Origin of the sequence: Spirillospora sp. NPDC048911 (assembly GCF_043198015.1) — a bacterium.
Taxonomy (GTDB): Bacteria; Actinomycetota; Actinomycetes; order Streptosporangiales; family Streptosporangiaceae; genus Spirillospora.
Genome location: NZ_JBICUD010000002.1, coordinates 491,339 through 546,556, shown reverse-complemented (window position 1 = coordinate 546,556; position 55,218 = coordinate 491,339). Strand labels below are relative to the sequence as shown.

Genomic DNA, 55,218 nt, shown 5'->3' with positions numbered 1-55,218 from the left:
GCGAACTCAGGTTCGACCCCGGCGCTCTGAGCGCCGCGCAGCGCGACGGCGACGCGTGCGTCGTCTGCCACAAGAAGTGGCCGCGCCCGCACGTGCGCGTCGGCAGCCTGCCGAACGGCCCAGGGGTGTTCGCGTGCGCCGACTGCGCACCCGCCCTGCCCGGACCCCGTACGCCGGTTCCAACACCGGCCCTGGTGACGGCCGACCACGCCGCCACCGCTGGAATCTCTCCAGGAGGAAGGTGACCTGGGCTTTCGGGGGGAGGCCCAGGACCACCCAAGGAGCGCGCCCGGCTGGGGGCGGCCGGGCGCGCTCTATTTATTGCTTTTATGGCCTCGGCCCCTCGCCTGGCGGCTCGGGACCGAACCACAAAAGCGGCGAGCGCGACATCGCTTCGCGATCTCTCGTGGAGCCTCGCCTTCGGCTGGCTCCATGACCCGTTAGCGCGCTCACGTTGCACCCTGGCCGCCGTTCGTCCGCTCACCAGTAGATTTAGGCCTGGCAGGCCTGGCTCTCCTGCCAACTGGCCGCCCTGCGCACCGCTCGCTTACCGCCGGGTCGCTGTGCGTCCGGCTTACCACCTGGTCGCTGGGCGTCCGGCTTGCTTGCTACTTGATTGCTTTGGTGGCTTTGATCCAAGCCTGCGTCCACTCCGCGTAGTCGGTGCAGTCGCGGCGGCCTTCGTTGCCGCCCGGGCTGCCACAGGCCTTGGCGGGGGTGTGCGCGAAGATGACCTTGTTCAGGTAGTTCCGCTCACCGACGTGGTTGGCGTTGCAGAAGGCCGTCTTGAGCCGGTCGGGGGCGCAGGCCTGGGGGTTGGCCGGGGCCAGGCCGTTCCAGCCGGCGACCTGCTCCTGGACGTCGGTGGAGGCCGTCCAGTCCAGCCACTGGTACATGCAGTTGGGGTGCTCGGCGCGGGCACCGATCATCCAGGCGGTCATCCAGCCGGTGACGCCCTCGGAGGGCGCGATGGCCTGGACGGCCTTGCCCGCGCGGCCGAGAACGTCGGCCTGGTAGGGCCAGACGCCGCCCAGGACCGACTCGCCACCGGCCAGCGCGCTGATCGAGTCGGCGGGCTGGTCCCAGTAGAGCCTGACGTGCGGGCGCTGCTTGGTGAGGACGCGGGTGACGGCGTCGAGCTGCTTGCGGGTCAGCGAGTACGGGTCGGTGATCTTGAGCTTGCGGTCCTTGCCCTTGAGGTAGAGGGCCGCCTCGGCGATCGTCAGCGGGCTGTCCCGGACGATCAGCCGTTGGTCGTACTTCTTCGCCTCGGCCGGGTCGTAGAGGGCGGCCCATGACGTCGGCGCGGGCTGCACGACGCCGGTGTTGAAGAGGAGCAGGTTCGAGCCCCACACGTAGGGGACGCCGTAGGTCTTGCCGTCCTTCTTGAGCAGCGTCCGCAGGCGGGGTTCGAGCTTCTTGTAGCCGTCGACCAAGCCGGTGTTGACCTGGGCCACCTGGCCTCCGGCGATCAACTGGCCGGCGACCTCGGGCGGCGCGGAGATGCCGTCGAAGCGGCGGGACTTGTTCTTGGTGAAGTCGGCCATCTCCTGGGCCGACTTCACTTCCTTCCAGGCGACCTTGCAGCCGGTGCGCTCCTCGAAGGGCTGCACCCAGTCGACGCGTGGATCGCTGGCGCCCCGCTCGACGAGGCCCTTCATCGTCACCAGGTTGAGCAGGCCCTCGCCCTGGCCGACGGTCGCGGCCACCTGGGCGGTGCCCGCGGGCTCGTCCTCACTGCAGGCGCTCAGTCCCAGGACGAGGCCCGTCGTGATCACCGAGGCCATCGCCTTGGCCCGCAGCCCCATCTCCGCCCCCGCCACTGTCGCCTGGCCAGAACGGCCCCGTCGGCGCAGCGTAGCGCGTTCCGGACCCTGCGACGTCCCCGACCGTCATTTATTGCCACCCAGGCGTGCTTGGGCAAGTTAAACGCCAGTGATTTCGTAAAGCGCCGCCGAGTCGATTGAAAAGGGGCGATCTCACTGATCCGACAGGAATTAGTAACGCTATCGGTGGCTGGTTTCAGGTTTTGAAATATGTTATTTACAGGGCAGAGAGCCCAGCCGTCACGCGAGCGCGCTAACGGGTCGTGGAGCCGGCCGAAGGCCAGGCTTCACGAGAGATCGCGAAGCGATGCCGCGCTCGCCGCTTTTGCGGTTCGGCGGGTGAGCCGCCAGGCGAGGCCGTCGAGGCCGTAACAGAAATAAGTACGACCGCCGCGGCCGGGGAGGACAGCGGGTGCTGGCGTCCGCGCCACACACGGAGGTTGCTGGAGAGGGATATGGCGCGGGCTACTGTCCTTCCCGGGGCCGCGGCGGCACCGGCGAAAGCGTGGCGAGGTTGGGGAACAGCGGATCACCTTGCAGTGCTGCCTGGCCACGCGACCACCGGTACCCGGCGGAACGGCGACGGTGTGACGCCCTCGAGACGGAGGAGATTCGAGGGGCGTCGCGCGTCCCGGCGGGAGTCGCTCTGGGTCGGGATGCTCTCGATCATCTGAGGCTCGGCGTTCTGGATCACCTCGATGCGTGCGATGAGCCACTGCGGAGTCTCGGCCTCGACGAACTCGTCCACGTCACTGTCGCGGGGCGGGAGCGCCCACCAGTGGCCCGTGAACAGACCGAACCAAATGGTCCAGCTCGGATAACGCCTTCTGAGGGCGGCGACCTCAGCGGCGTGATCGTCAGCCATAGCCTTGACTCCGGACTCTGACCTTTTTGTAATTGCCTCAATTAATTGAGACAGTCAGATTGTGTCGCCCGTCACAGAGCGAGTCAACACTTGTAGCTATTATTTGTCGGGCCGGGAAAGACGAAAATTGACGACGAAAACCTGCGTGCGACAGAAAATCCCAACGGGTGGGACCTGGCTTTTCTCACGGTGGGCGACGGCTTGTCACGGGGCGCCATGACTCTGGGGTCACAGAGGTCTCGCGAGTCACTTTGGTGAGCTTCTGTGACGCTCTGCTATTTCGAGGTATTTGACGCAATATCGTGCAGTTCGTCCGTTCAGCCGTTCGTGGGGAAGCCCAGGTTCACGCCGCCGTGGGACGGATCGAGCCAGCGGGCGGTGACAGCTTTCGTGCGGGTATAGAAGTGCACGCCCTCCATGCCGTGCGCGTGGCTGTCGCCGAAGAGGGACGACTTCCAGCCGCCGAACGAGTAGTACGCCATCGGCACCGGGATGGGCACGTTGATGCCGACCATGCCCACCTCGACCTCGTTCTGGAAGCGCCGCGCGGCGCCGCCGTCGTTGGTGAAGATGGCCGTGCCGTTGCCGTACGGGTTGGCGTCCAGGAGTTCCATCGCCTCGTCGTAGGAGGTGACGCGGACGATGGAGAGCACCGGGCCGAAGATCTCGTCCTTGTAGGCGTCCATCTCGGGCGTGACGTGGTCGAGGATCGTGGGGCCCAGCCAGAAGCCGTCGCCCGGAACCTGGATCTCGCGGCCGTCCACGGCCAGGGTCGCGCCTTGGGCCACTCCGCTGTCGAGGTAGGAGGCGACCTTGTCGCGGTGCTCGCGGGTGACGAGCGGGCCCATCTCTGAGGTGGGATCGTCGCCGGGGCCGATCGTGAGGTGTTGTGTGCGGTCCTTGATCTTGGCGAGGAGTTCGTCGCCTACGGGGTCGACCGCTAGGACTACGGAGATCGCCATGCAGCGTTCGCCGGCGGAGCCGAAGCCCGCCGACACGGCCGCGTCGGCGGCCAGGTCCAGGTCGGCGTCGGGCAGCACGACCATGTGATTCTTGGCGCCGCCGAGCGCCTGCACGCGCTTGCCGTTGCGCGCGGCGGTCTCGTAGATGTACCGCGCGATGGGGGTGGAGCCGACGAAGCTGACCGCCTTGACGTCCGGGTGGCGCAGCAGCCCGTCCACCGCGACCTTGTCGCCGTGCAGCACGTTGAAGACGCCGTCCGGCAGGCCCGCCTCGGCCCACAGCTCGGCGAGCCGGACCGAGGCGGAGGGGTCCTTCTCGGACGGCTTGAGGATGAACGTGTTGCCGCAGGCGATCGCCACCGGGAACATCCACATCGGCACCATGGCCGGGAAGTTGAACGGGGTGATCCCGGCGACCACGCCGAGCGGCTGGAGGATCGAGTAGGCGTCGACGCGCGCTGAGACGTTCTCCGAGAACCCGCCCTTGAGCAGGTGCGGGATGCCGCACGCGAACTCCACGACCTCCAGGCCCCGGGCCACCTCGCCCGCGGCGTCGGAGACGACCTTGCCGTGCTCGGACGAGATGAGCCGGGCCAGCTCGTCGCGGTGCTCGGCCAGCAGCTCGCGGAAGCGGAAGAGGATCTTGACGCGCTGGGTCAGGGAGGTGTCGCGCCAGCCCGGGAAGGCTGCCCTGGCCGCGGCCACGGCGGCGTCGATCTCGGGCTGGGCCGCGAAGTCGACAGTGCCGCTCAGTCGCCCGGTCGACGGCTCGTAGATGTCCCCTTGGCGGCCGGCGGCGGTGGCGGGCTTGCCGTTGATCCAGTGGGTGACGTGCTTGCTGGTCATGATCCGTTCAACGCTTCCAGGGAGTCGATCAGGATGGCCAGGCCCTCGGCGGCCTCGGCGTCGGTCAGGGTCAGGGGCGGTGCCATGCGGATGACATTGCCGTACAGGCCGCCCTTGCCGCCGAGCAGCCCCCGCTTGCGGGTCTCCTCCATGAGCGCGGCGGCGCTCGCGGCGTCGGCCAGCTCGATCGCGAACATCAGGCCCTTGCCGCGCACGTCCTTGATCACGGGCAGCCGGGCGGCGGCCTTCCTGAGGCCGCCGATGATGACCGCGCCCTGCCTGGCGGCGTTGGCCTGGAGGTCGTGGTCGAGCACGTAGTCGAGGGTGGCGTTGGCGGCGGCCATCGAGATCGGGTTGCCGCCGAAGGTGGACAGCCCCACCGCGGGCAGCGCGTCCATCAGCTCGCCACGGGCGACCACGCCGCCGACCGCGAAGCCGTTGCCGAGGCCCTTGGCGAACGTCAGCATGTCGGGCGTGACGCCGTGATCGCCGATGCCGAAGAAGCTGGATCCGGTGCGGCCCCAGCCGGTCTGCACCTCGTCGGAGATGAGGAGGATGCCGCTCTCGTCCAGCACCTCCTTGTACGCGGCGAACAGGCCGTCGGGCGCCATCGTGAAGCCGCCGACGCCCTGGATCGGCTCGGCGATGAGGGCCGCGACGTCGCCGGCCGTCGCCGTCGCCAGGACGTGGCGCAGGTCCTCGACGCAGACCTTGATGTAGTCCTCGTCCGACAGGCCCGCGAACTGCGGCAGGTGCCGGTCGGTGCCGTGCAGGAAATGCGCGTTCACCGGCGAGAAGGAGGTGTTCTTCCAGCCGCGGTGGCCGGTCACGCCGATCGCGCCGAACGACCGGCCGTGGTAGGCCTGCCGCATCGCGAGGATCTGGTCGCTGCGGCGGCTGCAGGCGGCGAGCAGCAGGGCGGTCTCGTTGGCCTCGGTCCCCGAGTTGGTGAAGAAGACCTTGGCGTCGGGGATGCCCGACAGCCGGGCGATCTTCTCGGCGAGCTCGACCTGGCCGCGCAGCAGGTACGCCGTGGAGGTGTGCACGATCCCCGTGGCGAGCTGCCGTTCCACGGCCTCGCGGACCTCGGGCACGTCGTACCCGAGCATGTTGGTGAGGATGCCCGAGAAGAAGTCGAGGTAGCTGTTGCCGTCGGCGTCGGTGACCCGGCTGCCCTTGCCGTTGACGATCTCGATGGGGCGTTCGTAGTTCAGCGCCAGCCAGTCCGGCATCACCGCCCGGTGGCGCCGGAGGAGGTTCTCGTTGTCCGGCATGCCCCCAAGTCTCGTCATCGGTTCCCCGCTGGACTACCCGCAGAGTGTCAAGACCAGGGCGCCCGGATTGACGGTGTGACGGGAGCGTAGATCATTTTTACAGTATGTAATTAATCTGCCCCCCTGAGTTGACAGAATGCCGGGATATGATCCGGACGATGCTGCCCACTCTCGCCGATGTGCTCCAGCTGGACGCGGTCCGCCGCGGCCAGCCGCGCGTCGTCGCGGGCGCGGACCGCCTGGACAACCGGGTCCGCTGGGTGCACGTCGCCGAGGTCACCGACATCGCGCATCTCCTGCACGGCGGCGAGCTGGTGCTGACCACCGGCATCGCCCTGCCCGACGAGCCCGCCCGGCTCCGCGCGTACATCGGCGAGCTGTCGGAGGTCGGCGTCAGCGGGCTGATGGTCGAGCTCGGCCGGCGCTACGCCAGCGAGCTGCCGCCCGCGCTGATCACGGCGGCCGAGGACCACGGCCTGCCGGTGGTGATGCTGGCGCACGAGCCCGCGTTCGTCGACATCACCGAGTCGGTGCACGCGCGCATCCTGCAGGACCAGATGGCCGAGCTGCGCGCGTCCGAGGAGCTGCACGAGATCTTCACCCAGCTGTCGGTGGAGGGCGCGTCGACCGACGAGGTCGTCCGGCAGGTCGCGACGCTCGGCGGCCACCCGGTGGTGCTGGAGAACCTCTCCCACCAGGTGCTGGCCGCCGACGCCGACGGCAGGGACCCGGCCGAGCTGCTGTCGGCCTGGGAGACCCGTTCGCGCGCCGTCCGGCCCGAGCAGCGGACCGCCTACGACGAGTCGTCCGGCTGGCTGGTCACCATGGTCGGGGCGCGCGGCGAAGACTGGGGCCGCCTGATCCTCACCTGCGACGCGCCCCCGACGCCGCGCGAGACCGTGCTGATCGAACGCGCCGCCACCACGCTCGCGCTCGGCCGGCTGCTGGACCGGCACGCCGAGAGCATCGAGCGCCAGGCGCACGGCACGATCATCACGCGCATCCTCGCCCACTCCTACTCCGACCCGCAGGAGGCCGCCGCCCGCGCCCGCGCGCTCGGCGTGCCCCTGTCCGGCCGCCGCCTCCTCGGCGTCGTCCTCCGGCCGCGCAGCGGCATCCCGGCCGAGCTGGGCGAGCTCGCCGAGGTGGCCGCCGCCGCGTGCAAGGACGCCCGGCTCGCCGCCCTGGTCGGCGTCCTCGACGAGAGCGGCCCGCACGCCCGCGTGGGCGTGCTCGCGTCGCTGCCCGCCCGCGCCGACGTCGAGACCGCGCTGAACGAGGTGGCCACCCGCATCCGCAAGCAGTCCGGCGGCGACACCGTCATGGCCACCGGATCGGTCGTCGAGTCGATCCGCGACGTCCGCCGCTCGTTCCTGGAGGCCGAGCAGGTCGCCGACGTCGCCTGCCGCGGCTCCGGCGGGCGGCTCTTCTACCGGCTGCCCGACCTGCGCCTGCGCGGACTGCTGCACCTGCTGCGCGACGACGCCCGGCTGCAGACGTTCGTCGAACGCGAGCTCGGGCCGCTGCTGGAGTACGACGCGCAGCGCGGCGCCGACCTCACCCGCATCCTGGAGCTCTACCTCGACGCGGGCCGCAACAAGGCCGTCGCCGCCCAGCAGGCGCACCTCTCGCGTCCCGCCTTCTACGAACGGCTGCGCCGCATCGAGCGGGTCCTGGACGCCGACCTGGACGACGTCGAGTCCTGCGTCTCCCTCCACGTCGCCCTCCTAGCCCTGAGCTCCGTCCGCTGGGAGCGGTCCTAGCGGCTAGCGTGGTGATCATGTCGGAGATCGAGGTGCCCGCCGAGCTGGCCGGGACGCAGTCCAAGTACAACGGCGAGGCCGGGCGCGCCTGGATCGCCTCGCTCCCCCGGCTGGCGGCCGACCACCTCGACCGGTGGGACCTGACGGTCACCGGCGGCTCGATGTACGGCGTGGCCTCCCTCGTGCTCCCCGTCCGGACGTCCGGCGGCACGCCCGCCGCGCTCAAGCTCCAGATCCTCGACGAGGAGACCGAGAGCGAGCCGGTCGGGCTGCGCCTCTGGGACGGCGACGGCGCGGTACGGCTGCTGAGGTCGGATCCGGCGACCGGCGTGATGCTCCTGGAACGGCTCGACTCCAGCCGTCCCCTCTCCTCGGTGCCCGACGACGCCAAGGCCCTCCAGATCCTCACCGAACTCCTCGCCCGCCTCGTCGCGCACCCGGCTCCCGAGGGCATGCGCCACCTGGGCGACATCGCGCGGGGCATGCTCGACCAGGTCCCCGTCGCGCTTCCCACGTTCCGGACCGACGAGGAACGACAGGTCGTCGAGACCTGCGCGGCCGTCGTCTCCGATCTCGTGTCCGAGCCGGGCGACCGCCTCCTGCACTGGGACCTGCACTACGACAACGTGCTGGCGGCCGAACGCGAACCCTGGCTGGCCATCGACCCCAAACCCCTCGCGGGCGACCCCGGTTTCGATCTCCTGCCCGCTCTCGACAACCGGTGGGACGAGATCGTCGCGACGGGCGACGTGGGCCGCGCCGTCCGCCGCCGCTTCGACCTCATGGTCGAGATCCTCGGGCTGGACCGGCGGCGCGCCGTGGGCTGGACGTACGGCCGCGTCCTGCAGAACGTCCTCTGGGACGTCGAGGACGGCGAGCCCGAAATGGACGACGTCCAGCGCGCGATAGCCGAGGCCCTCCGCCCCTACCTCTAGGATTCCGGTCATGACGGGCATCCACGCGGCCAGCTTCGGAGAAGGCCCTCCGGTCCTCGCCCTGCACGGCATCAACGGGCACGGCGGCCGCTGGCGCAAGCTGGCCGAGCACCACCTGTCCGACCACCGCGTCCTGGCACCCGACCTGCGCGGCCACGGCCGGTCGACCTACGACGCCCCCTGGCACGTGGGCCGGCACGTGGCCGATCTCCTCGCCCTCCTCGACGCGGAGGACATTTCCCGAACAGACGTCGTCGGCCACTCCTACGGCGGGATGATCGCCGTATACCTGGCCCGTACGGCCCCCGAACGTGTGCGGCGCCTCGTCCTCCTCGATCCCGCAGTCGGCCTGGACCCCGCGCACGCGCGCGTACGCGCCCACGAGCCCTTCGCCAAGCCGTCCTTCGCCACCCCGGACGAAGCCCTCACCGCCCGCATGAAGGACTGGCCGAACGCCTACCCCGGCGCCGCCGAGGAAGAGGTCACCGACCACCTCCAGCAGGATGAGGACGGCCGCTGGCGCTTCCGTTTCGAGCCCGCCGCCGTGGTGACCGCGTTCTCGGAGATGGCCCGCCCGCCCCTGCCGCCCCCGCCGGGCGTCCCCACCCACCTGGTCATCGCCACCCGGGCCGACATCGTCCAGCCCGCCTTCGTGGTCACCTGCCGCGAGACCCTGGGCGACGACCTCACCATCACCGAGATGGACGCGGGCCACATGCTCTACCTGGACCGCTTCGACGAGACCGGCGCCCTCATCCGAACCTGGCTCACCGGCGTGTGAAACTCGGTGAACAAGGGCTCGCGGGAAGCTCGCCGGCCCCTTCGAGATCGCCATGTTTGACCGCGATCAACCACTCTGACCAGGGATTATGAGGAACAGCGGGGGCTCGGATGTAGCTTCCGCCGCATGATGGGCAGAACGGGACCGTGGCACAACATGAACTGCGAACAGTCGGGGTGGAAGAGGAGCTTCTGCTCGTCGACCCGGTGAGCGGGGCGCCCCAGGCGATTTCGGGCGCCGTGATCCGGTATGCAAAGGAACACACCGGCATCACCCTTTCGGGCAAAGAGGCCGAGCCCCTCGAAACCGAGCTGCAACGCGAGCAGGTCGAGACGGGCACCGTCCCCACCACGTCGCTCGCCGAGCTCTCGGACGAGATACGGCGCGGGCGGCGGGCGGCCGCGGAGGCCGCCCGGGGAGTCGGCGCGGCGGTGGTGGCCCTGGCCACCTCACCCGTGCCGGTGCACCCCTCCATCACGCCCTCGCTCCGCTACCGGCGGATGGCCCATGAGTACGCGCAGACCGCGGGCGAGCAGCTCACCTGCGGCTGTCACGTCCACGTGAACGTGGAGTCGCCCGAGGAGGGCGTCGCCGTCCTCGACCGGATCAGGCCGTGGTTGCCGCCGCTCCTCGCGCTCAGCGCCAACTCACCGTTCTGGCAGGGGGGCGACACCGGGTACGAGAGCTGGCGCCAGCAGGTCTGGGGGCGCTGGCCGTCCAGCGGCCCGACCGAGCTGTTCGAGTCGGTCAAGGGCTACCGGGCCGCGGTCGAGGCGATGCTCGACACCGGCGCCCTGCTCGACGAGGGCATGGTCTACTTCGACGCCCGCCTGTCGCGGCACTACCCCACCGTGGAGGTCCGGGTCGCCGACGTCTGCCTCCACGCCGACGACACCGTCCTGATGGCCGCGCTGGTGCGGGCGATGGTCGACACCGCGGCCCAGGCGTGGCGAGCCGGGATCCCGCCGGACCGGGTACGGACCGAGCTGCTGAAGCTGGCCGTGTGGCGGGCGAGCCGGTCGGGCATGCGGGAGGACCTCATCCACCCGGTCACCAGGCGTCCCGCGCCCGCCCGCACGGTCGTGCAGGCGCTCCTGGATCACCTCACCCCGGCGCTCGACGCGGCCGGGGACCTCGAAACCGTCCGCGAGCTCCTCGGGCGGTTGCTCGAACGGGGCAACGGCGCCGAGTGGCAGCGGCAGGTCCACGCCCGGGCCCGCGATGTGACGGCCGTCGTCGCCGGCGCGATCAACGAGACGTCAGGGGCGTCCGAGGAGCCGTAGCAGGCCCGGGTCGGTCGCGAACCACCGGTCGAGCTCAGCGGCTCCGACCCGTTCGGCGAGGATCCGCAGGGCGGCGTCCTGCCGCACGTACTCGGCCGCCATCAGGGCGACGGCGGGGTCGGCGGTGTAGACGCCCCACGCGGCCTCGCCGAACCCGCCCACGACGGCCTCCCGCCGGTCGCCCACGACGACGATGAGCCGGTAACCCAGGTCGTCGAACACCGCCCGGTGCCGGTAGACGTGCCCGACCTCCTCGATCTCCCCGAACGCCACGACGGAGACCTCCACGCCCCGCTCCGCCGCCGCCCGGACGCCCTCCCGCAGCCGTTCCATCTCCTCGGGCCAGACCGACAGGAAGAGGTCTCGCCGCGCTCCGGCCACCACGTCCTCGGCCCGCGCCAGCATCGCCGCGCCGTCGCGCAAACTATGGATCAGGTGCGCCTCCGGCGCGGCCACCACCGCCGGCAGCGCCGTCCGCAACGCCTCCACCGACCCGTCGAACTCCCGCCGCATGCGATCCAGCAACGCCTCGGGCGGCAACGGCAGGTACTCGGTCGCGTCCGACGACCCCTTCAGCTCGTACGCGGCCCCGCGCGCCACGAGCTTGCCGAGCGTCTCGTACACCGTGCTCCGCGGCACCCCCGACCGCTTCGCCACCTCGTACCCGTTGATGGGCTTCCCCGCCGCCACCAGCGCGACGTACGCCTTGGACTCGTACCCCGACATGCCCAGCCGCTGAAGGTGCTCGAGGACGTCCTGCATGCTCACCGCGGCAATGCTACGCGCCGGCGAGAATGCCCCCATGCTCCTGGACGACGCCGCCCTCGAACGCTCCTCCGTCGTGGCCAGCAACGCCACGAACCGCGAGCGCTCCCTCAAGAGCTACACCCGCGAACTGGGCCTCGACATCGTCGCCGCCGCACCGGCCCGCCGGCTCGATCTCTGCTGCGGCTCGGGCCGCGCCCTCTTCGACGACGGCCGCTTCGTCGCCGACTTCGACGTCCGCGGTGTCCGCGCGCCGGGCCGGGTCTCCACCAGGCTCCGCGAGCAGGGGTTCGAGTACGACACGCGATGGCGGCGCATCAGCCTGACGGGCCGCCGCGACGTCCGGCTTCCCTACCGCTACCTGGGGGCGGACGATCAGGTTGGGGCCAACTACACCGGGCAGGCTGCCGTGGGCTCGCATTACGGGTGACCAGGGCGAGGCGGACGACCCCGCTTTCGTCCGCCTCGCCGGTAGTGGGCGGGTTTGGTCCGCCTTGCGGGTGGATCAGGCTGCGGCGGCCGTGCGGCGCTGGAAGGGCAGGTAGCGCTCGGCGCGGCGCGGCCGGGCCGGGAGGCCGGTGGACTCCACCGCCAGGATGCGGTCGAAGCGGAAGGCGCGGACGCCGCGGCGCATGCGGCACCAGCCGACGAGGTACCAGTGGTCGCGGTGGACGAGACAGGTGACGGGCTCCACCTCGCGGATGGTGACGTTGGCTCCGGCGTCGCCGTAGCAGAGGCGCACGACGCGGTGCTCGGTGATGGCGGCGGCCACCACGCGGGCGCGGTCGGCGGTGGAGGCGTCGAGCGGGCGGGTGAGGGTGGCCAGCGTGGCGGTGACGACGTCGTCGTGGGTGTCGGTGTCGATGAGGTGGCGGAGGGCCCGGCGCGCGGTGGTGGCCTGCGGGCCGGCGCCGAGGTGGGCGAGCGAGAGCGCCAGGGCGGCGATCTCGGCGGCGGTCAGCGCGGCGGCGGCGCCGTTGCCGGTGCGGTGGGACTTGCCGGGGTACGTCGTAACGTTCGCCATGGTTCGATCATACGTTCGAACACTGACATTTTGGAGGTCTTGAGCCGGACCCTGCGCATACGGGAAACTGATCCCTCAAAAGTGCACGATTCGGGGGATCGGGGGCTGGATGTGTGGGCTGCCGGTACCGGGCGACCGCCGATGAACCGCGACGAGGTCGACCGTGCCCTCCAGAGCCTGCGTGACGAGAAGGAACGCATCAGCCTGGCCCTCCTTGACCTGGAGGGCCACCAGGGGCATCGGCTGCTGAACGGGGCGGCGGTCACCGGCGAGACCGCGCGGCGGCAGGCGGCGCTTCAGTCCCGGCTGTCCATGTTGTGGAGCCTCTTCGACCTGTACGGCGGCACGCTGGCCGCGGCGGAGGAGCTGCGCGCCCGCCAGTCACGCCCGGGCCAGGCCCAGCTCGCCGAGCTGACCAGGCTGCTCACCGGGCCTTCGGTCGAGCTTCCCGCCGAGGAGGTGCCGATCGAACGCCGCACGCTGCTCTCCTCGCCGGCCGGCGAGAAGCTGAGCCTCGGCGGGGTGGTCGAGCGGATGACCCCGCTGTTCGAGGAGGCCGCGCGGATGGTCGCCGCCGTCGACGCGGTCTGGTCGGAGCTGCTGTCGGCGCTCGGCCAGGTCGAGGCCGACCGCAGGACGGTCAGCGAGCTGGCGGCGTCGCTCGGCGGCCCCGACCCCGAGGTCGACCGCATCGCGCGCGAACTCGACGAGCTGGCCACCGCCGTGCGCACCGACCCGCTGTCGTTCGCCAGCGGCGGCCACGTCGACACGTCCCGGCTGCAGGCGGCCGGATCCGGCCTCGCCGAGCTCCGCCGCCGGCTGGGCGAGGCGGTGGCGTTCAGGGACGACTCGGAGGCGCGGATCGGCCGCGTGGCCGCCGCGATCGACGAGGTGCGCGCCGCCGAGGCCGACGCGCGGGAGGCCCGCGACCGGGTCCTCGTCAAGATCGCGTCGCCCGTGCTCCCCGACCTGGCCGTCCGTTCGGCCGTGCTCGCCGACCGGCTGGCGGCGCTGCGGGTCCTGCGCGACGGGCGCCGCTGGAGCGAGCTGGCGGAACGCATGCACGATCTCGGCCGCGCCGCCGCCACCGCCCTCGAACAGACGCGGAACGACCAGGCCCTCATCACCGGCCTCCTCGACCGGCGCGACGAGCTGCGCGGCCGCCTCGACGCCTACCGCGTCAAGGCCGCCCGGCTCGGGCTCGCCGAGGACGCCGAGCTCACCCGCCTCTACCGGGAGGCGCGCGAGCTGCTCTGGACGTCCCCCTGTGACCTCCGGAAGGCGACCGTGACGCTGTCTGGTTACCAGCAGGCCATCTCATCGCGGGCGAAGGGATCCGACAGATGAACAGTTGCTCCGCGCCGGACTGCTCCGGAACCATCGAAGACGGCTACTGCGTCATATGCGGCATGCCCCCTGGGAATCAGGCACAGTCAGGTGCGGCTCCGGCCGACAAGTGCGCGCAGCCCGGCTGTACGGGCACCATGCAGGACGGTTACTGCGATGTCTGCGGCAGCCCGCCCGTGGCTGCCAGCGCTCCCGCGCCACTGGCCGCGGCTGCTCCTCCCATGGCCGCGCCAGGGCGATGCAACCAGCCCGGCTGTACGGGAACGTTGCAAGACGGCTACTGCGACGTCTGCGGCATGCCCCCTTCGTCGGGCACTCCCGCTTCGGCTCCGGCTTCGGCTCCGGTCACTTCGGGCAGCACCCCGTCGGGCAGCCTCCCGTCCGGAAGCTTCGCCACGGGCAGTGTCAGGACGGGCAGCGCACGCACCGGCTCGTCGCGTTCGTCCGGTCGCCGGGGCGCTCTCGGCGCGGGGCTCGTCGAAGTGCCGCGGGTGCCCTACCGCGACCCGTCCACGGCCATTCTCGCCAACCCCGAGGTCGCCGAGAACCGCCGTTTCTGCAGCGGCTGCGGTGAGCCCGTCGGACGTGCCAAGGGCGGCCGGCCCGGCCGCACGGAAGGGTTCTGCGCCAAGTGCGGCGCCGGATACTCGTTCACGCCCAAGCTCGCTCCCGGTGACCTCGTCGGCGGGCAGTACGAGGTGCTGGGCTGCCTGGCGCACGGCGGCCTCGGCTGGATCTACCTGGCCAAGGACAAGAACGTCAGCGACCGCTGGGTGGTGCTCAAGGGCCTGCTCGACTCGGGCGACGCCGACGCGCTCGCGGCGGCCGCGGCGGAACGCGCGTACCTCGCCGAGGTCGAGCACCCCAACATCGTCAAGATCTACAACTTCGTGCAGCACGGCGGCTCCGGCTACATCGTCATGGAGTACGTCGGCGGCCAGTCGCTCAAGGACATCCTCCAGCAGCGGCGCAAGCAGCACGGCGAGGACGCGCTCCCGCTCAGCCAGGCCATCGCCTACGCGCTGGAGGTGCTCCAGGCGTTCGGCTACCTGCACTCGCAGGAGCTGGTCTACTGCGACTTCAAGCCGGACAACGTCATCCAGTCCGAGGAGCAGCTGCGCCTGATCGACATGGGCGCGGTGCGGCGGCTGGACGACCAGGACGGCGCGATCTATGGCACGGTCGGCTACCAGGCCCCCGAGATCGCCGACGCCGGCCCGTCGATCAGCTCCGACCTCTACACGGTGGGCCGGGCGCTGGCGGTGCTGAGCTTCCGGTTCGCCCGGTTCACGTCCGAGTTCGCCGACAAGCTGCCCCCGCGCGCCGAGGTGCCGCTGCTGATGCGGCACGAGTCGTACGACCGGTTCCTGCGCCGCGCGACGCACCGCGACCCGGCGCTGCGCTTCCACGACGCCGCCGAGATGGCCGATCAGCTCACCGGCGTCCTGCGCGAGGTGCTGGCCGCCGACGACGGGTACGCCCGGCCCGCGGCGTCCGGGCTGTTCGGGCCGGAGCGGTTCGCGCCGGGCACCGACACGACCCGGCCGGGCAACGCCGACACCGCGCTGCCGCCGCTGTCCCGCCCCGCCGCGGCGGCCTCGCTGCCCGTCCCGCTGGTGGACGGGACCGACCCGGCGGCCGGGTTCCTCGCCGGACTGACGGCTCTGGAGCCCGCGCAGCTCGCCGCGACGATCGCGAACGCGCCGGAGCAGACGCCCGAGATCTCGCTGACGCTGGCACGCGTGCGCATCGAGCTCAGCGACTTCCCGGCGGCGCGGGCGCTGCTCGACCAGGTGGCGGCGGAACGGCCGGACGACTGGCGGGTCGGCTGGTACCGCGCGCTCTGCACTCTCGCCGAGGGATACATCGACAAGGCGCTGCCGCAGTTCGACCAGCTCTACTCGCTGCTTCCAGGTGAGGCGGCTCCGAAGCTCGCGCTGGCCTACTGCCTGGAGGATCGGGCACCGGGCGAGGCCGTCCGGCTGTACGACACGGTCTGGCGCACTGACCATTCCTACATCAACGCCGCGTTCGCCCTGGCCCGCATCCATCTCGCGGCCGGCAACCGTACGGCGGCCGTCGCCGTGCTCGACTCGGTGCCCAAGACGTCCATCCGCTACGTGGCCGCGCAGGTGGCCGCGGTCGCCACCGCCGTGCGCGGCCGGGCCGTCAACGACCTGACGGCGGCCGAGCTGGTCGGCGCGGCCGAACGGCTGGGCCGCCTCGACCTGGAAGGCGAACGGCGCGCACGGCTCGTCGCCGAGGTGCTGGAGGCCGCCCTGGCCTGGCACAGCCTGGGCCCCTCACAGCAGGGCCCTTCCCGGAACGGCGACATTCAGGGCGGGAAGCTCTTCAACGTCCCGCTCAACGACGCCGCCGCGCTGCGCCGCGTCCTGGAGGACGACTACCGCGCGCTGGCCCAGCACACGCGTGACAAGGAAGAGCGGCGCCTTCTCATCGATCGCGCGAACGCCGTACGTCCGAGGACCCTGCTTTGACGGAGGACCAGAACACGGAGGGCCAGAACGTGGCGGAGGCACCGAAGCCGGCATGTCCCAACTGCGGGGAGGCGGTCTTCGAAGGAGAGGCGTTCTGCGAAGCCTGCGGGCATCCCCTGACCGAAGAGGCCACGGCGGCCGTCCAGGCCGGCCGGGTGGCGCGCGAGGGCGTCACCGCGAAGGTCCTCCCGGGCGGGCGCCCGGGGACCCGCCCGACCCGGCGGACCGAGCCGAAGGCCCCGCGGCCGGCCTGCACCGAATGCGGCGCGGCCGCGATCGACGCCGACGGCTACTGCGAGCACTGCGGCATGCGGCAGCCCGCCGAACGCGACCACATCGAGATCGAGCTCCCGAACAGCGTGGCCGCCGGGGCCAGTGACCGCGGCCGCCGCTACCCGCGCAACGAGGACGCCCTCGCCGTCTCCGTCCACCCCGGCGGGCTCGCGGCGGTGGTCTGCGACGGCGTCGGGTCCTCTCCCAACCCCGACGACGCCTCGCGCGCCGCCGCCGAGACGGGCGTGGCGGAGCTCCTCGCCCGCGTCGCGGCCGGCGCCGCTCCGGACCAGGCCACGTGCGACGCCGCGCTCAAGGCCGCCGAGGCCGTCGCGGCGCTCGCCGATTCGCCCGCCAACGCCCCGTCCTGCACGTACGTGTCGGCGCTCACGCACGCGGACCCGGCGACCGGCGCCGCCGCCGTGACCGTCGGCTGGGTCGGCGACAGCCGGGCCTACTGGCTGGGCGGCGGGCCGGACGCGGCGTCCGAGCAGCTCACCGAGGACGACTCGTGGGCGGCGTTCATGGTCGCCGAGGGCGCGCTGACCGAGGCCGAGGCCGAGGCGCATCCCAACGCGCACGTCATCACGGCCTGGCTCGGCGCGGACGCCGACGAGGTGCGGCCGCGGGTCCGCACGTTCTCCCCCGGCGGCCCCGGCGCCGTGCTCGTCTGCAGCGACGGGCTGTGGAACTACGCGCCCAAGCCCCACGACCTGGCCGCCGTCCTGGCCGGCGCGGCGTGCGACCCGGCCCTCGACCCCCTCGGCGCGGCCCGCACGCTGGTGCGGTTCGCGCTGGAGGCGGGCGGCCGCGACAACATCTCGGTGGCCGTCCTCCCCGTCGCCCCCGGGACGGCCGCCCCCACCCCGGTCACGCCTAACACGGAGCATGCCCCATGAGCGAGCAGCCGCAGTTCAGCATCAAGATCGACCAGAACAAGTTCCTGCCCGAGGGCGGCCGCGAGGTGCACGCGGTCGTGTCGGTCGAGTCGACGGGGGCGCCCACGGGGGCCGGCCGGGCCGCCTCGGCCGCCGAGGTCATCATCATCGACACGTCGGGCTCGATGTCGTATCCCGACACCAAGCTGCGCGCGGCCATCGCGGCGGCGCAGGTCGCGGTCGACACGCTCCGCGACGGGGTGTTCTTCGCGGTGATCTCGGGTTCGAACAGCGCGTCCATGGTCTACCCGCAGCAGGGTCCCCTCGTCCCGGCGGACACCACCACCCGGCAGCAGGCCAAGCAGGCGCTGAGCCGGCTGCAAGCCCAGGGCGGCACCGCCATCGGCTCCTGGCTGCGGCTGGCCGACCAGCTCTTCGACGCGCACCAGGAGGGCATCCGGCACGCCATCCTGCTGACCGACGGCAAGAACCAGCACGAGACCGCCGAGGAGCTCGACGCGGTGCTCTACCGCTGCACCGGCCGCTTCGTCTGCGACTGCCGGGGCGTCGGCACGGACTGGGAGGTCGCCGAGCTGCGCAAGATCTCGTCGGCCCTGCTCGGCAGCGTCGACATCGTCGCCGACCCGCAGGGCCTGGTCGCCGACTTCCAGGCGATGACCGAGGCCGCGATGGGCAAGGCGGTCGCCGACGTCGCGCTGCGCGTGTGGACGCCGCAGACCGCCAAGCTGCGCTTCGTCAAGCAGGTGCTGCCCTCGATGGAGGATCTCACCGGCAAGCGCGCCGAGTCGGGGCCGCAGGCGGGCGACTACCCGCTCGGCGCGTGGGGCGCGGAGAGCCGCGACTACCACATCTGCGTGGAGGTGCCTCCGGGCGTCGTCGGCAAGGAGCTGCGCGCCGGCTGGATCAAGCTCGTGCTGCCGGGCACCGGCGGAGCCGAGGACCAGGTCCTCGCGACGGGCAACATCCTCGTCCAGTGGACCGACGACGAGGCGGCCTTCACCCAGATCAACCCGGGCGTCGCGCAGGCCACCGGGCAGGCGGAGCTCGCCGACGCCATCCAGCAGGGGCTGCAGGCCCGCAAGGACGGCGACGAGGACGAGGCCACCGCGCGCCTCGGCCGCGCCGTCCAGCTCGCCGAGGAGGCGGGCAACGAGGAGATCACGTCGCTGCTGCGCAAGGTCGTGGACATCGACGATCCGGCGACCGGCACCGTGCGGCTGAAGAAGAAGGTCGAGAAGGTCGACGAGATGTCCCTGGACATCGGGTCGACCAAGACCTTCCGTACCCGGAAGTGAGGGTGACGATGGCGACCTGCCCGGCGGGCCACGCCTCCGGAGCGACCGACTACTGCGACGTCTGCGGCGAGCGCATCGGCGCCGCCGCGCCCATCCCGACCATGCAGATGCACACGGTGGGCTCCTCGCCGGGAACCCCGTGCCCGGACTGCGGGACGCCGTCGAGCGACCGGTTCTGCGAGGAGTGCGGGTACGACTTCGCGACCGGGGGCGGCAAGCCCACGCCCGTGATCGTTACCCAGCCGCCCCACCCGGATTCCCCGCACTCGTCCGGCCCGTCACGGCAGATCTCACCGGAAGAACTCCAACGCCGCGCCGCCGAAGCCTCCCCCGCCCCACCCGCCGGAACGGCAAGCCGCGACGCCACCATAGAGAGAGCCTCGCGCATCGCGGCACACGGGCAGCCCGGTGCGCCCACACCCGGAGCGACGCAAGGCGGTGCTCCCGGCGCAACGCCAGGAGCAGCACCCGGGACGACGCCTGGGTCCCCCACGCCTGGTGCGACACCCGGCACAGCGGCAGGCGCAACACCAGGCACGACATATGGCGCGCCACCAGGCACAACACCCGGTGCAACGCCCGGCACGACACCAGGCACGACGCATGGCACGACACCCGGCGCACAACCAGGCTCGACAGCAGGCGCGACGCATGGCACGACGGCGGGCGCGACGCCCGGTGCGACGCCAGACGCGACGCATGACGCGCCACGAGGGGCGACACAAGGCGCGGCACCGGGCACAACGCACGGGGCGTCTGGAGCGGCACCAGGAGCAGCAGCCGGGGCGGCGCCTGGGGCTGCGGCTGGTGGGGCGGGCGGGGGTGTTCAGGGGACTGGGTGGGTCGCGCTCGTGAATGCCGATCGCGAGTATTACGCGACGATCCTCGCTGAGGAAGGGCCCGACTCCGGCGGGCTCGCGTTCCCCCCGTACTACCCCGAACGGCGGATCCCGCTGACCGCGCAGCAGGTGCGGATCGGGCGGCGGAGTTCCACGCACGGCACGCCCGAGATCGACCTGCGCGAGGCGCCCGAGGATCCGGGCGTGTCTCACGTCCACGCGGTGCTGCTAGCCAAGCCGGACGGCACGTGGTCCCTGGTCGATCCGGGCTCCACCAACCGCACGTGCCTCAACGGGGCCACGCAACCCATCCCGTACAACGTCGAGATGCCGGTCGGCGACGGCGACCGCATCCACGTCGGTGCCTGGACCACCATCACGCTGCGGAGAGGCGAGGCGACATGACGGCCGTACACCAGGCTCCCTCGGCGGGCCCGCCGCCACCCGGACCGCCGCCGGGCGCGGTACCGGCGACGCGGCGGGCCGGGGGGCCGCCCGCGCTGCCCGGCGGCCCGGCCGCACGCCGCGAGCCGCGCACCGGCGCCGCGCGGCTGGTCCCCCGCACCGTCGCGAGCCGGATCCGCGCGGTCACGGTGCTGGTCCTCATCGGGCTGGCCGGGATGCTCGCGGTCACCTGGGCCGCGGTCGACGACGCCCGCGACGGCGTCCGGGTCATCGGGCACGACGCGGGGCCGCAGGTCGTCGCGACCGGCGACCTGTACACCCAGCTCATCAACATGGACGCGCGGCTGGCCGACGCGCTGCTGATCGGCCGCACGCCGAACCTCGAAGCCAAGCGCGAGCAGGCGCTGCGCGAGTACGACAACAGCCGCCGCAGCGCGGGCACCGCGCTGCTCCAGGCGGCCAAGCTCGCCGACGACGACACCGAGGAACGCACCGCGCGCGAGCTTCTCGACGCCGTGGCCCGGTACGAGGGGCTGGCCGGACGGGCGCTGCTGCTCGACCAGCAGACGCCGCACACCGCGGGCCCGCCGCCGGAGACCGTGCTGAAGGTCTACCGGCAGGCGACCGACCTGATGAAGCTCGACCTGCTTCCCAAGGCGTACAACCTGACGCTCGACAACGGCACCCTCGTCCGCCACACGTACGAGGACAAGCAGAACGCGGTCTCCGACGGCCGCCTGTGGGTCATGGCCACCGGGGTCGTCCTGCTGGCGCTGCTCGTCGGGTTGCAGCTCTTCCTGGCCGCCCGCTTCCGGCGGATGCTCAACCCCGCTCTGGCTCTGGCGACCGTCGCCACGCTGGTGCTGCTGGGCGTGAGCTTCACGATGCTGGGCGGACAGGCCGATCAGCTGCGCAAGGCCAAGGAGGACGGCTTCGACTCCATCCTCGCGCTCTCACGTGCCCGCGCCATCGGCAACAGCGCCAACGCCGACCAGACGAGATTCCTGCTGGACCCGGCACGCGCCGACACCTACGAGCAGATTTTCCTTAGCAAGTCGCAGACCATCCTCTACGTGAAGGCCGACAGCCTCGCGCAGTACAGCGCGGCCGTGCAGACGCCAGGTCGCGAACGGGAGTACCTCGGCTTCCTGGGCACGGAGTTCAGCCGTACGCCGCTGCCAGGCCAGGACTCCGCCCTCACCTCCGTCTTCACCGAGTACCGCGCGTACCAGCGGGACGACCGCGCGCTCCGCGACCAGGTGGCGAACGGGCAGCGGCAGCAGGCGATCACGGCGCGGCTGGCCAGGTCCGGCTCGCCCTTCGGCACCTACGACGTCGCCCTGACCAAGCTCATCAAGATTCACCAGACCGCGTTCGACGACGCGATCGAGAAGGGCGACGGCGGCACCGCCGGCTGGAACATCGTCATCCCGATCGCGGGGCTGGCGCTGGTCGTGCTGGTGCTGGTCGGCGTCCGGCCCCGGCTGTCGGAGTACCGATGAGGGGGCGGAGCACGCGCGGACGCCGGATCGGGGCCGCCGCCCTGGCGGCCGCCTCGGTCCTGGGCGCCGCCGCGTGCGGCATCGCCAACGCCGAGGAGGATTCGGTGGCCGGCAAGAAGACGCTGGTCATCGGGGTCAACAAGGACCAGCCGGGGGTCGGCGCGCGCACGTCCGGCGGCGGCTACGAGGGCTTCGACATCGACATCGCCCGCGAGGTCGCCAAGCGGCTCGGCGTGGCCGCCGGGAACGTCACGTTCAAGGAGGTGACGTCCGGCACCCGGCAGCAGATGATCAAGAGCGGGGACGTCGACCTCGTCGTCGCCAGCTACTCGATCACGCCCGACCGCAAGGCCGAGGTGACGTTCGCCGGGCCGTACTACGTCGCCCACCAGGACGTGCTGGTGCGCGGTGACAGCCCCGTCAGGAACGTGCGCGACCTCAAGGACCGCAACCTCTGCAAGGTCGAGGGATCGGTCTCCTACGAGCGCGTCACCAAGGAGAAGGGCGTCGCGGCGAAGCTGGTGCCGGCCACCGGCTACGCCGACTGCCTCGACAAGCTGATGAAGGGCACGGTCGACGCCGTGTCCACCGACGACCTGATCCTCGCCGGGCTCGCCGCGCAGGCCGCCAAGACCGGCGGCGGGCGGGGCGGCACGCCCAAGGTCGTGAACGCGCCGATCTCGGACGAGGGCTACGGCATCGGCATGCGGCTCGGCGACGCGGACGGCTGCGTGGCGGTCAACAAGGCGATCACCGAGATGTACCAGGACGGGACGGCGCAGCAGCTCCTGGCCAAGTGGTTCGCCCCCGTCAAGCTCAAGTACACGACGACGGTCCCCCAGTTCGAAGGCTGCGATTAACCGACGTCTCACCATGTTTCGGTCGTCAAGCTGACCTAGGGGTTACCGAGATGAGTCGGTTACGCAAGTGACCCTTACGGTGATTGATCGTACGTTATGGTCGCGATCTAAAGCATTTCCGGTAAGAACCACCGGGTCGGACGAGAGGTTCGAGGAGCACCATGACGACCGTCATCCTGGTGGTGATGTGCGTCGTCGTGGGGGCGCTCGAGATCTATGCGGGGAAGCAGAGCAAGGATCAGGCGCGCGCGTTCGTCCGCCGGATCGATGAGCTGAACGACCAGGTCAGCAAGCAGAACACGGTGCTGGTGACGGTCGGCGAGCAGCTCACCGCCGAGCTGTCCAAGGTCAAGCGCGACGTGCTGCCGGCGCTCGACTCCCGGCTGCGCCAGAACTCCGGGCAGGTGGAGGAGCTCGCCGCGCTCGTCCACCAGGCCGACGGCTACCTGCGGGTGCAGGCGACGCGCCTGCACGACCTGGAGAAGCAGCGGGTCACGCTGGCGGCGCTGCGGCGCAAGCTCGCCGAGGTCGAGACGTCGGTGCGGTCGGTGACCCGGGCGGGCACGGCCGCGGTCGAGGGCAAGGTCGACGCGGCGCTCGACCGCCTGTCCGATCTCGAACGCAGCGGCACCGAGATCCTGGAGTTGCAGCGCACGCTCACCCGGACGCTGGAGGACGTCGAGGACGTCGTCACCGAGCTGCTCCAGTTCACCGAGGGCGAGCTGGACGAGGCGGTCACGTCCTCGCTCACCGGCCAGCCGCGCGGCGGCGAGGGCGACGCCGCGGCCGTGACGGCGACCGGGCGGCTGTGGACGCGGGACGAGCAGCTGGACGACATCCTCACCGAGGTCTACGAGCGGTGCGTGCGCACGGCCCGCCTCAACATCCGGTTCCGCACGGTCGAGGGCCCGAACGGCTCGGCGCCGGGGACGCCGGAGCGGCGGCGGTACTTCCTCGCCGGGAACACCGTGGACGATCTCGCGGGCGAGTTCACGGCCCTGCTGATCTCGACCGGCGCCGACCTGCCCCACAACGGCAACGGCCTGTCGCGCGGCCGGCCCGCCCTGCCGCCGGGTGTCGAGCCGCCGCGGGCCCCGGAGGACGAGGCGGCGCTCAAGGCGCTGCTGCGCACGCTTCACGAGAGCACGGGCGCCGTGGCGCAGATCGGTCCGCTGATGGCCGTGCGGGCGCGGGACGAACTGCTGTGCGCCGTGCTGACCCCGGCGCAGTCGCTGGAGCTGGAGAGCGACGAGGTCTACTGGGACCCGGCCTCGGCGACGGTACGGCTGCGGCGGCTGCCGTCCCATCAGTTGTGGGATCTCACCGCCTGGGCCGCCACGCCGTAGGCCCGTACGGTCCGTTCGCCGGGCCCGCCAAGCTGGACGTACAGCGGGCAGGTGACCGCGCGCGTCTCCGTGTCGACCTCGGCGCACAGGCCGATGCCCGTGGCACGGTCGAGGAACACGACGTTCTCCACGGCTTTCGCGGCGCGCACGGCGTAGGGCACCGACTCCGCGTCGCCCGTGTCGAAGAGCTCCTCGAACGTGAGCTTGCGCGCGAACCGCATCAGCTCGTCGGCGTCGACGACCCGGGTGCCGATCGCCGCCGCCGGACCCGCGATGACGATGCCGAAGCTCGGGTCCTCCCGGCCGCGCACGTAGATCTCCCGGTCCGGTTCGAGCCCCTTGCGCCGGGCGGGCAGGTGCAGCCCGAACCCGGAGTCGCCGTTGAGGAACGCCGGCGGCCCGAAGCCGTTCGGCCCCGTCTCGTGCGGGCCGTGGGACACGCGCAGCGCGCCGCCCGGGAGCTGCCAGCCGGGGAGGTAGACGCCGAGCCCCCGCATCAGCAGCCGCCAGACGGGACGTCCCGTCACGTCCGGGACGAACTCCCCCTGCGGACCGCGGGCGCCCGCGAGGCCATCGTCCAGACCCTGATCCGGGGCAGGCTGCTGCACGCGGTCCATGTTCAACATCTTGTGGTCTGGCGACGGCACGCACAAGACCGTTTACACAACCTGGCGCCGGGGCGTCGGTTTCTGACCTTCCGGGACCTGCGGACGCGCGCCCGGTCGGCTACCGTTGACGTCACCGGATCATGACGAGGGTGCCGCCGTGAACATGCAAGACATGATGGTGTTCCGCGACGCTGGCTCGCGGACGGTCGACAGGTACCTGATGTCGTACGAGGGCCGTGTGATCGCGGTCCGGCGGCATCCGGCGGTGCTGCTGCTGCCCGTCTCGCTCGTCGTCGGCGGCCTGGTGCTCTGCGGCCTGGCCGGGGCGACGCTCGGCGTCACCTGGGTCTGGTGGTTGTGGCTGCTGCTGCTCGGCTATCTGACCTGGAAGGTCTTCGCCTGGTCGATCGAGTTCTTCCTGGTCACCGAGCACCGGGTGATGGTGATCAGCGGCGTGCTCAACCGCCAGGTCGCGATGATGCCGCTCGCCAAGGTCACCGACATCGCGCTCGAACGGTCGCTCGCCGGGCGCATGCTGGGCTACGGCGAGTTCGTCATGGAGTCGGCCGGGCAGAAGCAGGCGCTCCGCAACGTCGGCTACATGCCGTATCCCGAGCAGCTCTACCTTGAAGTCTCGTCGGTCATCTTCGGCGCCGAGGACGCCTCGCCGGACTGATCCGTCCGGGGCAGATCCGTCCGGGGCAGATCCGTTCAGCTCATCAGGAGTCGAAGCCCAGGCCCATGCGGTCGAGCGTGCGCAGCCACAGGCCCCGGCGGCCGCCGTTGCGGTCGGCGCGGGCGATCTCCCGGCGGGTCAGTTCGATCACCCCGTAGCGCAGCGGCTCCGGCGGGAACGGGACCGGCTTCGAACGCACCATCCGCAGGCGCGTGCGCTCCGTCTCCTCCCCCGGTGCCAGCCCGACCCCGAGCCGGTCCAGCATCACGTCCGCGCCGAACCGCGTCGCCCCCACGCCGAGCCCCGTGTAGCCGGCGGCGTACGCGAGGCGCCCGCCGTGCGCCGTGCCGAAGAACGCGCAGAAGCGGCTGCAGGTGTCGATCACCCCGCCCCACGCGTGGCTGAACCGCAGGCCTTCGAGTTGCGGGAAGGTCGTGAAGAAGTGCCCGGCCAGGGTGGCGAACGTGGCGGGCCGCCGTTCGAGCTCGGCGTGGATCTCGTTGCCGAAGTGGTAGATCGCGTCGTAGCCGCCCCACAGGATCCGGTCGTCGGCCGTCAGCCGGTAGTAGTGGAACTGGTTGGCGCTGTCACCGAGCCCCTGCCGCCGGGCCCAGCCGACGGCCTCGCGCTGCTCCCGGCTCAGCGGCTCGGTCACGAGCGCGTAGTCGTACACCGGCACCAGGAAGTGCCGGAGACGCTTCAGAAGCGGCGGGAAGACGCCGGTGCCAAGCGCGACCTTGCCCGCGTCCACCGCGCCGTACGGCGTGGACAGACGCAGACGTGAACCGCTACGGAGACCCGTGACGCGGGTGTTCTCGTAGATGCGGACGCCGAGGGAGCGGCACGCGTCGGCGAGGCCCCAGGCGAGTTTGGCAGGGTGCACCATCGCTACGCCGTCACGGTCCCAGAGGCCGCCGAGGTACGTGGGCGAGTCGACCTCCTTGCGGACCTCGTCGGCGCCGAGCAGGACCGGATCGCCGCCGAGCGCCCTGGCCGCGTCGGCCTCGTCCGACAGCCCCTCGATCTGCCATTCCTGCGTCGCGACGTTCAGCTCGCCGGTGAGCTCCCACTCGGCGTCGATGCCGTACCGGGTGAGGGTGGAGCCGATGGCCTGGAGGTTCTCGCGGCCGAGGCGTTCGAGCAGGGCCATCTCCTCCGGCCAGCGTTCCATGCCGTTGCCGAGACCGTGGGTCAGGCTGGCCGCGCAGAAGCCGCCGTTGCGGCCCGAGGCGGCGGCGCCGATCCGGTCGGCCTCCAGCACCACCACGTCCAGTGACGGGTCGCGCTCCTTGGCGCGGAGCGCCGCCCACAGGCCGGTGTAGCCGCCGCCCACCACCGCGAGGTCGCAGGTCTCGTGGCCGACCAGGGCCGCGCCTGCGTCGGGGCGGGCGCGGTCCTGGAGCCAGTACGGGGCCGGTTCGGCCTCGGCGAGCGACGTCAACGCGTTCACGCTTTCACTCCTCGTGGATCAGGTGCGCACTCCTCGCGGACCAGATGCGCCGGGCACGGCGCCGCGCGGCCTCAGGTACCCGCGGCGCCGTGCGGCCTCAGGTGCGCCGGGCCCGGCGCCGCGCGGCGGCGATGTTGACGACCGCGAGCAGCACCCCGACGGCGAAGATCAGCGTGCCCATGACGTTGACCTGCGGCGGGGTTCCGGTGCGGGTGGACGACCACACCCACAGCGGGAACGTCTGGGTGGCGCCGCTGGTGAAGTTGGTGATGATGAAGTCGTCCACCGACAGCGCGAACGCCAGCAGTGCCCCCGACAGCACGCCCGGCATGAGCATCGGCAGCGTGACCAGGCGGAACGTGGCCAGCGGCCCGGCCCCGAGGTCACGGGCGGCCTCCTCGACCGACGGATCGATGCCGACCGCGCGCGCCCGCACCGTGATCGCCACGAACGAGACCGAGAACATCACGTGCGCGGCGAGGATCGTCAGGTAGCCGCGCGGCGTCTCGGACGCCACGAACATCGACAGCAGCGACGCGCCCATGACGATCTCCGGGCACGAGATCGCGGCGAACATCACCACGTTCGCCAGGCCCTGGCCGCGGAACCGGTGCCGTCCGATGGCCAGCCCGAGCAGCGTGCCCAGCGCGGTCGCGATCACGGTCGTGAGCAGCGCGATGGTGATCGAGTTGATCAGCGCGGTGGTGAGGTCCTTCTTGTCGAACAGATGGACGTACCACTTGAGCGTGAAGCCCTCCCACTCGAAGTTCTGCTTGGTGTGGGTGTCGTTGAAGCCGAAGAGGATCATCACGGCGATCGGCAGCAGCAGCCAGCCGACCAGCGCGATCGTGTAGATCTGCAGGCCGCGGCCCTTGCCGGGCCGGCGCCGCCGGCGGCGCGGGTGCGGCGCGGTCAGGGGCGGCGGCGCGGAGGTCGTCGTGGTCATCGTCCTGCCGCCTCCAGAACATCCTTGGTGCCGAGGGCCCGCGCGTACGCGAAGATCCCGATCAGGAGCAGCGCCATCAGCGTGAACGACAGTGCCGAGGCCGTGTGGTAGTTGCTGTTGGTGAAGTACTCGGCCTGGATCACGTTGCCGATCATCGTGTTGCCCGGCCCGCCGAGCACCTGCGCGTTGACGTAGTCCGAGGAGACGGGGACGAACGTCATGATGACCCCGGCGAAGACCCCCGGCAGCGACAGCGGCAGCACCACGCGCCGGAAGACCTCCAGACGGCCCGCGTACAGGTCGTACGCCGCCTCGATGACCCGGTAGTCGATGCGTTCCAGCGCCACGTAGATCGGCAGGACCATGAACGGCAGGAAGTTGTAGGTCAGGCCCGACACCACCGCGAAGCCGCTGTCCAGCACGTGGAAGTCGTCCGGCAGCAGCCCCCAGCCCTTGAGCGGCTTGAGCAGCGGCCCGTTGTCGGTGAGCACCAGCTTCCAGGCGACCGTCCGCAGCACGAACGACACGAAGAACGGCAGCAGCAGCATGAACAGCCATGTCGACTTGTGCCGGCCGCCCTTGAAGGCGATCCAGTACGCCGCCGGATAGCCGAGGACGATGCAGGCGACGGTCGCGAGCAGCCCGTACCAGAGCGAGCGGACGAGCTTGTCGCCGTAGAGGTCGAAGCCTTCGGTGTAGTTCTGCCAGTGCCAGGTCTGCTTCCAGCCGTCGATCAGGTTGCCGGTCATGAGCGAGACCGAGGCCATGTAGACCAGCGGGATGGCGAAGAAGATGAGCAGCCACAGACCGGCGGGGAGCATCAGCAGGTAGGGCGTCAGTTTTCCTTTGATGCGGCGCATCGCTAGCTCCCCTGCACGATCGGGAGGAACACCTTTTGGTACTGCGTCTCCTCCTGCTGGGTGAGGACGCGGTAGGTGCGCAGCTTGGCCAGGTCGGCCTCCGACGGGTAGACGAGCGGGCTGCTGCTCAGCCGTTCGAGATCCGCCTTGTCCTCGCCCTTCGCCTCGGCGGCGTCGGCGACGATGAACTTCCTGGTCTCGGGCACCGGCGTGACGTAGTTGATGAACTCGGTGAGCGTCGCGTTGCTGCGCGGGTCGTACAGCCAGTCCATGAGCGTGAGCGCGTCGACCGGGTTGGCCGCCGTCTTGGGGATCATCATCAGGTCGGTCCAGAGCGTGCCGCCCTCGCGCGGCACGACGAACTTCACGTCGTCGCTGGCGAGCGAGTAGACGTCACCGGACCAGGCCATGGTCAGCCACACGTCGCCCTTGGTGACGGCGTCGATGTAGTTCTGCTCGTAGTACTTGCGGACGATCTTCTGGTCGCGCTGGTCGCGCAGCTTGCGGGCGGCCTTCTCCCAGTCGTCCGGCGTGGACTTCTCCGGGTCGATGCCGAGGGCGAACATCCCGAAGTTGCCGAGCTCCTGCGAGTCGCCCATCATCCCGACCTTGCCCTTGTACTTCGGGTCGAAGAGCTGGGCGATGCTGGTGATCTCCTCCTTGACGTACTTGGTGTTGTAGGCGATGCCGGTCACCCCGGACACGTAAGGGATGGTGAACGCGTTGCCCGGGTCGTACGGCGGGTTCTGGAACTTCTTCCCGGCGTACTTGGCGAACCTGGTCAGGCGCTTGTGGTCGAGCGGCGCCAGATAGCCGAGCTCGATGAGCTTGGTCGTCTGGATGCCGTTGGTGACCACCATCAGGTCGAAGCCGATCGACTGGTTCGCGGCGAGCGGCGCCTGGATCTTGCCGAACCACTCCGAGGCCTCCTGGATGACCTCCTTGTAGTCGACCTTGATGCCGGTCTGCTTGGTGAACGCCTTGATCGTCGCCCGGTCGTCCTCCATGTAGCCCGGCCAGTTGGCCCAGTTGACGTGGCCCCGGCCGCCCTTGCCCCGCCAGAACGCGTCGATCTGCGCCTGGTTGACCTTGCCGCGGCCGCCCTGCCCCGGGATGCCGCAGGCGCTCAGCGCGAGTGCGGCGGCGGAGGCGCCGAAGAGGCGGAGAGCGCCGCGCCGCGTCGTGGCGGGCGGCGTCATGCCGGGCGTCGTCGCGCCGCGTGGCATCGCGCCACGTGGCGTCGTCATGCCGCGGCGGAACGCCGGGTCGTCGAGCAGGTCGTGCGCGTCGTCCGCGTTCATGAGGCGCCGATCGCGTACGAGTGGTGCGGCTCCCACGACAGCCAGACGTCGTCCCCGCGCCCGGCGATGTCGTCGGCGTTCGTCGCGTTCTGCAGGAAGACCGTCACGTCGTCGCCCGCGGTGGTGGTGACGATGTAGCTCGTGGACGTCCCGAGGTAGACGACCTCGGCGACCGTGGCCCGCACCCGCGAGCCGCCGTTGCCCGGCGGCTGCGTGCCGATCTCGATCTTCTCGGGCCGGACCGTCAGCTCCAGCGTGTCGCCGGGTGCGGCGGCCCGGCCGTCGCCGAGCGGCACCACGATCTGCCCGTCCTGGCCGTAGGTGATGATCGCCTCGGGCCCGCGCACCTCGCCGATCTCGCCGGACAGCAGGTTGGACGTGCCGATGAAACCCGCCACGAACTTCGACGCCGGACGTTCGTAGATCTCCCGGGGCGAGCCGAGCTGCTCGATGCGGCCGTCGTTCATGACCGCGATCCGGTCCGACATCGTGAGCGCCTCGCCCTGGTCGTGCGTGACGTACACGAACGTGATGCCGACCTCGCGCTGGATGCGCTTGAGCTCGACCTGCATGTGCTGGCGGAGCTTGAGGTCCAGCGCGCCGAGCGGCTCGTCGAGCAGCAGCGCCCGGGGCCGGTTGACGAGCGCCCGGGCCAGCGCGACCCGCTGCTGCTGGCCGCCCGACAGCTCGCCGGGCCGCCGTTTCTCCCGGCCGGCGAGATCGACGATCTCCAGGATCGCGCCGACGCGGTCGCGGATCTCGCCCTTGGCGACGCCCCTGCGCCGGAGCCCGAACGCGACGTTCTCGAACACGCTCATGTGCGGGAACAGCGCGTACGACTGGAAGACCATGTTGACGTCGCGCTTGTTGGCGGGCACATCGGTGACGGGCTTCCCGTTCAGGAACACCTCGCCGCCGGTGGGCTCCTCGAATCCGGCGATCATCCGCATGGTGGTGGTCTTGCCGCACCCGGACGGACCGAGCAGGGAGAAGAACTCTCCCTGCCCGATCGCCAGGTCGACGCCGCGGACCGCCGCCACCTTCTCGCCGCGCGCGTGGTACTCCTTCATCACACCGGTGAGCTCGATGGCGGGGAGCGCGGAGCCGGACGGCTCCTGGTCGTCGCGTACGGGAGGATGCGAGGTCTCAGTCATGAGCGGGGTCCTTCGCGGTGTTCGAACGGGTCGCGCCGGGGCGCTGGGTGCGCTAGGCGCCGATGTAGTGCATGACGTGCTTGATTCGCGTGTAGTCCTCCACCCCGTACATCGACATGTCCTTGCCGTAGCCGGAGTGCTTGAAGCCGCCGTGCGGCATTTCCGAGACGAACGGGATGTGGGTGTTGACCCAGACCGCGCCGAAGTCGAGCGCCTTCGTCATCCGCATCGCGCGGCCGTGGTCACGCGTCCAGACGCTCGCGGCCAGCCCGTACTTCACGCCGTTCGCCCACTCGATCGCGCGCTCCTCGTCGCTGAAGCGCTGGACCGTGATGACCGGGCCGAAGATCTCGTTCTGCACCATCTCGTCGTCCCGGCGCAGCCCGCCGATGACGGTCGGCGCGAAGAAGTAGCCGCCGTCGTAGCCGGCCCCGCCGACGCGCTCGCCCCCGGTGAGCACCTCGGCGTGGTCGGGCGTACGGTCCAGGAACCCCTGGACGCGGGCGAGCTGGTCGGCGTTGTTGACCGGGCCGTAGTAGGCGTCGGCGTCGGTGGGCACGCCGACCTTCGTCCCGCGGGCCGCCTCGGCGAGCGCCGCGGTGAAGTCGTCGGCGAGCCGGTCGGCGACGAGCACGCGGGTGGCGGCGGTGCAGTCCTGGCCGGCGTTGAAGTAGCCGGCCCCGGCGATGCCCTCGGCGGCGCTCTCGATGTCGGCGTCCTCGAAGACCACGACCGGGGCCTTGCCGCCGAGCTCCAGATGGACCCGCTTGAGGTCGTCCGCGGCCGCCCGGGCGACCTCCATGCCGGCGCGCACGCTGCCGGTGATCGACACCATCTGCGGGGTCGGGTGCGTGACGAGCTCGCGGCCGGTGTCGCGGTCGCCGCAGATGACGTTGAAGACGCCCGGCGGCAGGAACTCGGCGGCGATCTCGGCCAGCAGCAGCGTGCTCGCGGGCGTGGTCTCCGACGGTTTCAGCACGACCGTGTTGCCGGCCGTCAGCGCCGGGCCGAACTTCCAGACCGCCATCATCATCGGGTAGTTCCACGGCGTGACCTGCGCGCAGACGCCGATGGGCTCCCGGCGGACGGACGAGGTGTGGTCGGCCATGTACTCGCCCGACGCCTTGCCCTCCAGGATCCGCCCCGCCCCCGCGAAGAAGCGGATGTTGTCCACCATCGGAGGGATCTCCTCCTCGGCGGTCAGCTGGAGCGGCTTGCCGGTGTCGCGGGACTCGACCTCGACGATCTCCTCCGCCCGGGCCTCCAGAGCGTCGGCGAAGCGGAGCAGAGCCAGACTGCGGTCCTTGGGCGTCAGATCCCGCCAGGCGGGAAAGGCGTCAGCGGCGGCGCGGAAGGCGGCGTCCACGTCCTCGGCCCCGGAGACGGGCGCCTCGGCGTAGGTCTCGCCGGTGCTCGGATCGACCACCTCCATGGTCCGGCCGTCCTTGGCGTCCACGTACTCGCCGCCGATAAAGTTGCGCAGCCTTGTCCTGCTGTCGCTGGTCACCGTCGAACCCCTCCTCGATGGGCACGCACCGATGTGTCCTATTGGCCCCGACCTTGACAGAGGTTTGGCATGATGACAAGTGATTCCGTTGTTACGATCCAGTTTCACGACGGAATCCCTTGGCAAGTAGGTCAAGCAGGCACGATGCCGCAGCGAAGGAGACCCACCATGGTGGCGCGCCCCCCGGACGACCCTCCGGAACAGCCACGGATCCGGCGGCGCGGGCAGGCGTCGATCCAGCTGGACGACACGTCCAAGCAGATCATCGAGCAGCTCCAGCAGGACGGACGGCGATCGTACGCGGCGATCGGCAAGGCCGTCGGGCTCTCCGAGGCGGCGGTGCGCCAGCGGGTGCAGAAGCTGCTCGACACCGGCGTCATGCAGATCGTCGGCGTCACCGACCCGCTCATGCTCGGCTTCTCCCGGCAGATGATGATCGGCGTCAAGTGCGAGGGCGACCTGGAGAAGGTGGCCGACGAGCTCGCCGCCATCGACGAGATCGACTACGTCGTCATCACCGCGGGCTCGTTCGACATCCTGCTGGAACTGGTGGCCGAGAGCGACGAGCAACTACTTGAGCTGCTCGGCCGGATCCGCGCCGTGCCCGGCGTCCTCGGGACCGAGAGCTTCGTCTATCTGAAGCTGCGCAAGCAGACCTACTCGTGGGGGACGCGCTGACCGCGAGATCAGGCGGGGTTTGAGGACGGGCCCATACCCGTGATCCCTCATATTCTCCTTCTTATTGGGGATGCCGCATCGGCGCCGTCCGGCGTACTTTTGGATGCTGTAAGGAAGGAGACCGGCCATGTATGAGTCGGTTCACCAGGACCTTCCCGTCTCCCACGACAACGGTCACATCGAGTTCCTGACCTCCGAGGAACAGCACCGGGTGATCCGCAAGGCCGCGGAACTCCTGGGCTGGACGGTCCCGCAATATGTACTGTCCACAGCCCTCGACCGGGCTGAACGGGACCTGTACGAGCACGCCGCGGCACATACCGAGCAGGCCCGCCCCACCACGCCTCCCGCCGAGGAAGAAGCCGCCGTCATGCCCCTGGTAGCCGTCATAGCGGCCCTCGGCTGACAGCCATCACTCCCCCCGACCAAGCCCCCTAGCCGACACAAGCCGCCCTGGCTGACACAGACCGTCCTAACTGACACAGACCGTCCTAACTGGCACGGGCCGTCCAAGTTGGCACGGGGGCCGCCCCGGCTTACGCAGGCCGTCCTAGCTGCCGCGGACCGTCCTACCTGCGCGGGCTGTCCTGGCTTGCTGGGACGTCGAAGCCATCCCTGCTTGCAGGGATGTCGAAGTTGTCCTGGCGAAGAGCTGTGATCGGCTGGCCCTGCCTCGTCGCCGTGGCTTACGTCCCGGCGCGGAGCCGGGCGGCGTACTCGGCCGCCTCGGCGTCCGAGTCGTACTTCTGCCGCGGCCAGAAAAAGCCCCGCAGCCCGTCCTTGCGGTTGCGCGGGACGACGTGCACATGCAGGTGGGGCACGCTCTGGCTGATCCGGTTGTTCATCGCCACGAACGAGCCCGCCGCCCCGAGCACCGACTCCATCGAGGCCGCGAGCCGCTGCGCGTGCGCGAAGAGGCCGCCCACCAGGTCCGGGGGCAGGTCGGGCAGTGTCTCGTAGTGCTCGCGCGGCACGAGCAACGTGTGCCCTTTGAACAGGGGCCGCGTATCCAGGAACCCCAGGGCGTCGTCGGCGTCCAGCACGACATGCGCCGGGCGCTCCCCCTTGATGATCTCGCAGAACACGCAGCCGCTCATGGCCCGCATTCTGTCAGCTACGGGCTAACGGGGCGCTTACAGCACGATCGCTACTGTCCGTGGCCTATGCAGTTGACCGAGGTCGCCTTCCGCTACAGCCGAAAAGCCCCATGGGTGCTCCAGGACGTCTCGCTCTCCCTGCCGCCGGGGCGGGTGCTGGAGGTGACCGGGCGCAACGGAGCGGGGAAGTCCACCCTGCTGCGACTGCTCGCCGGGCTCCGCACCCCGCGCCGGGGCAGTATCAGCGGCCGTCCGAGCCGGGTGGGATACGCGCCGGAGCGTTTCCCCGTCGACCAGCCGTTCACGGTGTCGGCGTATCTCGCCCACATGGCCGCCGTACGCGGCATCCGGCGGCCCGCCATCGGCGAGTGGGCAGAGCGCCTGCGCTTCGAGCATCTCCTGAACGTGCGGCTGCCGGAGCTCTCCAAGGGCAGCGCGCAGAAGGTGGGGCTCGCCCAGGCACTGCTCGCCGAACCCGGGCTGCTCATCCTCGACGAACCGTTCGCCGGCCTGGACGCCGAGAGCCGCGACACGCTCCCCGGCCTGATCTCCGAGCTCGCCCGGGCGGGCACGGCGGTCGTGGTCAGCGATCACCAGCGCGTGATCGAGTCCGTCCCCGGCGTCGACCGGATCCGCGTCGAGAACGGCACCGTGACGGCGGTGGCCGCCGACCGGGCCGAGTGGACCGTCCTGGAGGTCGTCGTGCGGGCGGACGAGGCCGACGAGGTCGCGACCAAGCTCCGCGCGGACGGCCACGAGGTGCGAAGGTCCGAACGGTGATCGCACTCGCGCGCTTCCAGGTGTCCGGCTACCTGCGTTCCCTCCGGGTCTTGCAGCCCTTGATCGTCATCTTCCTGATCCTCGCGCTGGTGCTCTTCCAGCCGCCCGCGAACGCCAAGCTGGCGGCCGGGGCCTTCGGCGACGCCGCGGCGTTCATGTTCCCGGTCTGGGCCTGGGCCGCCCGCGCGCTCCTGGACACCCAGCCGGACGAGCAGCGCGCCCTCTCGGCGACCGCCGCGCGCCACCCGCTGACCCCGGCCTTCGCCGGTCTTCTGGCGGCCTACGCCGTCAACGTGGGCTTGGGCGTGGCCACCCTGGCGCTGCCGACGATCCACGGACTCTCCAGAGGACTCGACGGCGCGGCCATGGCAGCGGGCCTCGGCCTCAACCTTCTGGTGGCGGCCGCCGCCACCTTCCTGGGCGCCTGGACGAGCCGGGCGATCATCCCGGATCCGGGGGCCTCGCTCCTGGCGCTCCTCGGCGGTGCGGCCGCGGCCCTCCTCCTCAGCATCGGGCCGCTGTCATGGCTGTCCGTCCCGATGGTCGCCTGGATCCGCGCAGCCCACGGCGGGCCGTCCGAACTCGCCGGGGCGTTCCCGGGCCTGGCCGTCCACATCGCGCTCTGGACGGCCGTCATAGGCGTCGCATACGTCCTGATCCGCCGCACCCGCTCTTGAGTCAAGCTCCCGTGGTGGAGCCAGGCCTGACGATCATCAGGACGGTGACGACCGCCCAGAGCAGGTTGAAGACACCGGTGAACATGGCCAGCCGAGCAGCGAGTGGCGCCACGTCCCCGCCACCGGACGAACCCTGAGCCGCCCCGCCCCCGGCCGAGCCATTGCCAGACGCGCCCTCAATGGCGACGTTGGCGGAGCCTCCGGACGAGCCAACAGCGGCCGAACCAGCGGCAGTAGAAGCGGCGCCAGCCGGGGCAGCTTCGCCCGAGGCAATGTCAGCCGAGGCGACGTCGGCCGGAGCGACGTCGGCCGGAGCGACGCCAGCCGAGGCAATGTCAGCCGAGACGACATCCGCTGGAGCGGCGTCAGCCGAGGCGACGCCAGGCGAAGCGACGCCGACTGGAGGGGCGCCGACTGGAGGGCCGTCAGCCAGGGCCGCGTCAGCCGGGACGATATTGGCCGAGGCAACCTCGGCCGAGACGACAGCCGCCGGAGCGGCATCCGCCGGAGCGGCGCCCGCCGGAGTGGCATCGGCCGAGGCGGCATCCGTCGGAGCGGGGACGGTATTACTCAGGCCGGCGGCTGGGGCGGCTTCAGCCGCGTCGACGGCAGGAGCGGCTTCTACGGCGGCGAGTGCGGCGGTCTGACGAGGCAGAATCAGCAGGGCGAGAACGGCGGCCGCGGCGGCGGTGAGAACGATCGAGACGATCAGCCATGCGTCGCCGAGGACTCCCATGCTGCTCGCCGTGGTGAGGCCGAAGACCGGCACGGCGATACCGAACACGGCGTACACGCGGCAGATGCGGTGGAGGTTGCGCAGCACGGGAAGGGACGCCGGATCCATGCCGGCCTTGCGCAAGGCCGAGGGGAACATGCTGGCGGCCACGGCGACCGGGCCGATCGCCAGGATCGCGGCGATGACGTGCAGGGAGAGGAACAGCTTGCTCATATCGGCCGTGGAAACCCTTCGTGGCATACGGGACGTGCGGAAACGACGCTGACGCTAGTCAGGGCCCGCAGGGTCGGACAGCGGCGCGAGCGCCAACTTCCGACCGGATCCAGCCAGGGCGTCCGTCAGACGGCGGCGACCGCCTGCAAGGTGAGCCAGCTGTCTTCCAGCGGACCCGCGGAGCTGGCGCAGAAGTAGACGCGCCCGGGGTCGCCCCAGTCCCAGCCGAGCCGCCGGTCGGAGTCGAGCTGGAGCAGGAGACGCCATTCGTCCTCGGCGGCCGCCTCCTCTTCGGGAGACAGAGCCATCGTGTTGAGGTCGCGTCCCGTCGACGCGTACGTGCAGTCGGGGCCGAGTGGACGCTGCACCAGCGCGGGCCACCCGCCGAGCTGGTGCAGAGGAGTGTCATCTGGCCAGACGTGCTGGAGCCACGCCGCGTGCAACTGCTCGTACACCGAAAGAACACCGCTGTAGCGCTCTTCGAGCCGCCGCACCACGGTTTCCTGTGGCGCCGGCAGTGAGAGGAACGGGGCCGCACCGAGCGGAACCAGCGGGAACGAGGACGTGCCGTCGGGCGCCTCAATCTCCCTGAGGTCGCCCGTGAAGAGCCGCCAGCCGCCACGCTGTGCCCTGTCGTCTCCCCAGGGACGCGGTATGGCGCTCGCATAGTAGAACGCGGCCAGGCCGTCCTGAGGCAGGCCGGGAACGTTCATCATCTTGGCCAGCTCCGCGAAATCGACCGCGAGCATGAAGTCGAGTGGCCGCCCTTCCCACGTCGGCCATTCCTCGCCGGCTGGGAGCAGCGGCGGGCCGCCGAGCCGTACCGTCGCGTCGCCGTCGGGACCGAGCCGCAGGGCGGGCCGCGCCAGCGGAAGCAGCGCACCGGTGACTTCGGGGGCGAAGAAGACGCCGAACAGGGAGCGCAGCCGCTGATGCTGCGCGGCGAAGTGATCCATGTCACGTAGCGTTCCGTGTCCGGGCTCCGCGCGCCAGCACCCCACGAACATCTGTGGATATCCGGTTCGCCCTAACCCCGGGTCAGCGCCACCGGCGTGGATCTCAGCGGCGTTCGAGCGCGCCCGCGAGCTGGATCAGGAACGCGTCGACCTCTCGCTCATCGTAACCGGGCCCAAAGCGTACGGTCCGGAAAACGATCTCCCGTACGTTCCGCGCGGTCACCGGCGGCGCCGTCCCGCGCAGACCCGTGATCACGCGTTCGAGGAACGCGTCCACGTCGCGGACGTCGTATCCGGTCCGCATCCCGGCACCGGTGAAGCGCGTGTTCTGGATCCAGCCGATCAGCCAGCCCGGATGCACCCTCGGCCGTCCCGCCCGGCGCCCGATGGGAGCGGCGGCCTGGAGCTCGCGGATACATTCCTGGAGCAGCTCGTCCACCGCCCGCGGCTCGTAGCCCCGCAGCACGATGTCGAAGCGCGTCGCCCGCACGTCATCGGCGGTGATTCCGTCGCTGCTCGGGTCGGCCGGCTTCCGCGCGCCGTTCAGCGTGATTCGGATGCGGTCGAGCAGTGCGTCCACCTGGCCGCGCTCATACCCCCGCAAAGCCATTGGCAGGCGGTGCGTTCCCGTCTTCACCGGCTCGCTCCTCGATCCGTGCCTCCCCCAGGATCAACGGCAACAGCGTGGCGCGCACACGCCCACCGCGCAACCACGACCCCCAGAAGACGGCCGCGCCAGCCGTACAGCATTCCCCGAGCCAAGAAGACCGCGCATCAGCGCAGAGCAGCGAACAAGCCCGGCAAACAGACATGCCGACCCGACGCGACGAACGGGCACAGCAGACGAGCGCGGCCGACGGTGGACGCGCAACGGGCCAAGGCAACAAATGGGCGCGACGGACGAGCACGACTAATGGCCATGGCCAGCGGACGGCGGACGGAAAACCGGCACGGCCAGCGGGGTCGGGGCGCAGTAAGCCAATGCAGCGACAGGTGTGGCGGACGGGTTAGGCGGACGGGTTAGGCGGGGGCGGAGTAGGGGTGGCGAGGAGTTGTTCGCAGGCGTCGCTCAGACGTTGCCGCAAGGGTTGTGCGCGCTCGGCGAAGGCTCGTTGTTCGCTGGCGTACTCCGCGCGGCCTTCTGGCGTCTCGATCTGGATCGGGTCATGCCCGAGCGCACTCAGGTCGTACGGGCTGGCACGCATGTCCACGGCGCGGATGTCGCGAGCTAGGGCGAAGCAGTCGGCGACCAACTCGCTGCCAACGAGTGGTGAGAGCTTGAACGCCCACTTGTAGAGATCCATGTTCGCGTGCAGGCAGCCAGGTTGTTCGAGCTCCACCTGGCGCTCCCGGGTCGGCTGCAGCACGTTCAGCGGCCGTGCCTCAGGCGTGAAGAAGCGGAACGCGTCGAAGTGGCTGCACCGCACCCCACGCGCTTCCACGACCTGCGCGATCTCGTCCGCTTCGAGGCGCATCGGCCAGGCCGCGTGCCGAACCTCCCGCGACCTGTAGACCATCGCCCACTCGTGCATCCCGAAGCACCCGAAATGCGCGGGCCGTTCGGCGGTCGCCGCCAAGAGCGCGGCGGTGAACTCCACGGAGGCCTTCCGCTTAGTGATGAGCGAGGTGGCATCGAGAACGACCCCGCCGGGTGTGCCGCGATAGTCGCGTCCGAAATCCCGCACGTCGGCGTCCACGAGGACGATGCCTGCGCCGGGATGCCATTTCCGCAGCTTGGCCGGGCTGTAGCCGTAGTAGCTGAAGAGGAAGTCCTCGACCGGATGTGCCACGCCACGTCCGCGCCGTTCGAGATGGGGCTCCACCCAGCCCGCCACGCGCTCGTGATGGGCCGCTTCCCGCGCCCGCCATACCGCGGGCTCCAGAAACACCCGCGGATCGTTCACCACGCCGTCCACCCGGCCGTTCACCTTGTCGGCCACCACGTCGTTCGCCCGGCCGCTCGCCACGGCGTTCACCTTGTCGTCCACCACGTCGTTCGCTCGGCCGCTCGCCACCGCGTTCACGCGGTCGGCCACCACGTCGTTCGTTCGGCCGTTCGGCACGGCGTTCACCTTGTCGTCCACCACGCCGCCCACCTCGCCGCGGGTCAGTCCTTGGTCGCGGCGGCGAGTTGGCCGCAGGCGCCGTCGATCTCGCGGCCGCGGGTGTCGCGGACGGTGACCGGCACGCCGTGGGCCTCCAGGCGGCGGACGAACTCCTTCTCGTCCTGCGGGCGCGAGGCGGTCCACTTGGAGCCGGGCGTCGGGTTGAGCGGGATGAGGTTGACGTGGACGAGATGGCCCTTCAGGAGCTTGCCGAGCAGGTCGGCGCGCCACGCCTGGTCGTTGATGTCCTTGATCAGCGCGTACTCGATCGAGACGCGGCGGCCGGACTTCGCCGCGTACGCCCAGGCGGCGTCCAGGACCTCGGCGACCTTCCAGCGATTGTTGATCGGCACCAGCTCGTCGCGCAGCTCGTCGTCGGGGGCGTGCAGCGACAGGGCGAGCCGGACGGACATGTCCTCGGCGGCCAGCTTCTCGATCGCCGGGACCAGGCCGACCGTGGACACGGTGACCGAACGCTGGGAGATGCCGAGGCCGGCCGGCGCCGGGTCGGTGATCCGCCTGACCGCGCCGATCACGGCCTTGTAGTTGGCCAGCGGCTCGCCCATCCCCATGAAGACGATGTTGGAGACCCGGCCGGGCCCGCCGGCGACCTTGCCCCGGGACATGGCGCGGGCGCCCGCGGCGACCTGCTCGACGATCTCCGCGGTGGACAGGTTGCGGGTCAGCCCGGCCTGCCCGGTCGCGCAGAACGGGCAGTTCATGCCGCACCCGGCCTGTGACGAAACGCACATCGTCGCGCGGTCGGGATAGCGCATCAGCACCGACTCGAACAGCACGCCGTCGAAGGCCTTCCAGACCGTCTTGAGGGTCTTGCCACCGTCGCAGGCCAGCTCGCGCACAGGCGTCAGCAGCTCCGGCAGCAGCTCTGCCGTCAGCCGTTCGCGCACCGCGGCCGGGAGGTCGGTCATCTCGGCCGGATCGTCCGCGAGGCGCGTGAAGTAGTGGCGGGACAGCTGATCTGCGCGGAAGGGCTTCTCGCCCAGCTCGGCGACGGCCTCCCGGCGCTCGGCGGCGGTCAGGTCGGCGAGATGGCGCGGCGGCTTGGCCCGGCGGGGCGCGGCGAAGACGAGCTTGGCCGGCGTCTTCGCGGGCACCGCGGCAGGCGCCGTCGCGGCGGGCGCGGTCGCGGCCGGGGCCGTCGCAGGCGTCGTGGCCGGGGCCGTTGCGGGCGTGGCGGCCGGGGCCGTCGCGGGGGCGGCATCGCGCGTCGTGCCGGGCGTCGCCTCGGGAGTGTTCTCGGTGGCAGACATGGTTCTTCCAGTGTCGCAAACACCAGCGTGTGCCTCGGCCGTCCAGGTGTTACGTCGGGGATGCCTGCGCATGACCATTACCTGGGATTAGGCTTTCGATCATGTCGGTATTGCGTAGGGGGTCCGTTTCGAAGGCCGTCCTCGACGAGGTCAGCCCGTACGGGAGTCGCAGGCTGGTGGTGGAGACCGACGGCGTCGTGTCGGCGGCCTATCTCCGGGACGCCAAGGACGCGGTGGTCGGGGCCGCCTGGCTCGCCAACCACGGTCCCGCGGCACAGGAGTTCGACCGGGGACGGCTGGAGGCCGGCCTGGCGCCGTTGCTGAGCGCCGATCATGTTCGCCACCCCGACGGCCGCCCGGCCCTCGGGGAGCTCGAAACGGTGTGGTTCGAGGAGGGCGACGGCGTAGCGATCATGGAGGACGGCGATCCGCTCTGCGTGATCCCCGGCTGGTCCGACATGGAGCGCGGCATCCCCGGCTACAGCCGCGACGCGCTCAAGCAGAGTCCGTTCGCGTTCCCCCTCTCGGACGAGCCGTTCGGCACCCGCGTCGAACGGGCCCGCCGGCACTGGCGGACGGTCAAGGCCGACGGCTCCTGGGCGGACTTCCAGCAGTCGGTGCTCGGCCACCTCCTTCATCGTCTCGGCCCGGGTGGCCACTACTGGCACGACGTCGGCCGCCAGCTGCGCGACGGCCTGGCCCCCACGGTCGGGGTCTCCGAACGTCCCGCCCGTGGCGACCGCGAGTACACGGTCTTGAGCACGGTCGGCATGAGCCGGCAGCGCATGCCCACCATCGAGCTGTACGAGGACGAGGTCGCCCCGCACGCCCGCATCGAGCTCGCCCTGGCCACCACGCTGCCCAGCCAGCGCGCGGGCAGCATCTTCCCCTGGCTGGCGCAATATCCGTGGCGTTCGGTCACCTGGTTCGCGCCCGGCGACGTCGTCAAGTGGTATCACGAGGCTCGGACGTTTCCGCTGAACACGACCGAGTCGGCCGACTGGGAAGGAGTCCTCCTCCTGGACGACCCGAGCCGCCTCTCCGGCCCCCTGGCCCCGCCGTTGGACGGCCACACCGTCCAGGGCGACCCCGTCCGCTGGCTGTGGCTCGTCCCCATCACCGCCGAGGAACACAACTACGCCAAGAACGAAGGCTCTGACGCCCTGATCCGCCGCCTGTCCCAGCAATCCCGAAGCTGGGTCGTCAGCTAACCCAGCCCCCGCCGACGCAGGCGCGGGCACGTCCTAGGCCTTCGCAGGCGCGGGTCTTCCTGTGGGCGCGGGCGCGTCTGCGTGGTTTGGGTTGGGCCTTCTGAAGGCTGGGCGCGTCCGTCCGGGCGCGGTGGGTCCTTCTGGGGTGACGGAGAGGCGCCTCAGGCGGAGGGGACGAAGAGTTCCAGCAGGATCCAGACCACGGGGGCGGTGGCGATCAAGGAGTCCAGCCGGTCCATGACGCCGCCGTGGCCGGGGAGGAGCGTGCCCATGTCCTTGAGGCCCAGATCGCGCTTGATCATGGAGACGATGAGGTCGCCGGCGATGGCGATGACGGCGGCCGCGGCGCCGATGACGGCGCCCTCCCAGAGCCGGCCGTCCAGCAGCCAGGCGGTGAGCCAGGCGCCGACGAGCATGCAGGCCAGGATGGCGCCGGCGGCGCCTTCCCAGGTCTTCTTGGGGCTGATCGACGGGACCAGCTTGTGCCTGCCGAGAAAGGTCCCCGCGAAGTAGCCGCCGATGTCGCTGGCGACGGTGGTCGCGATGAAGATCACGATGCGGTGGTCGCCGTCGGTGGGCTCCATGAGCAGCGCGACGATGCCGGCCATCAGCACCAGATAGCCGGTGACGAAGACGCCCGCCGTGACGTCCCGTACGTAACCGGAGGCCGGGCCGTCGGCCATGCGCCAGATGAGCACGGTCAGGCCGGTCAGCGCGGTGACCGCGACCAGCGGCTCGGGACCCCAGCCGTACGCGGTGACGGTCGCGGCGACCAGGCCGGCGGCGAGCGGGATCAGGGGGACCCGGATCTCGCGCGCCTTGAACGCCTCGGTCAGCTCGCGCAGGCCGATGACGAGGAACACCACCATGACGACCAGGAAGATCACCTTGACGGTGTAGAGCGAGAGCAGCACAAGAGCGCCCAGCGCCACACCGACACCGATGGCGGCGGGCAGGTTACGCCCGGTCCTCGTGTGGGCCGGTGGCGGCGTCCGCGGCGCCTCCGGCTCACCCGGGGAGCCCTGGGGCTCCCCGGACGCGTCCAGTTCCATCAAACCTCGAGGAGCTCGGCCTTCTTGTGGTCGAGAAGTTCGTCGACCTGCGCCACGTACTTGTGGGTGGTGTCGTCGAGCTCCTTCTCGGCGCGACGTACGTCGTCCTCGCCGGCCTCGCCGTCCTTGGCGAGCTTGTCGAGGGTCTCCTTGGCGCGGCGGCGGATGTTGCGGATGGAGATCTTGCTGTCCTCCGCCTTGGTGCCGGCGACCTTGATGAACTCCTTGCGGCGCTCTTCCGAGAGGTCGGGGAAGACCACGCGGATGACGTTGCCGTCGTTGGTGGGGTTCACGCCGAGGTCGCTGTCGCGGATCGCCCGCTCGACGGCCTGCATGGACGACTTGTCGAAGACCTGCACGATGACCATGCGCGGCTCCGGCAGCGTGAACGACGCCAGCTGGTTGATCGGCGTCGGCGTGCCGTAGTACTCCGCGGTGATCTTGTTGAACATGGCGGGAGTGACCCGGCCGGTGCGGATGGCCTGGAAGTCCTCCTTGGCGACCGCGACCGCCTTCTCCATTTTCTCCTCGGCCTCGAGGAGGGTCTCGTCGATCACTTCGACTCCCGTGTCATCTGGTCGGCCAATGTCACCTGAACACCGGTGCCTGCTCGGCCCGGGTCAGCCCTGCGCCGGGCTGACCAGCGTGCCGATCTTCTCACCCCGGACGGCCCGGACGATGTTGCCCTGTCCCATCAGATCGAAGACCACGATGGGCAGTTCGTTGTCCATGCAGAGGCTGATGGCCGTGGCGTCCATGACCTTCAGCCCTCGCTGTAGGACTTCACCGTAATCCAAACGGTCGAATTTGACCGCGTCCGGATTCTTTCGCGGATCGGCGTCGTACACACCGTCCACTTGAGTCCCCTTCAGCACCGCCTCCGCACCGATTTCCAGCGCGCGCTGCGCGGCGGTGGTGTCGGTGGAGAAGAACGGCTGGCCGAGACCGGCCCCGAAGATCACCACGCGGCCCTTCTCGAGGTGCCGCATGGCGCGCCGCGGGATGTAGGGCTCGGCGACCTGGCTCATCGTGATGGCGGTCTGCACGCGGGTGTCGAGGCCGAGCTTCTCCAGGAAGTCCTGGAGGGCCAGGCAGTTGATCACGGTGCCGATCATGCCCATGTAGTCGGCGCGGCCGCGGTCCATGCCGCGTTCGGCCATCGTGGCGCCGCGGAACATGTTGCCGCCGCCGCAGACCACCGCGACCTGCACTCCGTCGCGTACCGCCTCGGCGATCGCCTCGGCCACGTGCTGCACGACCTCGGGGTCGATGCCGAGCGGGTCGCGGCCGGCGAACGCCTCGCCGGAGAGCTTCAGCAGGACGCGCTTCCAGCCGGCGCCGTGGGGCCGGCCCCCGCCGGAGGCGGCGTCGGCGTTCGAGGTCCTCTGGACGGACAGCCCGGACGTTCCGGACGTGGCCGCGGATGTTCCAGATGTTCCGGGCGTTCCGGACGCGGATGAGGACGACGGGGCCGCCGTCGCGTCAGTGTTCGGCTTCTCCTGCACGGCGGCGGCCTCCTCGTGTCGCGGCTTCGTGATCTGTCGGTCCCTAGCTTCTCTGGGGGTGGCCCGGAGTGGGGTCCTGTCGGGAACGGCCCTCGGATCCCGGGCCCGATGCCGCTGGGGCGGGCCCGTGTCCGGGACTTCGTGCTTACCCCCAGATCCGGGGAATCCCCACAACACCCTGCTTGTGGCGGTGCTGCGGGGCCCCTGGTTCCAGAATGCCTCTAGACGGCGAGCGTCAGCTCTGGCCGACCTTGAAACGGGCGAAGCGCTTGACGTTCACGCCGGCCTCCTGGAGGACCTTCGCGATGGTCTTCTTGCCGTCCTTCACGAACGCCTGCTCGACCAGGACGAAGTCCCGGAAGTAGGCGTTGACGCGACCCTCGACGATCTTGGGGATGGCCTGCTCGGGCTTGCCCTCGTCGCGGGTGAGCTGCTCGGCGAGCGCCCGCTCCTTCTCGATCGCCTCGGCCGGGATCTCGTTCCGGGTGAGGTACCTGGGCGCCATCGCCGCGATCTGCTGGGCGATGTCCTTGGCGATCTCGGCGTTCTCGGTGTCGAGCTCGACGAGCACGCCGGTGGTCGGCGGCAGCTGCGGGTCGGACTTGTGCAGGTAGCTGGCCACGTACGCGCCCTGGAAGTGGACGAAACGGCCGAGCTCCAGCTTCTCGCCGATCTTGGCGCCGTTCTCCTCGATCAGGGCCTGGACGGTCTTGCCCGGCTCGATCTCCAGGACCTTGAGGCTCTCGGCGTCGGTCGCGTCGCTCTTGGCCGCGAACTCGACCAGGCGGCCGGCCAGGTCGATGAACGCCTCGTTCTTGGCGACGAAGTCGGTCTCGCACTTGAGCTCGAGCAGCGCGCGGTCGCCGGCGCCGTCGACGTACTCGGCGACCAGGCCGTTGGCGGCGGTGCGCTCGGCGCGCTTGCCGACGTCCTTGGCACCCTTGAGGCGCAGGATCTCCACGGCGCGGTCGAAGTCGCCGTCGGCCTCGGTGAGAGCGTTCTTACAGGCCATCATGCCGGAGCCGGTCAGCTCGCGGAGCCGCTTGACGTCAGCGGCGGTGAAGTTCGCCATCGTTCTCTTCGTCTCTGTCGGGATGGAAGTCTGCTGATGAGACGGGCCCCGGGGCGGCGGTACGGCGCGTACGTCCGCCGCGTACGCCGCCCCAGGGGCACCACGTCGTCGTCAGGCCTGCTCGCCCTCGGCGGCCGGGGTCTCGGCGGCGGGAGCGACCTCAGCGGCCGGAGCGGCCTCGGCGCCGGTCTCGGCGGCGGGGGCCTCGGACGCGGCGGCCTCAGCGGCCGGGGCCTCGGTGGCCGGAGCCTCAGCGGCCGGGGCCGCGGCAGCCGGGGCCTCGGCGTCGGCGGCCTTGTTCTTGTTCTCCAGCAGTTCGCGCTCCCACTCGGCCAGCGGCTCGGCGGCGGTCCCGCCCGCGGCCGGCTTCTCGTCGCCGCCGGAGGCGGCGCCGGCGCGGGCGATGAGGCCGTCGGCCACCGCGTCCGCGACCACGCGGGTCAGCAGGCTGACGCTGCGGATGGCGTCGTCGTTACCCGGGATCGGGTAGTCGACCTCGTCGGGGTCGCAGTTGGTGTCGAGGATCGCCACGACCGGGATGCCCAGCTTGCGGGCCTCGTTGACGGCGATGTGCTCCTTCTTGGTGTCCACGATCCAGATGGCGCTGGGAACCTTCGCCATGTCGCGGATACCGCCGAGGGTGCGCTCGAGCTTGTCCTTCTCGCGGCGGAGACCGAGGAGCTCCTTCTTGGTCATGCCGGAGCCCGCGACGTCGTCGTAGTTGATCTCCTCCAGCTCCTTGAGCCGGGTGAGCCGCTTGTGGACGGTGGAGAAGTTGGTGAGCATGCCGCCCAGCCAGCGCTGGTTGACATACGGCATCCCGACCCGGGTGGCCTGCTCGGCGATGGCCTCCTGGGCCTGCTTCTTGGTGCCGACGAACAGGATCGTGCCGCCGTGCGCGACCGTGGCCTTGACGAACTCGTAGGCGCGGTCGATGTAGGACAGCGACTGCTGCAGGTCGATGATGTAGATGCCGTTGCGGTCCGTGAGGATGAACCGCTTCATCTTCGGGTTCCACCGGCGGGTCTGGTGGCCGAAGTGGACGCCGCTCTCGAGCAGCTGCCTCATGGTGACGACGGGTGCCATTTGCCCGTGTTCTCCTGTCCGGCCCGGGTCGTTCTGTCTTCCGGGCCACGTTCTCGGTTGGGTGCCAGCGCCCGACTCGGCCTCTCCGTCACCGTGGTGACGGACCGAGAGGCCGTGCCCCGCCTGCCGTCAGAAGCAGGTGGCCGGGGAGCGCGTGAATTCGGTCGCTTGGGTGAGCACCCACGCGACCGTGCCCCAAGTCTATGGGATGACCGGCGTACACGTGGAATCAACCGGACCCGCCCGGCCCGAGGTTTTCCACAATCGGGCCCGGGCCTGGTGAGACGCTCGACCATCGAGGCAGTCTGCCGGGCATGACCCTCGTCACACCGCTGCTCGCCTGCGCCGTGATCATGCCCGCCGTCCCGGATCCGTGGCACTGGCCGTTAGGGCCTGCCGAGCCCCGGATCGTCCGGGGATTCTCGCCCCCGCCGGACCCCTGGTCGGCCGGCCACCGGGGGATCGATCTGGCCGCCCGCCCCGGCCAGCCCGTCTATGCCGCAGGGTCCGGCCGGGTGTCCTACACCGGCCGCCTGGCCGGCCGGGGCGTGATCGCCATCACTCACGGCCCGCTTCGCACGACCTACCTGCCTGTACGGTCTGCGCTTGCCTTGGGCAGTCCGGTCAAGGCGGGCACCCGCATAGGCGTCGTGGAGGCGTTCCAGGGGCATTGTGTCGCTGAGCCCTGCCTTCATTGGGGCCTTCTGAAGGGCCGGACCTACCTGGATCCCCTGACTCTGGTCCGCCCTCGCATCCGCCTGCTCCCGCTATGGCCGTCCCGCCCCTGGCCACCGTCGACGCCGGCACCCCCGTACGCACCGACACCCCCGTACGCGCCCGCACCGCGGCCCGCGCCAGGGTTGCCGCCGGGGCCAGGGTTGCCAGCCTCACCCGCGCCCGCACTTTCACTTTCACCTTCGCCTTCGCCTGCGGCCGCAAGGCCCAAAGGGCCGCCGCCCTACGAACCAGAGCCGCGCCTAGACCTTCGCGACGCCACCACCGCTACTGGCGGGGCGATAGCCGGAATGCTCCTGGCCTTCGCGCTCTCTTTGACCTGGCGCACCACCCGGGCCCTGACCCGGCGCAAACCTTCCACCGACGTCATCGACCTGGCCCAAGAACGCCGCCAACGCCGCCGCATGCAAGATCCGGGCCCCTAACCTCCACCGCACCCCGAACACCCCACGACCAAACGCCGATGCGACCGAAGAACCCTGCAAAGAGCCTCAGGTCACGCCCACACTCACAGGCGCACACCACCACACCTAGGCCTCCCGAAAACCTTCAGGGCCAAGGGTTCATTCGGTGCCGCGAGGGTGGGCCTGCCGGTGAACCTGCTTGAGGCGTTCAGCGGAGACATGGGTGTAGAGCTGCGTGGTCTGCAGCGACGCGTGGCCCAGAATCTCTTGCACGCTCCTGAGATCGGCGCCGCCCTCAAGCAGGTGGGTGGCCGCGCTGTGCCTCAGACCGTGCGGACTCATGTCCGGGACACCGACTTCCCCGATACGGGTGTGAACGATGCGGCGAGCGCTGGTCGGGTGGAGCCTGCCTCCGCGCGCGCCAAGAAAGAGCGCAGGCCCGCTCGCCTTGGTGACGACGGCGGGACGTCCCCGTCTCAGCCAGTCGGCCACCGCCCGGGCCGCCGGTTCTCCCACGGGCACCGTACGTTCACGGCCGCCCTTGCCCAGTACCCGTGCCGTACGGCGGGTGGTGTCCAGGTCGTCGATGTCGAGCCCGCAGAGCTCGCTGACGCGCACGCCAGTTCCGTAGAGCACCTCCAGAACAGCGCGGTCACGCAGGCCCAACGCGCCCTCCGCCTCCATCTCGTCCAGCAGCCGCGCAGCCTCTCCTTGCGTAAGGACCGTAGGCAGATCGCGCTGCCGCTTGGGAGTGCCCAGCAAAGGCCCAGGATCCTGAGAAATCAAGCCACGCCGATGGAGATGGCGAGTGAAAACACGTGCGGCAGCAGTGCGACGGGCGAGCGTGGCGCGCTTGCGGCCGAGTGCGTGTTGCCGGGCCAGCCAGCCCCGGAGCACCCCTACGTCCAACTCCTCTGGCTCGCCCACCCCCACGGTCGCCGCGTACTGGCAAAGGTCGGCAAGGTCTCCGATGTAGGCCCTCAAGGTATGGGGCGACACATCTCGTTCGGCCTTGAGGTGCAGCTCGAAATCCGCCAGCGCCTCGTGCGCCCAGGGGGGTAGCGAATCATCCACAGCGGCCACGCTGCGCCACCGCCGCGGCCGACGCAAGCAGCCGAGCCGAGTTATCCCCAGAATCCGGTTCGCCTTCCGTCGAGGCTTGCGGCCGGGCACCGTCGGAGGCCGGAGGTGACGACCATGAACAACACGATCCTCGGTCGGCGCGGTGAAGACGCGGCATCGGTCTACCTGGTCGAACTCGGCTGGACGATCCTCGATCGCAACTGGCGCTGCCGTCAGGGCGAGATCGACATCGTCGCCCATGACGGGCGGCAGCACGTGGTCTGCGAGGTCAAGACCCGCAAGAACACCATGCTGGGCACGCCGTTCGAGGCGATCACGCCGGAGAAGGCCATCCGGCTGAGGCGGCTGGCCTGGCGCTGGGCGGCACAACACGGCGTCCCGGGGGCGGCCGTCCGGGTCGACGCGCTCTGCCTCCTGCCCGCCGAGCCAAACCCTGGCCACGACGTCTTCGACGGATTCGACATCGAGCATCTGCGCGGGGTGATCTGAGTGGCACTGGCCAAGACCCGTTCCGTGGCGCTGGTCGGGGTCGACGGCTTCATGGTCGACGTGGAGGCCGCCATCACCAGCGGCGTGCCGGGCCTGCACCTGGTGGGCCTGCCCGACGCCGCCCTCAGCGAGGCACGCGACCGCGTCAGAGCGGCGATCTTCAACTCAGGCGAAGACTGGCCCAACCGCCACGTCACCGTCAGCCTTTTCCCAGCTAGCTTGCCCAAACGCGGCTCGATCTTCGACGTGTCCATCGCGATAGCCCTTCTGGCCGCCGCGGAGGCCATTCCACCCAAGACCTGCGCGGGCCTGGTAATGATCGGAGAGCTGGGGCTCGACGGCCGTATCCGCGCCATCCCGGGCGTCCTGCCCGCCGTCGTCGCCGCCGCGAACGCCGGTTACACCTGCGTCGTCGTGCCGCAGGCCAATGCCGCCGAAGCCGAGCTCGTCCCGGACCTCAAGGTGATCGCCGCATCCTCGTTACGCGGCCTCCTCTGCCACCTCCGGGACGAACCGCCCCCGGTCGAAGAGGAGGACGACGCTCCCCCGCTCCGGCCCACCACCGACGTGATCGACCGGCGTTCCGGCCTCGATCTGAGCGACGTTCGAGGCCAGGCCGAGGCCCGCCGAGCCCTCGAGATCAGCGCGGCGGGCGGCCACCATCTCTTCTTCAGCGGTCCACCCGGCTGCGGCAAGACCATGCTGGCCGAACGTCTGCCCACCCTCCTGCCACCACTCGAACCGGACGCCGCGCTCGAAGTGACGGCCATCCACTCGGTCGCAGGCACGCTCCCGCCCGGACAACCACTGATCACGCAATCGCCGTTCTGTGCGCCGCACCACACCGCCACCCGCGCCGCCATGGTCGGCGGCGGCGCGGGCCGCGTCATCCATCCCGGAGCGGCATCTCTCGCCCACCGAGGGATCCTCTTCCTCGACGAAGCTCCCGAATACATGGGCGGGGTCCTGGACGCCCTACGCCAACCCCTTGAAGAGGGCGAGGTAAGGATCGCCCGTTCGGAGGGCACAGCCTGCTTCCCGGCCCGCTTCACCCTGGTCCTAGCCGCCAATCCCTGCCCATGCGCCGCGGCCAAAGAGGTCGACTGCTCCTGTGCCCCCGCGATCAGGCGCAAATACCTGGCCCGCATCTCGGGCCCGCTCCTGGACCGCATCGATCTCAAGATGGAACTCCACCCGGCCACCCGTGCCGAGCTCCGCTACGACCTGGAGTTCGCGGAGTCGAGCAGCGTGGTCGCCGAACGAGTCCTGATCGCCCGCGACCGCACCGCGAAACGCCTCGCAGATACTCCCTGGCGTTCCAACGCCGACATCCCCGGCCCCGAACTGCGCCGCCGCTTCACCCCGCCCCCGGAAGCCATGCGAACCGCCGACGACGCCCTCATGCGGGGCACCCTCAGCGCCCGAGGCCTGGACCGCATCCTCCGCGTCGCCTGGACGATCGCCGACCTCGCCGGCCGAGACCAACCCAGCGAAGACGACGTAGGCGGCGCCCTGGCCCTATGGACAGGCCGCCGCCCATGACCAGCAACCACAAACACCCGCGTCCCCCGACGCCAACCCAAAGACCCGCCCCACCGCAGCCGACCAAACCGGCCGCCACCATCTCCCCCAGGAACCCGACCGGAGCAAAGCTCATGCGCTACACGCCCAGAACCACCCCGCACTCACCCCAATCAGCCACTCAATGCACCTCACTCACGAACACGGCACAACCAGCAACAAGGGCTCGTGCGCTACACCCACCAAGACCGCACCAAAGCATCTCCCGATCGGCCACGTGCCATCGCCACCTCACCTACCAACGCGGAACGAGAGCGAAGCACACAGAGCCCACACGCACCACGCAAATGCTGCGCCCGCGCCCCACAGAAACCCCGTCCGACACACCAAGGGCCCAACCGGCCGCCGCCCATGCCCAGGCACCTCAGCCGCGACGCGACACAACCAAAACAAGGATTCGTGCGCTGCACGCTTCGCCAACAGACCGAACCAGAGCAGCCACCCAGACCGGCCGCCCACCGCCAGACCAATCACCCACAAACATGACGAGAGCGAAGCAGCCTGGGCCCACGCGCCACGCAAGTCGCGCCCGTCCCACAGAATCCCGCCTGGCGCATCCACCAGCCCAACCAACCGCCGCCCCCCAGCGCTCATCCACGAACGCGACCCGCTCGAGAACAGAGGCTCGTGCGCTGTGCGCCGCTCAGAAACCACGGTCCGCAGCAGCGCGACCCAACCGGCGGCCACGCCCAACACACCCACGCGCGCGCACTACGCAACCGGGGACAAGGGCGCGTGTGCACGCGCCGACCGAGACCGCGCCAGAGCATCCGGGCAGACCGGCCGCTGACCACCAAACCGCCTCAGCTGCGAGCGCGAGACGAGAGCGAAAGCACACAGAGCCCAGCCGCATTACGCAGATGGTGCGGCCGCCGCTCAGAACCCGACCGGTGCACCATCACCCACCGAAGGAGACAGCATGAACGACGATCGGCTTGCTCGGGCGACGCTTTGTGCGGTCGCCGAGCCCGGGGACACGCAGATGGGTCGATTGATCTCTGTGGCCGGGCCTGCCGGGGCCTTGGCGGCGGTCCGTTCCGGCGAGATCCCTCCCGGTGTCGAGGCTGGGCGGATCAGCGATCGCATGGAACGCTGGCGGATCAGGCTTACGGGTGTCGACGCGGCGGCGGATCTGGCCATCTGCGAGCACATGAACATCCGGCTGGTGTGCCCCGGCGATCCCGAGTGGCCGACCACGCTCGACGATTTAGGGGACGAACGTCCGTACGCGCTGTGGCTGCGCGGTCCCGAGGATCTGCGCTACAGCTGCCTGCGATCGGTGGCCATCGTCGGCTCCCGGGCCGCCACGCCGTACGGCCTGCGGGTCGCCGCCGATCTCGGCTGCGAGCTGGCCGAACGAGGGTGGACGGTCGTCTCCGGGGGCGCCATGGGCATCGACGCGGCCGCTCACCGCGGCGCCCTGGCCGCCGACGGGCCCACGTTGGCGGTCTTCGCGAACGGTGTCGACGTGGCCTATCCCGCCAGCAACGACGGCCTGTTCGCCGAGATGGCCCGCCGAGCTCTGCTGGTCAGCGAGATGCCGCCCGGTACGGAACCGAACCGGCTCCGCTTCCTGATCCGCAACAGGGTGATCGCGGCCCTCTCCAGGGGCACCGTCGTGGTCGAGGCGGCGCGGCGTAGCGGCGCGCTCGGTACTGCCGCCTGGGCCCGCAAGCTCGGCCGGATGGTCATGGCGGTCCCCGGGCCCGTGCACTCTGGATCTTCAGTGGGCTGCCACCGGCTTCTGCGCGAGGATCCGCCCGCCACGCTCGTGACCCGTGCGGAGGAGGTGATCGAGGTCGTCGGGCCGATCGGTGCCCTCGCTCCGGATCCGGGTGCCCCCATCCTGCCCCGAGACCATCTGGACGCCACGACCCGGGCCGTCCTGGAGGCGCTTCCCGCCCGCGGCGCCACCGGGCCCGCCCAGATAGCCGTCAAGGCGGGGCTGGATCTCGCCACCGTCAACGGCAAGCTGGGCATTCTCGCGGCCGGCGGCTTCGTCGAACGCGCCCCCGCGGGCTGGCGCGTGACCAGCCAGGCCCGTTCATGATCACGTACTACTGCTCGGAGGGGAGCTCGAAATCGCTCTTGGCCAGTTCTTCGACGTTGACGTCCTTGAACGTAACGACACGCACGTTCTTCACAAAGCGCGCGGGCCGGTACATGTCCCAGACCCAGGCGTCCTGCATGGTGACCTCGAAGAAGACCTCGCCGTTGTCGGTGCTCCGCACCTGGAGATCCACCGAGTTCGTGAGGTAGAACCTGCGCTCCGTCTCGACCACGTACGTGAAGAGCCCGACGACGTCGCGGTACTCGCGATAGAGCTGCAACTCCATCTCGGTCTCGTACTTCTCGAGATCCTCTGCGCTCACGCCCGTGCCCCTTCCTCGCCGGGGACGTCCAGCACCTGCTCGTCCCCGAGATCCTCCCCCACTCCATTCTTACGCAAGGCCCGCCCTACATTGACGAAGGAGAAGCGATGCTCAGGGCAAGGACCATGTTCATCCAGTGCCGCCGAGTGCTCGCGGGTCGAATACCCCTTGTGAACGTTGAATCCGTACTCCGGATAACGCTCGTGCAGGTCCACCATCATCCTGTCCCGGGTGACCTTGGCCACCACCGAGGCCGCCGCCACGCACGCGGCGACCTGGTCCCCCTTGATCACCGCCAGGCTCGGGACGTCGAGGCCAGGCACCGCGAACCCGTCGCTCAGCACGTACGAGGGCCGCGGCTCCAGGGCCGCCAGCGCCCGCCGCATACCCGTGATGTTGCACCGATGGACGCCGATCCGATCGATGTCGTGGCACGGGATCACGATGGCGCTCCAACTCTCGGCCCGCTGGACGATCTCCGCATAGATCGCCTCGCGCCGTGCCGGAGTGAGCAGCTTCGAGTCCGTCAGCCCCTCGATCACCCCTCGCCGTCCACGAGGCAAGATCACGGCACCGACCACCAGCGGCCCGGCACAGGCCCCGCGACCAGCCTCGTCGACACCGGCGACCCGGCCGAAGCCCCCGTGCTCGAGCGCCCGCTCGTACGCGTGCAGCCCGGCGTCGCGGCGCGGCGTGAAGCGGAGAGGACGACCGTTCATGGAACGCCAGCGTACGACGCCACAAGCCCGCAAGGCGCCCCGAATCCCCCGATCCCAGCCCCCTCCGCCCAAGCCCGAAACCCCTTACCCCCACCACCTGCGGCAACGCATGATCACTCCACGGCAAATCTCACCGGCCAGCAACAGAGCCCCATCCCCTCCGCGCGGCGGGGGCCACCGTCAGGTGCGGAGGCGGCGGCGGATCAGGGTGAGGGGGACGGCGCCTGCCAGGCCTAGAGCGGCCGGGAGAGCTGCTGCTGTGGCCTTGTTGAGGGCGGGCTGATCGAAGGTCTTCGGGATCGGGAGGGTGTCCATCCGGTTGAGGGGCCATACGAGCACGAACGCCCTGCCGATCACGCGGTTGGTGGGGATCGTGCCGCCGCCCGGGTCGCCGCGGTGGTTGCGGGAGTCGTAGGAGAGTTCGCGGTGGTCGCCCATCACCCAGAGCTGGCCCTTGCCGACGGTGACGTCGAACGGGATGTCGGATGGTTTGTTCCGTTCGCGTGTCTCCGGGTCGGTGTACAGGTAGGACTTCTCGTCGAGCGGTACGCCGTTGACGGTGATGCGGCCCTGCGCGTCGCAGCACTTGACCCGGTCGCCGGGGACGCCGATCACGCGCTTGATGTAGTCCTTCTCCCCAGGGACGACGCCGAACGTGCTGCCGATCGCATGGAAGACCTTGGACACCGGGTTGGACGGCTCGGCGACGTCCACCTCGGGATCCCACGAGTCCAGGCCGCTGAACACCACGACGTCGCCGCGCTTGATGTCGCGGGTGTGGTACACGATCTTGTTGACCAGGACACGGTCACCCACCAGGAGGGTGTTCTCCATCGACTCCGACGGGATGTAGAACGCCTGCACGACGAAGGACTTGATCACCAGGGCCAGAACCAGCGCGACGCCGATCAGGACCGGGAGTTCCTTCCAGAACGATCGTTGCTTCTTCTGCTTCTCGGACTGTCCGTCCGTTCCCGGTTCGTCGGCATCTTCCGGAGTCTTCGGACCCGAGCCGTCCGTCGCTTCACCATCGGAGCCGCCCGCCGCCACAGCACCGCCCGCCGTAGCACTGTCCGCCGTTGTGACACTGTCCGCCGTCTCGGCACCGCCCGCCGTCGCGGCACTGTCCGCCGTCGGAGCACCGCCCACCGCCGCAGCACCGCCCGCCGCCGTAGCGCTGTCCGCCGCCGCAGCACCGCCTGCCGTCGTGGCACCGCCTGCCGTCGTGGCACCGCCTGCCGTCGTGGCACCGCCTGCCGTCGTGGCACCGCCTGCCGTCGTGGCACCGCCTGCCGTCGTGGCACCG

Annotated in this window: 53 protein-coding genes (1 of these 53 running past the window's edge); 24 read left to right on the top strand and 29 right to left on the bottom strand. The window is 70.5% G+C overall.

Features of this window, described 5'->3' with window-relative positions; translation table 11 throughout:
- On the top strand, positions 1-245 hold the 3' portion of the coding sequence (locus ACGFNU_RS09785) for a hypothetical protein (RefSeq protein ID WP_392591871.1). Its footprint begins 13 nt before the window's first position; 245 of the gene's 258 nt are visible here — the last part of the coding sequence; its start codon lies off the left edge, out of view; the stop codon is at positions 243-245.
- Positions 246-608: 363 nt separating this feature from the next.
- Here the strand turns inward: ACGFNU_RS09785 and ACGFNU_RS09780 are convergent, their stop codons facing one another.
- From ACGFNU_RS09780 to ACGFNU_RS09765, 4 genes are all read right to left on the bottom strand, one after another.
- Positions 609-1,808, bottom strand: coding sequence for an extracellular solute-binding protein (locus tag ACGFNU_RS09780; protein WP_392591869.1), 1,200 nt, complete (start codon positions 1,806-1,808; stop codon positions 609-611).
- A gap of 547 nt (positions 1,809-2,355) precedes the next feature.
- Positions 2,356-2,691 (bottom strand): hypothetical protein, encoded by a 336-nt coding sequence (locus ACGFNU_RS09775; RefSeq protein WP_392591867.1) that lies wholly within the window; start codon positions 2,689-2,691, stop codon positions 2,356-2,358.
- Between the two features lie 317 nt (positions 2,692-3,008).
- The gene (locus tag ACGFNU_RS09770) at positions 3,009-4,499 is read right to left on the bottom strand and encodes a CoA-acylating methylmalonate-semialdehyde dehydrogenase (protein WP_392591865.1); all 1,491 of its coding nucleotides are present in this window, start codon (positions 4,497-4,499) and stop codon (positions 3,009-3,011) included.
- Positions 4,496-5,773 carry an aspartate aminotransferase family protein gene (locus tag ACGFNU_RS09765; RefSeq protein ID WP_392591863.1) on the bottom strand — a complete coding sequence of 426 codons (1,278 nt, stop codon included), beginning with the start codon at positions 5,771-5,773 and terminating at the stop codon, positions 4,496-4,498. Before ACGFNU_RS09765 ends, ACGFNU_RS09770 begins: the two co-directional genes overlap by 4 nt.
- Before the next feature lie 158 nt (positions 5,774-5,931).
- Between ACGFNU_RS09765 and ACGFNU_RS09760 the strand changes: the two genes are divergently transcribed.
- The 4 genes from ACGFNU_RS09760 (at position 5,932) to ACGFNU_RS09745 (ending at position 10,535) form a co-directional block, all read left to right on the top strand.
- The gene (locus tag ACGFNU_RS09760; protein ID WP_392591861.1) at positions 5,932-7,536 is read left to right on the top strand and encodes a PucR family transcriptional regulator; all 1,605 of its coding nucleotides are present in this window, start codon (positions 5,932-5,934) and stop codon (positions 7,534-7,536) included.
- A gap of 17 nt (positions 7,537-7,553) precedes the next feature.
- On the top strand, positions 7,554-8,471 hold the full coding sequence (locus tag ACGFNU_RS09755) for an aminoglycoside phosphotransferase family protein (RefSeq protein WP_392591859.1): 918 nt from the start codon (positions 7,554-7,556) through the stop codon (positions 8,469-8,471).
- Between the two features lie 10 nt (positions 8,472-8,481).
- On the top strand, positions 8,482-9,252 hold the full coding sequence (locus ACGFNU_RS09750; protein WP_392591857.1) for an alpha/beta fold hydrolase: 771 nt from the start codon (positions 8,482-8,484) through the stop codon (positions 9,250-9,252).
- A 146-nt stretch (positions 9,253-9,398) separates the two neighbouring features.
- Positions 9,399-10,535, top strand: a complete 1,137-nt coding sequence (locus ACGFNU_RS09745; RefSeq protein ID WP_392591855.1) for a glutamate--cysteine ligase — start codon at positions 9,399-9,401, stop codon at positions 10,533-10,535.
- Here the strand turns inward: ACGFNU_RS09745 and ACGFNU_RS09740 are convergent.
- On the bottom strand, positions 10,512-11,297 hold the full coding sequence (locus tag ACGFNU_RS09740; protein ID WP_392593475.1) for a TrmB family transcriptional regulator: 786 nt from the start codon (positions 11,295-11,297) through the stop codon (positions 10,512-10,514). The two genes, ACGFNU_RS09745 and ACGFNU_RS09740, sit on opposite strands and share 24 nt — an antisense overlap.
- Positions 11,298-11,337: 40 nt before the next feature.
- Between ACGFNU_RS09740 and ACGFNU_RS09735 the strand changes: the two genes are divergently transcribed.
- Positions 11,338-11,730 (top strand): hypothetical protein, encoded by a 393-nt coding sequence (locus ACGFNU_RS09735; protein ID WP_392591854.1) that lies wholly within the window; start codon positions 11,338-11,340, stop codon positions 11,728-11,730.
- A gap of 75 nt (positions 11,731-11,805) precedes the next feature.
- Here ACGFNU_RS09735 and ACGFNU_RS09730 read toward each other — a convergent pair whose 3' ends face one another.
- Positions 11,806-12,324, bottom strand: coding sequence for a helix-turn-helix transcriptional regulator (locus ACGFNU_RS09730; protein ID WP_392591852.1), 519 nt, complete (start codon positions 12,322-12,324; stop codon positions 11,806-11,808).
- Between the two features lie 141 nt (positions 12,325-12,465).
- Between ACGFNU_RS09730 and ACGFNU_RS09725 the strand changes: the two genes are divergently transcribed.
- The 4 genes from ACGFNU_RS09725 to ACGFNU_RS09710 all read left to right on the top strand — a co-directional run bounded on the left by ACGFNU_RS09725 (position 12,466) and on the right by ACGFNU_RS09710 (position 18,636).
- Positions 12,466-13,671 (top strand): hypothetical protein, encoded by a 1,206-nt coding sequence (locus ACGFNU_RS09725; protein ID WP_392591850.1) that lies wholly within the window; start codon positions 12,466-12,468, stop codon positions 13,669-13,671.
- A gap of 62 nt (positions 13,672-13,733) precedes the next feature.
- A complete protein-coding gene (locus ACGFNU_RS09720) occupies positions 13,734-16,169 on the top strand; it encodes a tetratricopeptide repeat protein (protein WP_392591848.1) in 2,436 nt (811 codons plus the stop codon).
- Positions 16,166-17,341: a protein phosphatase 2C domain-containing protein gene (locus ACGFNU_RS09715; protein WP_392591846.1), complete on the top strand. Its 1,176-nt coding sequence runs from the start codon at positions 16,166-16,168 to the stop codon at positions 17,339-17,341. Before ACGFNU_RS09720 ends, ACGFNU_RS09715 begins: the two co-directional genes overlap by 4 nt.
- A complete protein-coding gene (locus tag ACGFNU_RS09710; protein WP_392591844.1) occupies positions 17,338-18,636 on the top strand; it encodes a VWA domain-containing protein in 1,299 nt (432 codons plus the stop codon). The genes ACGFNU_RS09715 and ACGFNU_RS09710 overlap by 4 nt, the downstream gene beginning before the upstream one ends.
- 49 nt (positions 18,637-18,685) lie before the next feature.
- Here ACGFNU_RS09710 and ACGFNU_RS09705 read toward each other — a convergent pair whose 3' ends face one another.
- Positions 18,686-18,859 (bottom strand): hypothetical protein, encoded by a 174-nt coding sequence (locus ACGFNU_RS09705; protein WP_392591842.1) that lies wholly within the window; start codon positions 18,857-18,859, stop codon positions 18,686-18,688.
- A 628-nt stretch (positions 18,860-19,487) separates the two neighbouring features.
- Between ACGFNU_RS09705 and ACGFNU_RS09700 the strand changes: the two genes are divergently transcribed.
- The 4 genes from ACGFNU_RS09700 to ACGFNU_RS09685 all read left to right on the top strand — a co-directional run bounded on the left by ACGFNU_RS09700 (position 19,488) and on the right by ACGFNU_RS09685 (position 23,588).
- Entirely contained in the window at positions 19,488-19,880 is a 393-nt protein-coding gene (locus tag ACGFNU_RS09700; protein WP_392591840.1) for an FHA domain-containing protein, read from the top strand.
- Complete coding sequence (locus tag ACGFNU_RS09695; protein ID WP_392591838.1) at positions 19,877-21,382, top strand: hypothetical protein; 1,506 nt, start codon at positions 19,877-19,879, stop codon at positions 21,380-21,382. The genes ACGFNU_RS09700 and ACGFNU_RS09695 overlap by 4 nt, the downstream gene beginning before the upstream one ends.
- Positions 21,379-22,242: a glutamate ABC transporter substrate-binding protein gene (locus tag ACGFNU_RS09690; protein WP_392591836.1), complete on the top strand. Its 864-nt coding sequence runs from the start codon at positions 21,379-21,381 to the stop codon at positions 22,240-22,242. Before ACGFNU_RS09695 ends, ACGFNU_RS09690 begins: the two co-directional genes overlap by 4 nt.
- Before the next feature lie 161 nt (positions 22,243-22,403).
- On the top strand, positions 22,404-23,588 hold the full coding sequence (locus tag ACGFNU_RS09685; RefSeq protein ID WP_392591834.1) for a hypothetical protein: 1,185 nt from the start codon (positions 22,404-22,406) through the stop codon (positions 23,586-23,588).
- On the opposite strand, the gene ACGFNU_RS09680 is transcribed toward ACGFNU_RS09685, so the two are convergent.
- On the bottom strand, positions 23,549-24,205 hold the full coding sequence (locus ACGFNU_RS09680; protein ID WP_392591832.1) for a hypothetical protein: 657 nt from the start codon (positions 24,203-24,205) through the stop codon (positions 23,549-23,551). The genes ACGFNU_RS09685 and ACGFNU_RS09680 overlap by 40 nt on opposite strands.
- 154 nt (positions 24,206-24,359) lie before the next feature.
- Between ACGFNU_RS09680 and ACGFNU_RS09675 the strand changes: the two genes are divergently transcribed.
- Positions 24,360-24,872, top strand: coding sequence for a PH domain-containing protein (locus ACGFNU_RS09675; protein ID WP_392593473.1), 513 nt, complete (start codon positions 24,360-24,362; stop codon positions 24,870-24,872).
- 43 nt (positions 24,873-24,915) lie between these two features.
- Here ACGFNU_RS09675 and ACGFNU_RS09670 read toward each other — a convergent pair whose 3' ends face one another.
- The 6 genes from ACGFNU_RS09670 to ACGFNU_RS09645 all read right to left on the bottom strand — a co-directional run bounded on the left by ACGFNU_RS09670 (position 24,916) and on the right by ACGFNU_RS09645 (position 32,090).
- Complete coding sequence (locus ACGFNU_RS09670) at positions 24,916-26,322, bottom strand: NAD(P)/FAD-dependent oxidoreductase (protein WP_392591830.1); 1,407 nt, start codon at positions 26,320-26,322, stop codon at positions 24,916-24,918.
- A gap of 97 nt (positions 26,323-26,419) precedes the next feature.
- On the bottom strand, positions 26,420-27,268 hold the full coding sequence (locus ACGFNU_RS09665) for an ABC transporter permease (RefSeq protein WP_392591828.1): 849 nt from the start codon (positions 27,266-27,268) through the stop codon (positions 26,420-26,422).
- Positions 27,265-28,128: an ABC transporter permease gene (locus ACGFNU_RS09660; RefSeq protein WP_392591826.1), complete on the bottom strand. Its 864-nt coding sequence runs from the start codon at positions 28,126-28,128 to the stop codon at positions 27,265-27,267. Before ACGFNU_RS09660 ends, ACGFNU_RS09665 begins: the two co-directional genes overlap by 4 nt.
- A gap of 2 nt (positions 28,129-28,130) precedes the next feature.
- The gene (locus ACGFNU_RS09655) at positions 28,131-29,429 is read right to left on the bottom strand and encodes a PotD/PotF family extracellular solute-binding protein (protein ID WP_392591824.1); all 1,299 of its coding nucleotides are present in this window, start codon (positions 29,427-29,429) and stop codon (positions 28,131-28,133) included.
- Positions 29,426-30,583 carry an ABC transporter ATP-binding protein gene (locus tag ACGFNU_RS09650; protein WP_392591822.1) on the bottom strand — a complete coding sequence of 386 codons (1,158 nt, stop codon included), beginning with the start codon at positions 30,581-30,583 and terminating at the stop codon, positions 29,426-29,428. Before ACGFNU_RS09650 ends, ACGFNU_RS09655 begins: the two co-directional genes overlap by 4 nt.
- A gap of 52 nt (positions 30,584-30,635) precedes the next feature.
- Entirely contained in the window at positions 30,636-32,090 is a 1,455-nt protein-coding gene (locus ACGFNU_RS09645; RefSeq protein WP_392591820.1) for a gamma-aminobutyraldehyde dehydrogenase, read from the bottom strand.
- Between the two features lie 168 nt (positions 32,091-32,258).
- Between ACGFNU_RS09645 and ACGFNU_RS09640 the strand changes: the two genes are divergently transcribed.
- Positions 32,259-32,768 carry an Lrp/AsnC family transcriptional regulator gene (locus ACGFNU_RS09640; RefSeq protein ID WP_392591818.1) on the top strand — a complete coding sequence of 170 codons (510 nt, stop codon included), beginning with the start codon at positions 32,259-32,261 and terminating at the stop codon, positions 32,766-32,768.
- A gap of 127 nt (positions 32,769-32,895) precedes the next feature.
- Positions 32,896-33,174, top strand: coding sequence for a DUF1778 domain-containing protein (locus ACGFNU_RS09635; RefSeq protein WP_392591816.1), 279 nt, complete (start codon positions 32,896-32,898; stop codon positions 33,172-33,174).
- Between the two features lie 280 nt (positions 33,175-33,454).
- Here ACGFNU_RS09635 and ACGFNU_RS09630 read toward each other — a convergent pair whose 3' ends face one another.
- A complete protein-coding gene (locus ACGFNU_RS09630; RefSeq protein WP_392591814.1) occupies positions 33,455-33,865 on the bottom strand; it encodes an HIT family protein in 411 nt (136 codons plus the stop codon).
- A gap of 66 nt (positions 33,866-33,931) precedes the next feature.
- Between ACGFNU_RS09630 and ACGFNU_RS09625 the strand changes: the two genes are divergently transcribed.
- Together ACGFNU_RS09625 and ACGFNU_RS09620 are read left to right on the top strand one after the other, a co-directional pair.
- Positions 33,932-34,645, top strand: a complete 714-nt coding sequence (locus ACGFNU_RS09625) for an ATP-binding cassette domain-containing protein (protein ID WP_392591812.1) — start codon at positions 33,932-33,934, stop codon at positions 34,643-34,645.
- Complete coding sequence (locus tag ACGFNU_RS09620) at positions 34,642-35,322, top strand: hypothetical protein (protein WP_392591810.1); 681 nt, start codon at positions 34,642-34,644, stop codon at positions 35,320-35,322. The genes ACGFNU_RS09625 and ACGFNU_RS09620 overlap by 4 nt, the downstream gene beginning before the upstream one ends.
- Position 35,323: 1 nt before the next feature.
- Here ACGFNU_RS09620 and ACGFNU_RS09615 read toward each other — a convergent pair whose 3' ends face one another.
- From ACGFNU_RS09615 to rlmN, 5 genes are all read right to left on the bottom strand, one after another.
- Positions 35,324-36,271, bottom strand: coding sequence for a hypothetical protein (locus ACGFNU_RS09615; RefSeq protein ID WP_392591809.1), 948 nt, complete (start codon positions 36,269-36,271; stop codon positions 35,324-35,326).
- Positions 36,272-36,396: 125 nt separating this feature from the next.
- Positions 36,397-37,227 carry a DUF1963 domain-containing protein gene (locus tag ACGFNU_RS09610; RefSeq protein ID WP_392591807.1) on the bottom strand — a complete coding sequence of 277 codons (831 nt, stop codon included), beginning with the start codon at positions 37,225-37,227 and terminating at the stop codon, positions 36,397-36,399.
- 103 nt (positions 37,228-37,330) lie between these two features.
- Positions 37,331-37,864 (bottom strand): DivIVA domain-containing protein, encoded by a 534-nt coding sequence (locus tag ACGFNU_RS09605; protein WP_392591805.1) that lies wholly within the window; start codon positions 37,862-37,864, stop codon positions 37,331-37,333.
- A 370-nt stretch (positions 37,865-38,234) separates the two neighbouring features.
- Positions 38,235-39,116, bottom strand: coding sequence for a 3-methyladenine DNA glycosylase (locus tag ACGFNU_RS09600; protein WP_392593471.1), 882 nt, complete (start codon positions 39,114-39,116; stop codon positions 38,235-38,237).
- Between the two features lie 218 nt (positions 39,117-39,334).
- Positions 39,335-40,603, bottom strand: a complete 1,269-nt coding sequence (gene rlmN / locus ACGFNU_RS09595; RefSeq protein WP_392591804.1) for a 23S rRNA (adenine(2503)-C(2))-methyltransferase RlmN — start codon at positions 40,601-40,603, stop codon at positions 39,335-39,337.
- Positions 40,604-40,704: 101 nt separating this feature from the next.
- On the opposite strand from rlmN, the gene ACGFNU_RS09590 reads away from it, so the two are divergent.
- On the top strand, positions 40,705-41,814 hold the full coding sequence (locus ACGFNU_RS09590) for a suppressor of fused domain protein (RefSeq protein ID WP_392591802.1): 1,110 nt from the start codon (positions 40,705-40,707) through the stop codon (positions 41,812-41,814).
- 161 nt (positions 41,815-41,975) lie between these two features.
- Here the strand turns inward: ACGFNU_RS09590 and ACGFNU_RS09585 are convergent, their stop codons facing one another.
- The 5 genes from ACGFNU_RS09585 to rpsB all read right to left on the bottom strand — a co-directional run bounded on the left by ACGFNU_RS09585 (position 41,976) and on the right by rpsB (position 46,529).
- On the bottom strand, positions 41,976-42,866 hold the full coding sequence (locus ACGFNU_RS09585; RefSeq protein ID WP_392591800.1) for a phosphatidate cytidylyltransferase: 891 nt from the start codon (positions 42,864-42,866) through the stop codon (positions 41,976-41,978).
- Positions 42,866-43,423 carry a ribosome recycling factor gene (frr, locus tag ACGFNU_RS09580; RefSeq protein ID WP_392591798.1) on the bottom strand — a complete coding sequence of 186 codons (558 nt, stop codon included), beginning with the start codon at positions 43,421-43,423 and terminating at the stop codon, positions 42,866-42,868. The genes ACGFNU_RS09585 and frr overlap by 1 nt, the downstream gene beginning before the upstream one ends.
- 63 nt (positions 43,424-43,486) lie before the next feature.
- The gene (gene pyrH / locus ACGFNU_RS09575) at positions 43,487-44,263 is read right to left on the bottom strand and encodes a UMP kinase (protein ID WP_392593470.1); all 777 of its coding nucleotides are present in this window, start codon (positions 44,261-44,263) and stop codon (positions 43,487-43,489) included.
- Positions 44,264-44,606: 343 nt separating this feature from the next.
- Positions 44,607-45,443, bottom strand: a complete 837-nt coding sequence (gene tsf / locus ACGFNU_RS09570) for a translation elongation factor Ts (RefSeq protein WP_392591796.1) — start codon at positions 45,441-45,443, stop codon at positions 44,607-44,609.
- Positions 45,444-45,554: 111 nt separating this feature from the next.
- The gene (gene rpsB, locus ACGFNU_RS09565; protein ID WP_392591794.1) at positions 45,555-46,529 is read right to left on the bottom strand and encodes a 30S ribosomal protein S2; all 975 of its coding nucleotides are present in this window, start codon (positions 46,527-46,529) and stop codon (positions 45,555-45,557) included.
- A 314-nt stretch (positions 46,530-46,843) separates the two neighbouring features.
- On the opposite strand from rpsB, the gene ACGFNU_RS09560 reads away from it, so the two are divergent.
- The gene (locus tag ACGFNU_RS09560) at positions 46,844-47,689 is read left to right on the top strand and encodes a M23 family metallopeptidase (RefSeq protein WP_392591792.1); all 846 of its coding nucleotides are present in this window, start codon (positions 46,844-46,846) and stop codon (positions 47,687-47,689) included.
- 138 nt (positions 47,690-47,827) lie between these two features.
- Here the strand turns inward: ACGFNU_RS09560 and ACGFNU_RS09555 are convergent, their stop codons facing one another.
- Positions 47,828-48,751: a tyrosine recombinase XerC gene (locus ACGFNU_RS09555; RefSeq protein ID WP_392591790.1), complete on the bottom strand. Its 924-nt coding sequence runs from the start codon at positions 48,749-48,751 to the stop codon at positions 47,828-47,830.
- A 114-nt stretch (positions 48,752-48,865) separates the two neighbouring features.
- Between ACGFNU_RS09555 and ACGFNU_RS09550 the strand changes: the two genes are divergently transcribed.
- From ACGFNU_RS09550 to dprA, 3 genes are all read left to right on the top strand, one after another.
- Entirely contained in the window at positions 48,866-49,240 is a 375-nt protein-coding gene (locus ACGFNU_RS09550; RefSeq protein ID WP_392591788.1) for a YraN family protein, read from the top strand.
- A complete protein-coding gene (locus ACGFNU_RS09545) occupies positions 49,241-50,782 on the top strand; it encodes a YifB family Mg chelatase-like AAA ATPase (protein WP_392591786.1) in 1,542 nt (513 codons plus the stop codon). It abuts the gene before it with no gap.
- A 958-nt stretch (positions 50,783-51,740) separates the two neighbouring features.
- A complete protein-coding gene (gene dprA, locus ACGFNU_RS09540) occupies positions 51,741-52,871 on the top strand; it encodes a DNA-processing protein DprA (protein WP_392591784.1) in 1,131 nt (376 codons plus the stop codon).
- Between the two features lie 7 nt (positions 52,872-52,878).
- Here dprA and ACGFNU_RS09535 read toward each other — a convergent pair whose 3' ends face one another.
- From ACGFNU_RS09535 to lepB, 3 genes are all read right to left on the bottom strand, one after another.
- A complete protein-coding gene (locus tag ACGFNU_RS09535; RefSeq protein ID WP_344536908.1) occupies positions 52,879-53,193 on the bottom strand; it encodes a DUF2469 domain-containing protein in 315 nt (104 codons plus the stop codon).
- Complete coding sequence (locus tag ACGFNU_RS09530) at positions 53,190-53,912, bottom strand: ribonuclease HII (protein WP_392591781.1); 723 nt, start codon at positions 53,910-53,912, stop codon at positions 53,190-53,192. The genes ACGFNU_RS09535 and ACGFNU_RS09530 overlap by 4 nt, the downstream gene beginning before the upstream one ends.
- A gap of 180 nt (positions 53,913-54,092) precedes the next feature.
- The gene (gene lepB / locus ACGFNU_RS09525) at positions 54,093-54,962 is read right to left on the bottom strand and encodes a signal peptidase I (protein ID WP_392593468.1); all 870 of its coding nucleotides are present in this window, start codon (positions 54,960-54,962) and stop codon (positions 54,093-54,095) included.
- Positions 54,963-55,218 lie beyond the last annotated feature (256 nt).

What these genes read in the sequence shown, in the direction of transcription:
- ACGFNU_RS09780 (WP_392591869.1), bottom strand. Translation starts at nt 1,808, where the DNA reads ATGGGGCTGCGGGCCAAGGCGATGGCCTCGGTGATCACGACGGGCCTC.
- ACGFNU_RS09775 (WP_392591867.1), bottom strand. Translation starts at nt 2,691, where the DNA reads ATGGCTGACGATCACGCCGCTGAGGTCGCCGCCCTCAGAAGGCGTTAT.
- ACGFNU_RS09770 (WP_392591865.1), bottom strand. Translation starts at nt 4,499, where the DNA reads ATGACCAGCAAGCACGTCACCCACTGGATCAACGGCAAGCCCGCCACC.
- ACGFNU_RS09765 (WP_392591863.1), bottom strand. Translation starts at nt 5,773, where the DNA reads ATGCCGGACAACGAGAACCTCCTCCGGCGCCACCGGGCGGTGATGCCG.
- ACGFNU_RS09760 (WP_392591861.1), top strand. Translation starts at nt 5,932, where the DNA reads ATGCTGCCCACTCTCGCCGATGTGCTCCAGCTGGACGCGGTCCGCCGC.
- ACGFNU_RS09755 (WP_392591859.1), top strand. Translation starts at nt 7,554, where the DNA reads ATGTCGGAGATCGAGGTGCCCGCCGAGCTGGCCGGGACGCAGTCCAAG.
- ACGFNU_RS09750 (WP_392591857.1), top strand. Translation starts at nt 8,482, where the DNA reads ATGACGGGCATCCACGCGGCCAGCTTCGGAGAAGGCCCTCCGGTCCTC.
- ACGFNU_RS09740 (WP_392593475.1), bottom strand. Translation starts at nt 11,297, where the DNA reads ATGCAGGACGTCCTCGAGCACCTTCAGCGGCTGGGCATGTCGGGGTAC.
- ACGFNU_RS09735 (WP_392591854.1), top strand. Translation starts at nt 11,338, where the DNA reads ATGCTCCTGGACGACGCCGCCCTCGAACGCTCCTCCGTCGTGGCCAGC.
- ACGFNU_RS09730 (WP_392591852.1), bottom strand. Translation starts at nt 12,324, where the DNA reads ATGGCGAACGTTACGACGTACCCCGGCAAGTCCCACCGCACCGGCAAC.
- ACGFNU_RS09725 (WP_392591850.1), top strand. Translation starts at nt 12,466, where the DNA reads ATGAACCGCGACGAGGTCGACCGTGCCCTCCAGAGCCTGCGTGACGAG.
- ACGFNU_RS09720 (WP_392591848.1), top strand. Translation starts at nt 13,734, where the DNA reads ATGCCCCCTGGGAATCAGGCACAGTCAGGTGCGGCTCCGGCCGACAAG.
- ACGFNU_RS09710 (WP_392591844.1), top strand. Translation starts at nt 17,338, where the DNA reads ATGAGCGAGCAGCCGCAGTTCAGCATCAAGATCGACCAGAACAAGTTC.
- ACGFNU_RS09695 (WP_392591838.1), top strand. Translation starts at nt 19,877, where the DNA reads ATGACGGCCGTACACCAGGCTCCCTCGGCGGGCCCGCCGCCACCCGGA.
- ACGFNU_RS09690 (WP_392591836.1), top strand. Translation starts at nt 21,379, where the DNA reads ATGAGGGGGCGGAGCACGCGCGGACGCCGGATCGGGGCCGCCGCCCTG.
- ACGFNU_RS09685 (WP_392591834.1), top strand. Translation starts at nt 22,404, where the DNA reads ATGACGACCGTCATCCTGGTGGTGATGTGCGTCGTCGTGGGGGCGCTC.
- ACGFNU_RS09680 (WP_392591832.1), bottom strand. Translation starts at nt 24,205, where the DNA reads ATGGACCGCGTGCAGCAGCCTGCCCCGGATCAGGGTCTGGACGATGGC.
- ACGFNU_RS09675 (WP_392593473.1), top strand. Translation starts at nt 24,360, where the DNA reads ATGCAAGACATGATGGTGTTCCGCGACGCTGGCTCGCGGACGGTCGAC.
- ACGFNU_RS09665 (WP_392591828.1), bottom strand. Translation starts at nt 27,268, where the DNA reads ATGACCACGACGACCTCCGCGCCGCCGCCCCTGACCGCGCCGCACCCG.
- ACGFNU_RS09660 (WP_392591826.1), bottom strand. Translation starts at nt 28,128, where the DNA reads ATGCGCCGCATCAAAGGAAAACTGACGCCCTACCTGCTGATGCTCCCC.
- ACGFNU_RS09655 (WP_392591824.1), bottom strand. Translation starts at nt 29,429, where the DNA reads ATGAACGCGGACGACGCGCACGACCTGCTCGACGACCCGGCGTTCCGC.
- ACGFNU_RS09650 (WP_392591822.1), bottom strand. Translation starts at nt 30,583, where the DNA reads ATGACTGAGACCTCGCATCCTCCCGTACGCGACGACCAGGAGCCGTCC.
- ACGFNU_RS09640 (WP_392591818.1), top strand. Translation starts at nt 32,259, where the DNA reads ATGGTGGCGCGCCCCCCGGACGACCCTCCGGAACAGCCACGGATCCGG.
- ACGFNU_RS09635 (WP_392591816.1), top strand. Translation starts at nt 32,896, where the DNA reads ATGTATGAGTCGGTTCACCAGGACCTTCCCGTCTCCCACGACAACGGT.
- ACGFNU_RS09630 (WP_392591814.1), bottom strand. Translation starts at nt 33,865, where the DNA reads ATGAGCGGCTGCGTGTTCTGCGAGATCATCAAGGGGGAGCGCCCGGCG.
- ACGFNU_RS09625 (WP_392591812.1), top strand. Translation starts at nt 33,932, where the DNA reads ATGCAGTTGACCGAGGTCGCCTTCCGCTACAGCCGAAAAGCCCCATGG.
- ACGFNU_RS09615 (WP_392591809.1), bottom strand. Translation starts at nt 36,271, where the DNA reads ATGAGCAAGCTGTTCCTCTCCCTGCACGTCATCGCCGCGATCCTGGCG.
- ACGFNU_RS09610 (WP_392591807.1), bottom strand. Translation starts at nt 37,227, where the DNA reads ATGGATCACTTCGCCGCGCAGCATCAGCGGCTGCGCTCCCTGTTCGGC.
- rlmN (WP_392591804.1), bottom strand. Translation starts at nt 40,603, where the DNA reads ATGTCTGCCACCGAGAACACTCCCGAGGCGACGCCCGGCACGACGCGC.
- ACGFNU_RS09590 (WP_392591802.1), top strand. Translation starts at nt 40,705, where the DNA reads ATGTCGGTATTGCGTAGGGGGTCCGTTTCGAAGGCCGTCCTCGACGAG.
- ACGFNU_RS09585 (WP_392591800.1), bottom strand. Translation starts at nt 42,866, where the DNA reads ATGGAACTGGACGCGTCCGGGGAGCCCCAGGGCTCCCCGGGTGAGCCG.
- tsf (WP_392591796.1), bottom strand. Translation starts at nt 45,443, where the DNA reads ATGGCGAACTTCACCGCCGCTGACGTCAAGCGGCTCCGCGAGCTGACC.
- rpsB (WP_392591794.1), bottom strand. Translation starts at nt 46,529, where the DNA reads ATGGCACCCGTCGTCACCATGAGGCAGCTGCTCGAGAGCGGCGTCCAC.
- ACGFNU_RS09560 (WP_392591792.1), top strand. Translation starts at nt 46,844, where the DNA reads ATGACCCTCGTCACACCGCTGCTCGCCTGCGCCGTGATCATGCCCGCC.
- ACGFNU_RS09550 (WP_392591788.1), top strand. Translation starts at nt 48,866, where the DNA reads ATGAACAACACGATCCTCGGTCGGCGCGGTGAAGACGCGGCATCGGTC.
- dprA (WP_392591784.1), top strand. Translation starts at nt 51,741, where the DNA reads ATGAACGACGATCGGCTTGCTCGGGCGACGCTTTGTGCGGTCGCCGAG.
- ACGFNU_RS09530 (WP_392591781.1), bottom strand. Translation starts at nt 53,912, where the DNA reads ATGAACGGTCGTCCTCTCCGCTTCACGCCGCGCCGCGACGCCGGGCTG.